Origin of the sequence: Ensifer sp. Root127 (assembly GCF_001425225.1) — a bacterium.
GTDB lineage: Bacteria > Pseudomonadota > Alphaproteobacteria > Rhizobiales > Rhizobiaceae > Ensifer > Ensifer canadensis.
Map to the genome: position 1 here is coordinate 225699 of NZ_LMDX01000052.1, position 55840 is coordinate 281538.

Genomic DNA, 55840 nt, shown 5'->3' on the forward strand with positions numbered 1-55840 from the left:
GGCTGGCGCAAGCTGACGGTGCGGTGGGGCATTTTCTTCCTGGTGCTGGCCGTACTCAACGAGGTCATCTGGCGTTCGTTCTCCACCGATTTCTGGGTGGCGTTCAAGGTCTGGGGCACGATGCCCATCACCATCCTGTTTACACTGGCGCAAATGCCGTTGATCATGAAGCATTCGCTGGATCAGGATAGCGCCAAGTGAGCACAGCCATCGACGGCAATGACAGTCAGAACCGGCGGGCGCTGCTCTGGTTCGTGGCCTGTGTCGGCGTTCTCGCGATCCAGGTCATCACCCAGCATCTGATGGGTCGCATCTGGATCTGCGACTGCGGCTACGTCAAAATCTTCGAACCCGTCGTCAAATCGAGCGGCAATTCCCAGCACATTGCTGACTGGTACACGCCGTCGCACATCATCCACGGCTTCCTGTTCTATGGCCTCGGCCACCTGCTTCTGCGCGGCAAGCCACTGACCGCCAAGCTGTTCCTGGCGATGGTCATCGAATCCGCCTGGGAGATCGCCGAAAACACCCCAATGGTGATCGACCGCTACCGCTCGGCGACGATCTCGCTCGACTATTTCGGCGACAGCATCCTCAATTCGACGATGGACACGCTGGCCATGGTCGCCGGCTTCCTGTTTGCCGCCCGCATGCCCGTCTGGCTGACCGTTTTGATCGCCATCGGCTTCGAACTCTTCACCGGCTGGCTGATCCGCGACAACCTCACCCTCAATGTGCTGATGCTGGTCTGGCCGCTGGATGCAATTCGCGAGTGGCAGGCGGCGATTTAAGGCGGCGGTTCGCTCATCCCCGCCCCCGGAAAGTTGGCTGGAGGCGAACAATCAACCTCCTTCATCCCTGTGCTTGTCACAGGGATCCAGCAGCGCCGCGTCGGCGGCGCGCGAGACTCCGCCCTGACTGCAAGGCGAACTTTCTTGGAAAATTAAGCAGCCCATGGTCATTCACGGTGCGGACGCACCGTGGCTGGATCCCTGTGACGAGCACAGGATGAGGCGCGAATCGTAGCCGTTGCACGAAACGTTACGAGGTCAATTGCGGACTTGGCCTGAACCGCTCAAGAACCAGCGGCAGCCTTCTCGATCGCCGGCATCAGCCCTTCCTTCACGCTCTTCTCGTCGAACGGACCGACGCGCTTGTAAAGGATCGTGCCGTCGGCGCCGACGAGATAGGATTCGGGAATACCGTAGACGCCCCAGTCGATCGCCGCCTTGCCGCGCGGATCAACACCGACGGCTGCAAAGGGATTGCCGAGTTCGCCCAGGAACCGGAGGGCGTTTTCGTTCTGGTCCTTGTAGTTGATGCCGACGACCGTCAGACGCTCGTCCTTCGACAGTTCGAGAATGAACGGATGCTCCTGCCGGCACGGCACACACCAGGAAGCCCAGACATTGACCAGCGTCAGCTTGCCCTTGATGGCAGCGTCGGTCAGCGCCGGCATCGGCTGGCCGTCCCGGGTCGCGCCTTCGAGCGGCGACATGTCGAGCATCGGCGCCTTGGTGCCGATCAGCGCCGAGGGGATTTCGCTGACATCCTTGCCGGAATTGAGCTGGCTCCAGAAGATGGCGGCAAGCGCCGCGAAGATCGCCAGCGGCAGCAGCGCAAGGCCGACACGCAGGGCTCCGGGCTTGCGCTCCTCGCTACCGGGTGCGGGGCTGCTTGTCATCGCGGCTCTCCGGTTGCTGCTTCCGCCGAACGCCGGCGTACCCCTGCCGCTTCGAGTTCGCGCAGCTCACGCTGGCGCGCGCGCCCGTCGGCGATCACCCAGAGACAGAGGCCGACGACGGTCAGCGTCGCGATCCCGTAGCTGGCAAAAACATAGGCAGCGTGGCTCATCATTTGGATCAGACCTCCCGGCCGGCACTTCGGGCCGCCAGACGGCGAAGCGACGTCACACGCCGGCGCCAGATCTCGTTGCGCATGGCGGCGATGTGCAGCGTGAAGAACAGAAGCGTGAAGGCGATGGCCATGACGACGAGCGGGCGGAGAAACTCCGGGTCGATCGTCGGGCCATCAAGCCTGAGTACGCTCGCCGGCTGATGCAGCGTGTTCCACCATTCGACCGAAAACTTGATGATCGGAATGTTGACGAAGCCGACCAGCACCAGCACGGCCGAGACGCGCGACGAACGCGCCGGGTCGTCGATGGCGCGGTTGAGCGCCATCAGCCCGAGATACATCAGAAACAGCACGAAGACCGACGTCAGTCGTGCATCCCAAACCCACCAGGCGCCCCACATCGGTTTGCCCCACAGCGAGCCGGTGACGAGCGCCAGGAAGGTGAAACAGGCGCCGATCGGCGCTGCGGCCCGCGACGACACGTCGGCCAGCGGATGCCGCCAGACGAGCGTGCCAATGGCAGCGAGCGCCATCACCGAGTAACACATCATCGACAGCCAGGCGGCCGGCACATGCACATACATGATGCGCACCGTCTCGCCTTGCTGATAGTCGCCTTCCGTCGTGAACGACAGCCAGAGGCCGAGGACGAAGAAAAGCGCCGTCAGCGCCGCAAACCACGGCAGGACGCGATCGGCCAGCGCCAGAAACCGCGTCGGGTTGGCGAGATCGCTGAATTTGCGGATAGCAAGGCTGTTTTCGCTCATGATGGCTCTTTAACGCCTAAGGCCCTTTGCTGCAATTGATCCCCGTCAATCACGAGATCACGATGGTTCTTCTGTCGCATCAACCCAACGATCATAAACGTCATCGATTTTAACAGGTTAGAGCGGGAGACAGACGGAAAACCGCAAACAGTTTATCGGTTTCCCGCACCATCCGCGTCAGTCGGACGCATGGCGAAGCGCCGCGGCGGCGGCAACCGGCCCGATGACGGCAAAAAACAGGGTGATTGCCATCAATATCATCAAGGGCGGCAGAAACGGGGCCGGGTCCTCGATCGCCGCATAGACGGCGCTGACGCCGAAGATCAGCACCGGAATGGCAAGCGGCAGCACCAGGATCGACACCAGCAGACCACCGCGCGGCAGCGACACGGCAACGGCCGCACCGACGGCACCGATGAAGGTGATCGCCGGCGTTCCGACAAGCAGCGTCAGCATGGTGGCGCCGATTGCAAGCTCGTCCATGTTCATGAACAGGCCGAGCAGCGGTGCAGCGATCACCAGCGGCAGGCCGGTGGCGGCCCAGTGGGCCGCGCATTTGACGAACACGGTGGCGAGCAGCGGCGTTTCCTGCATCAGCATCAGATCGAGCGACCCGTCTTCGCGCTCCGCCTGGAACAGCCGGTCGAGACCGAGCAGCGACGCGAGCAGCGCCCCGATCCACAGGATGGCAGGCCCGATCCGCGCGAGAAGATTAAGGTCAGGGCCGACACCGAAGGGGATGACGGCGACGACCGTCATGAAGAACAAAACGCCGATCATCGCGCCGCCGCCGGCGCGGATGGAAAGCTTGAGGTCGCGGAGGAAGAGCGCGATCACCTGCACGCCCCTTTCATCTCTTTGCCCGCGATCGCCAGATTACGCGTCATGCCACATGCCTCCGCCGACGCCGGCAAAGCCGGTCATCCGCAATTCCCCAGTGCGCTCGAGCCCGAGCGGCTGATGCGTGGCCGCAACGACGATGCCGCCCTGATCCAGATGCGCGTTGACCAATCCGGCAAAAAGCCTGTCGGCACCGGCGTCGAGCGCCGCCGTCGGCTCGTCGAGGATCCAGATCGGACGGTGGGCGACAAGCAGCTTGGCCATCGCCATGCGCCTCTGCTGGCCGGCCGAAAGATAGCCGAAGGGTAGGTGCGCGATCCCAGGAAGGCCGACGGCTTCCACCGCTTCGACCAGGTCCCTGCCCGAGCCACCGGGCGAATCACCCATGAAGTTTTTCCAGAAGGAAAGATTTTCCGCGACGGTCAGCTCGCGTTTCATCGCATTTCGGTGGCCGAGATAGTGGCTGAGCTCTGACGGATGGCGCATTTCAGGAGGGCCATTCTCAAGTTTGAGACTGCCCTTTTCAGCCATGAGAAGACCGGCCAGAACACGCAGCAAAGTCGATTTTCCCGACCCGTTCGGACCCGTCACCACAAGGGCTTCGCCGGCACTAAGAGCAAAGGAAATATCGTTAAAAATCAGATCCTCGCCTCGCCTCGCACTCAGACCTTCAGCCAGCAGGCGCATGAATTTTCAGTTTCCCTTTACACTCTTTGCCGCAGGGCAAAAAAAAGTCCCGATTGGACCTTGGTTGGTCTGGCACGATTTGGAGAAATTATCTATAAGGCGGCCAACACGCCAGCGGTCGGCGTGAATTTCATCCTAGCGCCGAACATGGAATGAATTTCCACGTACGGACAGCGGAAATGGCCGCACCCGCATCCCAATTCGCGCTTCATTGCGCTCGGGCGTTCGTACGTCAGTTTTTGGCGATCAGACGGAACGGGGTATTATCCAGTGTCCAAGTCCCTAGACAGTTTCAATTGTCGCTCCACGCTCACCGTCAACGGTGTCGACTACGTCTATTACAGCCTGCCCAAGGCTGAGGCGAACGGTCTTGCCGGCGTTTCGAAGCTCCCCTACTCGATGAAGGTGCTGCTCGAAAACCTGCTGCGCAACGAAGACGGCCGCTCCGTCACCAAGAAGGACATCGAGAACGTCGCAGCCTGGCTGAACGACAAGGGCACCGCCGAAAACGAAATCGCCTACCGCCCGGCCCGCGTTCTGATGCAGGACTTCACCGGCGTTCCCGCCGTTGTCGACCTCGCTGCCATGCGCGACGCCATGGTGTCGCTTGGTGGCGATCCGGAAAAGATCAACCCGCTGGTGCCCGTCGACCTCGTCATCGACCACTCGGTTATCGTCGACGAATTCGGCACTCCGAACGCCTTTGCCCGCAACGTCGAGCTGGAATACCAGCGCAACGGCGAGCGTTACCGCTTCCTGAAGTGGGGCCAGCAGGCGTTCAAGAACTTCCGCGTCGTGCCGCCCGGCACCGGTATCTGTCACCAGGTCAATCTGGAATATCTGGGCCAGACTGTCTGGACCCGTGAAGAAGACGGCGAAATCACGGCCTACCCGGACACCTGCGTCGGCACCGACAGCCACACGACGATGATCAACGGCCTCGGCGTTCTCGGCTGGGGCGTCGGCGGCATCGAGGCTGAAGCCGCGATGCTCGGCCAGCCGGTCTCCATGCTGCTGCCCGAGGTCATCGGCTTCAAGCTCACGGGCAAGCTCAAGGAAGGCGTGACGGCGACCGACCTCGTGCTGATGGTCGTGCAGATGCTGCGCAAGAAGGGTGTTGTTTCGAAGTTCGTCGAATTCTTCGGCCCCGGCCTCGACAACATGACGCTCGCCGACCGCGCCACCATCGGCAACATGGGTCCGGAATACGGCGCCACCTGCGGCTTCTTCCCGGTCGACAGCGAAACCATCAACTACCTCACCATGTCCGGCCGCGAAGAACAGCGCATTTCGCTGGTCGAAGCCTACTCCAAGGCTCAAGGGATGTGGCGCGATGGTGACGGCTCCGAGCTGGTGTTCACCGACACGCTCGAACTCGACCTCGGCGACGTTGTTCCGGCCATGGCCGGTCCGAAGCGTCCGGAAGGCCGCATCCCGCTGGAAAGCATTGCATCCGGTTTCGCAACCGCCCTCGAAGGCGACTACAAGAAGCCGGGCCAGCTTTCGAACCGCTACGCTGTCGAAGGCACCGACTTCGATCTCGGCCATGGCGACGTTGCCATCGCTGCGATCACGTCGTGCACCAACACGTCCAACCCGTCGGTTCTGATCGCCGCCGGCCTTCTCGCCCGCAACGCCGTTGCCAAGGGCCTGAAGTCCAAGCCGTGGGTCAAGACCTCGCTTGCACCGGGATCGCAGGTCGTCGGCGAATACCTCGCCAAGTCGGGCCTGCAGAAGGACCTCGACGCGCTTGGCTTCAACCTCGTCGGCTTCGGCTGCACCACCTGCATCGGCAACTCCGGTCCGCTGCCGGCCCCGATCTCCAAGACGATCAACGACAAGGGCCTGATTGCCGCCGGCGTTCTCTCCGGCAACCGCAACTTCGAAGGCCGTATTTCGCCGGACGTTCAGGCCAACTACCTCGCCTCGCCGCCGCTCGTCGTCGCCTATGCACTCGCCGGAACGGTTCAGAAGGACCTGACCAACGAGCCGCTCGGCGAAGATCGGGACGGCAACCCGGTCTTCCTCAAGGACATCTGGCCGACCTCCAAGGAAATCCAGGAGTTCATCTTCAAGTACGTGACCCGCGAACTCTACGCGACCAAGTACGCCGACGTGTTCAAGGGCGACGAAAACTGGCAGGCCGTTCAGGTTCCTCCGGGCCAGACCTACGCCTGGGACGATGGTTCGACCTACGTGCAGAACCCGCCCTACTTCGTTGGCATGGGCAAGTCCGGCTTGGGCATCTCCGATATCAAGGGTGCTCGCGTTCTCGGCCTGTTCGGCGACAAGATCACCACCGACCACATCTCGCCGGCCGGTTCGATCAAGGCGGCTTCGCCGGCCGGTTCGTACCTCATCGACCATGGCGTCGGCGTCGCCGACTTCAACCAGTACGGTACGCGTCGCGGCAACCATGAGGTGATGATGCGCGGCACCTTTGCCAACATCCGCATCCGCAACCACATGCTCGGCCCGAACGGCAAGGAAGGTGGCTACACCATCCACTATCCGTCGAAGGAAGAGATGTCGATCTACGATGCGGCCATGCAGTACAAGGAAGAGGGCGTTCCGCTCGTCATCTTCGCCGGCGTCGAATACGGCAATGGCTCGTCGCGCGACTGGGCTGCAAAGGGCACCAACCTGCTCGGCGTCAAGGCCGTGATCGCCCAGTCCTTCGAGCGTATCCACCGCTCGAACCTGGTCGGCATGGGCGTCATCCCGTTCGTCTTCGAACAGGGAACGACTTGGGAATCGCTGGCCTTGAAGGGCGACGAGATCGTCACGATCGACAATCTCGCCAACGTTCAGCCGCGCGAAAAGCGCGTCGCCAAGATCACCTATGGCGACGGCAGCGTGAAGGACGTTCCGCTCGTTTGCCGCATCGATACGCTCGATGAAGTCACCTACGTCAACAATGGCGGCATCCTGCAGACGGTTCTGCGCGACCTCGCCGCCTGATCGCTCTGGTTGCTTGAAACATTGAAAGGCCGGGATACCGCAAGGTGTCCCGGCCTTTTCACGTTTCCTATAGGTTGCCTGCCCATATCCTCACTCCAACGTGACTTCCCGTTGAAGCATCGGCGTCGTATGTAATGGACTTCCCCGTGAAGTAGGCCTGTCGGCCGCCAATGAAGTGACGCCATGACATTCGCAGACAGATATTTCCTTCGCCCCGTTGCAATGGCTTTCGGGCTTTTTGCTGCAGCGTCGGTTCCGGCTATGGCTGAGGATGGCAAGGTTATCAAAGGCGTCGTCGAACTCTTCACCAGCCAGGGCTGTTCCTCCTGCCCTCCAGCCGATGCCGCCTTGAAGAAGCTGGTCGATGACGGCGACGTGGTGGCGCTGTCCTATCACGTCGACTACTGGAACTATCTCGGTTGGAAAGACACGCTCGCCTCGACAGAGAACACAGACCGGCAATATGCCTATGCCCGCATGCTGGGTCGAAATGGCGTCTACACACCGCAGGCGATCCTCAACGGTCGCGACCACGTCAACGGCGCCAATCTGCAGGCGATCAAATCCCGGCTCGACGCCATGAAGACCGCCGGCAAGGGGCTTGCCGTTCCGGTTGACGCGAAGATCAACGGCGAGGAGATTTCGATCAAGGTCGGCGCGGGTGACGGCAAGGCAAATGTCGTCGTCGTCTATTTCGACCGGGCGAAGATCGTCAATGTCGAGAAAGGCGAAAACAGCGGCAAGAAGATCGCCTACTGGCACGCAGTGCGCGATATCCAGACCATTGGCATGTGGGATGGCAAGCCTGCGACCTTCACCCTGCCTGCAACCGTCCTGACGGAGCAGCGTGGCAAAAGCGGCTGCGCGGTGCTGTTGCAGTCGATGAAAGATGCTGAAACCCCGGGCGCGATCATCGGCGCGACTGCCGTGCTCGCCGGCCCGCAGGGCAAACTGTGAGCGGCTGCAGGACGCTTTAAGTCGGAATCGATTTAGGGAAAATAGGCGGCATGCCTGAACCATTACAGCGTCCTTTGCGCGTCATACTTGACGCGCGGCGCTGTAAGGGGTGGTTCGGCCCGGCAGCATCGAGGGGCTGGGGCTGAGGGTTCGAAGTTACCGGACCGAACCGGCCATGACTGCGTTCTTTGAAGGTCACGCAGCATGACGATCTGACCGGACATACGGTGGCAACGACTCTGTCCGTCAGCGCCCGCGAGTTTTGCGGTGAATTGGGGCGGCGATTTGACTGAAATGGGGCAGAGGCAAGAAATGCCATCTGCACCCAGCGGCTCCGGCCGGTTCCGGCTTGCTTTTCGGCTCGTGTCAGGCAAACTGTTATCGTTCTGTCACAACAGAAGGCCGGATTGCCGATGACCGATGAGCCGGATTTGCCGCGAGGCGAGGCGCGACATCAGCGCCAGACCACTTCTGAAGTGGTCGTCGATCTCTCGGAATACAAGAACGCCCGGAATGCTCCTCCCATCACCTTTCACCGCCGAGAACTCGACCAGATCCTGTGGGTCTACGGCCGCATGGTCGGCGAAGGCGAATGGCGCGACTACGCCATTGACCACCTGAAGGACCGCGCCGTCTTCTCCGTTTTCAAGCGCGCGGGCGAGATGCCTCTCTTCCGCATCGAAAAAAACCCGAAGCTGGCGGCCAAGCAAGGTGCCTTTAGCGTGCTCAACGTCCACGGCACGATTCTGAAGCGCGGGCACGAGCTCGGACAGGTCCTGAAGGTTTTCGACAAGGCGCTCAAGCTGGTCGAAACCTGAGACGCCACATCGGAACGATCGGAGAGTCAGGCCCACATGCCGGCTCTGGCTTCGCTGACATCTGCCCTCAGGCTTGATAAAGCGTATCCGGGTAGACGCCCTCGGGCGGATCGCTCGTCGCTCGATCGCCCAGCGCAAGCTGCATGATCGCGGTATCGAGCCACCGTCCATGCTTGAAGCCGGTCGCCTTCATCAGCCCATGATGTTCGAAACCCAATGATTGATGGACCGCGATCGATGCGGGATGGGCACCGCCGATGACCGCCACCATCTGGCGAAATCCAAGCGCCGTGCAGCGGCGAACAAGCTCGGCGAGCAGCATCCTTCCTGCCCCCTTCCCCCGTGCCGAAGGCGCCAGGTAGATCGAATCCTCGACCAGGAAGCGATAGGCCGTCCGCGTGCGGAAGGCCGAGGCATAGGCGTAGCCGATGATCATGCCCGCCGCGTCGATCGCGACGATGTAGGGATAACCATGGCCGACGATGGTGGAGAAGCGCGCTGCCATTTCCGCCTGCGACGGAGGCGCGACCTCATAGGTCGCCACGCCGTTCAGAACGGATTCGCGATAGATCTCGGCAATGGTGGGCAGATCGGAGACGGTGGCGTCGCGCAGGGTCAGGGACATGGAAGGATCTTGACGGTTGGATTTTTTCATTCAGTCACATGGATCGCACCCGTGGATCAAGCCCTTTTCCGGGCAACAAAAAAGGCGGCCGAAGCCGCCTTTTCCGTCAATCTCTTCAGGCTTAGTTGTTCCGGTTGCCCATGAACTGCAGCATGAACATGAACAGGTTGATGAAGTCGAGGTAGAGCGTCAGCGCGCCCATGATCGCCTTGCGGCCAGCAACGGTGCTGTCGTCGGCATCGTAGTACATTTCCTTGATCTTCTGCGTGTCGTAGGCGGTGAGGCCTGCGAAGATCAGCACGCCGATCACGGAGATTGCGAAGCCGAGTGCCGAAGAGCCGAGGAAGATGTTGACGATCGACGCGATGATGACGCCGAACAGACCCATGATCAGGAACGAGCCCATGCCGGACAGGTCCTTCTTCGTGGTGTAGCCGTAGAGCGACAGTGCACCAAACGAGGCGGCGGTCACGAAGAACGTCTGCACGATGCTCTGGCCGGTAAAGACCATGAAGATCGACGACAGCGAAACGCCCATCAGGGCCGCATAGACCCAGAACGTCATCTGCGCGGCAGAAACGCTCATGCTATTGATGCGGAAGCTCATGAAGAACACGAGACCCAGCGGAGCGAGCATGACGACCCATCTCAGGGGCGACGCATAGAGAAGTTGGGCGAATGCCGGATTGGAGACGGCAAGCGCGAATGTTCCGTAAGCTGCCAGGCCGGTGATCGCCAGGCCGAGGGCCATCAAGTTGTAGACCTTCAGCATGTAGGTGCGAAGGCCTTCGTCGATCACGGCACCCGCCTGAGCGCCGGCGGGCGACATTCGGGTTTGGTAGTTTCTCAGATCAGCCATTGTTTCCTCATTTAAGCCCCGGTTGAACTTACGGTGTCGGGCGGATGACCTGACCGATCGGCCATCATCCCATGCCCAGGCGCCGCTGCGGGGCTCCAGCATGCCTGTGGATAAATATGATGCCGAAAGCCCTTGCGTACAAGACCTTCAGACCCGTGATTCGGCACAGCCTGGGCGTTTATGGCCTTGTATGACAGGGATTTACGGTTAACTCCGTCCGCTCAGAGCTCCCGCAGGACCGGCGCCGCCTTCTGACCCAGCACACGCCAGGTGCCGGCAAGCCCGATGCCAACAGTCATCACCAGCGCAATGACGACCGTGGCAACCGCAACATCCGGCAGGAAACTCGACGGCAGCTTCATGATCCGGCTGACGACGTACCAGGCGGAGACGCCGCCCGCAAACAGCGCAAAGACCGCGGTTGCAAGGCCAAGGATGATGTATTCGTAGCTGAAGGCACGGATCAGCGTGGCGCGCGTGGCGCCCAGCGTCTTCAGCACCACCGCATCGTGGATGCGCGCCCGATTGCCGGCAGCAAGCGCGCCGGCCAGCACCAGGACGGAGGCGACGAGCGCGACGGCGGCGGCAGCACGGATCGCCGTTGCCAGCTGCCCGAGAAGCGCGTTCACAATGTCGAGAGCATCCTTTACCCGCACGCTGGTGATCGTCGGATAGGCGTTGGTCACGGCTTTCAGCACCGTCGCCTCCTCCTCCGGCGTCGCGCCGGGATCGATCACCGTTGCGAGCCACGCATGCGGAGCGCCGGCAAAGGTGTTGGGCGAGAATACCATCACGAAGTTGATCGACAGCGATTCCCATTCGACATTGCGGAAGTTGGCGATCTTGGCGGTGATGTTGCGGCCAAGCACGTTGACCGTCACCATGTCGCCGATCTTCAATCCGAGCTCGCGCGCCTCTTCCGCCGAAAACGACACCAGCGGCTCGCCGCTATGGTCGGGCGCCCACCAGCTGCCTTCTGCAAGCGTCGAATTCTCCGGCTTGTTCTTGGCATAGGTGATGCCGCGGTCGCCGCGCAGCACCCACTGGCCACTCGGCGGGACGTTGCGACTGTTCACGTCCTCGCCGTTGAAGGCGACGATACGGCCGCGCAGCATCGGCACTTCGATGACCTTGCCATCAGGCATCGATCCGTTGAGCAGCGCGCGGAACCCCTCGATTTCGCTTCCCTGGATATCGACGAAGAAGAAATTGGGCGCCCGCTCGGCCATGCTGCCGGTCAGTTCGCGCCGAAGATTGCCGTCGATCAACGCAAGCGTGACGAGAAGCGCAAGACCGAGGCCGAGCGACAGCACCACCGAAGGCGTGAGCGCGCCCGGTCGATGGATGTTGCCGATCGCCAGCCGTAACGACGGCGAGTTGACGCGCGGGCTACGGCGCGCAAGCCATGAGATCAGCAGCGAGACGAGACGCAGAACGATGAAGGCGAAGGCGATCGCGCCGAGGAACACGAGCGAGATGTAGCGGTCATAGGCGGTCCAGATGGCAAGTCCTGCAAGCGCGCCCAGGCAGGCGAACGCGCCGACCAGATAGGGCCATGCGGGAAAGCCCGAGGGGTCGAAGCCCTGCTGGCGAAAGAGCGCTGTCGCCGGGATGCCGCGTGCGCGGCCGAGCGGAAGGATGGCGAACGCAAGCGCCGTCAACACGCCGAACAGGGCGGCGATGCCGAGCGCACCGGGATAGAGCCTGAACTCCGTCGAAATCGGTAGCAGATCGGCAAGAAACTGTGCGGCGACGAAGGGAATGAGCGCACCGAGAACAAGCCCTATGGCGATGCCGATCAGAGCGATCAGGAGGATCTGCGACAGATAGATCATCGCCACCAGCGAGGCAGGCGCACCCAGGCACTTGAAGGTGGCTATGACGCTGCGCTTCTGGTCGAGATAGGCGCGCACGGCATTGGCGACACCAACGCCGCCGACGATCAGGGCCGTCAACCCGACAAGCGTCAGGAACTGCGAAAAACGGGTGATATTGGCGGTCAGCGACGGGGCCGCGTTGGAGCTGGTGCGGATCGACCAGCCGGCCGACGGAAAGCGCGTCTCGGCGTCGCCGCGGACCGCGTCGACCCGGGTCGGATCGCTCACCTTCACCTTGTAGCCGTGTTCGACAAGACTTCCCGTCTGCACGAGACCCGATGCGTTGAGCGTTTCATCCGAAACCATCAGGCGCGGTGCGAAGCCGAATCCGTCGGAGAGCGCATCCGGCTCGTGCACGATCTTGCCTGAAATCTTGATGCGGGCATTGCCCAGCAGGATTTCATCACCGACGGAAATGCCGAGGCGATCAAGCAACAGCGGTGCGGCCACCGCACCGAACACGTCGCCCTGCCGCGCCAGCAGACTGCCAAGCGGCTGATCCGGTTGGCTTTCCAGCTTGCCATAGAGCGGATAGGCTGCATCGACGGCTTTCAACTCGACGAGTGCCTGGTTCGATCCATCGGGCAAACGCGCCATGGAGCGAAGGCCCGCTGAAACCGAGACGGGTCCGAGCCCGTCGAGGAACGCGCGCTCCTCTGTCGTTGCCACCCGGTTGTTGAGCTCGAAGCGGATGTCGCCGGCAAGCAGCTCGCGCCCCTGGGACGCGATCGTCGCGGTGATCGATTGCGACAGCGAGTTGACGCCGGCGATCGCCGCCGTGCCAAGCGCGATGCAGGCGAGGAAGATATAGAACCCCTTGAGGCCGCCGCGCATTTCGCGCAACGCCAGCCGCAGGGCGAGCAGTGGGCGCAGTCGGATCGCGAGGGCCTCGCTCATGCGGATGCCGCTTCCTGGCGCTGCGTTTCGACGACCGGTTCGAACGCGCCACTGGAAATGATCTCGCCGGAGCGCACCCGCACCTGCCGCGAGCAACGGGCCGCGAGCGCTGCGTCATGGGTGACCAGCACCAGTGTCATGCCCCGGTCACGCTGTTCGGCGAAAAGCAGATCGGCGATCTGCCGGCCCGTCTCGTCATCGAGATTGCCGGTCGGCTCATCGGCGATCAGCAGCTTCGGCGACGGCGCGAGTGCACGGGCGATCGCCACGCGCTGCTGCTCGCCGCCGGAAAGCTGGCCGGGATAGTGGCTCAAGCGCTCGCCGAGGCCGACGGCCACAAGCTCCTTGCGCGCGATCTCGAAGGCGCCGGGAACATTGGCGAGTTCGAGCGGCACGGCAACGTTTTCGAGGGCTGTCATATTGGGGATGAGGTGGAAGGATTGGAAGACGATGCCGATGTTGCGCCCGCGGAAGTCGGCGACCCTGTCCTCGTTCAGCCGGTGCAGCGGCGTGCCGTCGATAATGATTTCGCCGCGGTCCAGCCGTTCAAGGCCAGCCAGCACCATCAGCAGCGTCGACTTGCCCGAACCGGAAGGCCCGACGATGCCGACGGACTCGCCGGCGTCGATTGTCAGGCTCATGCCTTTCAGCACATGCACCGAGGCCGCGGCTTCGCCGAGGGTGAGGTCGGCATTTTTGAGCTCGATGATGGTACTGGCCAAGCGAAACAATCCTATATGAAACGGAAAGGGAATAAGAAAACAGCACCCGCGATTTAGGAACAGACCCATGGCATTAAAAGGATTTCAACGGTTTTTCTTGGGGCTCGCAATGACAATTGCGTTATCGGCGGCAGCACGGGCCGAAACGATCAGCCTCGTCGGCTTCGGCGACAGCCTGATGGCGGGTTATCAGCTGCCTCCCGAGGATGCCTTCCCGGCCCGGCTTGAAAAGGCGTTGAAGCAAAAGGGCCTCGATGTCACGGTGGCGAACGCCGGCGTTTCTGGCGACACCAGCTCAGGCGGCCTTGCGCGCATCGACTGGTCGATACCCGACGGCACCAAGGGTGTCATCCTGGAGCTTGGCGCCAACGACGCGTTGCGCGGCATTCCGCCGGAAGAAACCCGCAAGAACATCGAGGCGATGATTTCACGATTGAAGGAGCGCGGCATCGCCGTGCTGCTCGCCGGCATGATGGCGCCGCCGAACATGGGTGCCGACTATGCCGCCCGGTTCAATCCGATCTATCCGGAACTCGCAGAGAAATACGGGCTGCAGCTCTACCCCTTCTTCCTCGACGGCGTTGTCACCGACGCAGCACTCAAGCTTGAGGACGGCATGCACCCGAACGGCAACGGCGTCGGCACGATGGTCGATAAGGCGCTGCCCGTGGTCGAACGTTTCATTGCAACATTGTCAAAGGCGGAGTGAACAAATCATCCACAGTTAAGAGAGTGTTAATATTCGCAAGCGTCAAATAGTAGTTGCCTGCAGACTCGATGCGTGATTCGCTGAGACATCTGCAAGAGATTCGGGGAGCTCGCCATGCCGAGACTATTCACCGCCCTCGAAATTCCGCGCAATGTTGCGATGAGTCTTTCATTGCTGCGCGGAGGTCTTCCCGGAGCTCGCTGGATCGATGTGGAGAACTACCACATCACCTTGCGCTTCATTGGTGACGTCGACTGGCGCACCGCAGACGAGATCATCGACAAGCTTGACCGGATCGAAAGACCGGAATTCCAGCTGCAACTGACCGGCACCGGCGCCTTCGGCTCGAAGAAGCCACACTCGGTCTGGGCTGGGGTCAGCAATCACCCGGAAATGTACGCGCTGCAGGCCGAAATCGAGCGCATCTGCCAGAGGCTGCGGCTGCCGGCCGACCCGCGCAAGTTCACGCCGCATGTCACGCTTGCAAGGCTGCGCTCCAGCCGCGTCGAGGATGTGGTCGAATATCTCTCCGGACGCGGCAACTTCATGGCCTCACCCTTCACCGTCTCACGTTTCGTGCTTTTGTCGTCGCGCGATTCCGTCGGCGGCGGCCCCTACCTCACCGAAGAGGTGTTTCCGCTTCACGAAGTCCGCTCTTCGAGCCTTTCCAGCAACGACGAGCATCCGGCCTCCAACATCTGGTAAAGGCGTTTGAACGCTTCGGGACCGTCATAATAGGGATCAGGAACGTCCTGGTCCCGCCCCGAAGCGTAGCTCAGAAACAGATCGATCCTGTCTTCAAGCCCCGCCGGCGCGAGCTGGCGAAGCGTCTTGACGTTCTCCCCATCCATGCCGAGGATCAGGTCGAACGCCGCAAAGTCGGCCTTTGAAACCTTGCGCCCGCGAAGGCCGGAAATGTCGATGCCGTGCCGGCGCGCCGCCTCGATCGACCGGCGGTCCGGTGGATCGCCGATATGCCACCCACCCGTACCGGCAGAATCGACAGAAATCTGTGACGCCAGACCCTTTTGCGCCGCGAGCTCGCGCAGCACGCCTTCAGCCAGAGGTGACCGGCAGATATTGCCGAGACAAACAAAAAGAATTCGGACCGGTTTCATGCTATCCATTTCAAGGAGATAAGAGGCCAGCCGACTTATACGCGGCGGCACAGCCTTGGAACAGACGCGGTGAAAGGGAGGAACGGATGAGGCCGGAGAAACTCGACGAGGCGGCAATCGCCGAGCATTTGCACAAGATGGAAGGGTGGGTGCGCGCCGAAGACGGCGCCTCCATCTGGAAAGCTTTTCGCTTCAAGAATTTCGTCGAGGCTTTCGGCTTCATGACGGAGATGGCGATCGTTGCCGAAAAGCTCGATCATCACCCGGAATGGTTCAACGTCTACAACCGCGTCGACGTGACGCTCACGACGCACGACGCCAGCGGCCTCACCGAACTGGACTTCAAGCTGGCTGCCAGAATGGACAAGGCTGCGGCCGGCCGCATGCCCGACCATTTGAAATAGATTTTGAAATGGATCTGGCACTTCCCATATTGTTGAGCGTTGCAACATCGGAAGCGAGGCGATGGACGACGTAAAGATTGGTGAAATTCTCCTGCCCGGCGAAGAATCCGAACAGGAGCGCAGGGAAAAGCGCGTCAAGCGACGCTTCTGGCCGACCTTTCGCCGCGCCGCCCGGCAGATACCGTTCAGCCGGGAACTCGTGGCTGCCTATTATTGCGCGATCGACCCGAAGACGCCGACGCGCACGCGCGGCATCCTGCTGGCGGCACTGGCCTATTTCGTGCTGCCGCTCGACTTCCTTCCCGATGTGCTCGCCGTCGTCGGATTTTCCGATGATGTCGCGGTTCTGACTGCCGCCTTTGCCGCCATCAGCGGGCAAATCAAGGAAGCCCACTACCTCAAGGCCGACGAGACGCTGGCCGACAATCCCGAGGAATGACCGCGGAAAATGCGGTCCGTCCGTGTGTCCGCCGTATTCCTGCCCAAAAGTCAAACTCTTGCCCAATTCTTTGTGGCATAGACATTTTGGAACGACACGCATCGAAACGTCTTGGTTGAGACGCGCGTTGTTTGGAATGGCATGGGGCAGGAAACGATCCGGAAGAGCTGTTCGAGGCGCCGAACACTCGACGCCGGAAGAGCGCTCCAAAAAATTGACGGACGGCAGATCTGCGGATGCTGGAGCGAAGGCGACAAATGCTTCGTTTCGGGGCTGAAACCAGCGGATTTTGGCCCTCGTTGACGGTTTGGTAACCTGAATTAAGTCACAACAATTGAAATCATGACTACGCGTCGCCCGTCTGACCTGTTTCGGGTGATCGAAAAGCAAGAAAAGCGGCAGGACCTCATGTTTGTAAGAAAGATCGCAACCGCAATCGCACTCGTTCTGGCAACCGCCAGCATGGCTGCCGCCCAGTCTCCGACGCGCATCCAGCAGTTCAACGCCTGGGGCGCCTATTCCTACAATTCCGGCGGCGGCAAGGTCTGCTATGTCCTGTCGGTTCCGAAGGAAAAGAGCCCGGCCGGCGTCGACCACGGCGACATCTTCTTCCTCGTTTCCCAGCGCCCCGGCCAGAACATCAGCTACGAGCCGCAGGCCATGATGGGCTACCCGCTGCAGGAGAACTCGAAGGTCAACGTCGTCATCGACGGCCGCACCTTCGTGATGTTCACCAAGGGCAACTCTGCCTGGGTCGAGAACGCCGCTGAAGAGCCGGCGCTCGTTGCCGCGATGAAGACCGGCAAGGCGATGTCGGTCAACGCCAAGTCGCGCAAGGGCACCACGACCACCTACGCCTATTCGCTGTCGGGCATCTCGGCTGCACTGAAGCAGATCGAAGCCTGCAAGTAGGCTCTCGCCACTTTGGCAGAACACAAGGCCGGCGCCTGACGCCGGCCTTTTTGCATTCAGGATTGACGCCTGCGCGTGACTCTTGAGCAAAACAATGCTACAGCCCCGGCAAATTAAGAGCCCCCGCGCCCTATTGGCCGCGCTTGAAGGCTCGACCGATTTCAATTCGAGCATCAGGACAATCTCCGGACCCTTCTCCGGACGGGCGTTTTCTGTACGACAGGACACCAGAGCATGGCAGCCACTGAAATCTTGAACCGGGTGGATACCGTCAAGGCACCGCAGGCGCGCATCGCACCGCAGGCCGAGAAGCCTTCGCTGATCGGGCTGTTGCGCGAGGACATGGCCAAGGCCCTGGTCGAAAAAGGTATTCCCGAGCGTCAGGTGAAGATGCGCGTCAGCCAGCTCTGGCACTGGCTCTACGTGCGCGGTGTTTCCGACTTCGACGAGATGCTGAACGTCTCGAAGGACATGCGCGAGATGCTGAAGCAGCATTTCACCATCGCCCGGCCGGAGATCGTCGAGGAGCAGACCTCGGGCGACGGCACCCGCAAGTGGCTGCTGCGCTTTCCCGCCCGCGGCGCCGGCCGCCCGGTCGAGATCGAAACGGTCTACATCCCCGAAGAGGGCCGCGGCACGCTCTGCATCTCCAGCCAGGTCGGCTGCACGCTCACCTGTTCCTTCTGTCACACCGGCACGCAGAAGCTGGTGCGCAACCTGACGGCCGAGGAAATCCTGGCGCAGCTGCTGCTCGCGCGCGACCGGCTCGGCGACTTCCCGGAGCGCGACACGCCCCAGGGCGCGATCGTGCCGGCGGAAGGCCGCAAGATCACCAACATCGTCATGATGGGCATGGGCGAGCCGCTCTACAATTTCGAGGAGGTCAAGACCGCCCTGTTGATCGCCTCCGACGGCGAGGGCCTGTCGCTCTCCAAGCGCCGCATCACGCTTTCGACCTCCGGCATCGTGCCCGAGATCTATAGGACCGGCGACGAGATCGGTGTCATGCTGGCGATCTCGCTGCATGCGGTGCGCGACGACCTGCGCGACATGCTAGTGCCGATCAACAAGAAATATCCGCTGAAGGAACTGATGGATGCCTGTCGCGCCTATCCGGGCCTGTCGAACGCGCGCCGCATCACCTTCGAATATGTGATGCTCAAGGACGTCAACGACAGCCTCGAGGACGCCAAGGAACTGGTGAAGCTCTTGAAGGGCGTGCCGGCGAAGATCAACCTCATTCCGTTCAACCCTTGGCCGGGCACCAACTACCAGTGTTCCGAGTGGGAGCAGATCGAGAAATTCGCCGATTTCATCAACCAGGCGGGCTACGCCTCGCCGATCCGCACGCCGCGCGGCCGCGACATCCTGGCCGCCTGCGGCCAGCTGAAGTCCGAATCCGAGCGCATGCGCAAGGTCGACCGGCTCGCCTTCGAAGCAATGATGATTGCCAATCACGGCGAGGACTGAGCCATCAGGTGGGTGCGGCGCGGTTTTCCGCCCGCATTTCACCTTTCACGACTCAAAGACGATCGCAACGCCCTCGGATTGTGTCGATCCGCACCATCTCAACCGCAGGCATGTCGTGATCGATGAAGAACTTTGATGGGTGATGCAGTTCCTATCGATTGATTTCATGTCACCGGTTTCCTAAGAAAGCGGGCAATCAATCTAGGAGGACACCCATGCGCTCACTTCTCGTCGCCCTTGCCGCCACGGTGGCATTTACCCTGCCCGCACGCGCCGATGAGGTGACCGTCGCCGTAACCGCGATCGTCGAACACCCGGCTCTCGATGCCGCACGCGACGGTGTGAAGGACGCGCTGGCCGCAGCCGGCTACAAGGAGGGCGAAAACCTCAAGTTCCTCTACGAGTCCGCCCAAGGCAACCCGGCGACCGCAGCACAGATCGCCCGCCAGTTCGCCGGTGAAGCGCCTAATGTCATCGTTCCGATCTCGACCCCGTCGGCCCAGGCCGTCGTTTCCTCGACGCGCGATATTCCGGTGGTCTTCACCGCCGTGTCCGACCCGATCGGCGCACAACTGGTCAAGGACATGGACAAGCCGGGCGGCAACGTCACCGGTCTTTCCGACATGTCGCCGGTCGCCGAGCACGTCGCGCTGATCAAGGAAATCCTGCCGAACGCCAAGTCGATCGGCTACCTCTACAACTCCGGCGAAGCCAACTCCGTGTCGCTTCTGGCAGTCTTGAAGACGGAAGCCGAAAAGGCCGGCCTGACCGTGGTCGAATCCGCGGCAACGAAGTCGGCCGAAGTCCAGGGTGCGGCCCGCGCACTCGTCGGCCGCGCCGACGTGATCTACGTTCCGACCGATAACACGATCATCTCCGCGCTCGAAGGTGCGATCGCCGTGGCTGAGGAAGCCAAGTTGCCGCTCCTCACCGCTGACACGGATTCGGTCGCGCGCGGCTCGCTCGCGGCTCTCGGCTTCAACTACTACGATGTCGGCAAGCAGACCGGCGAAATCGTCGTTCGCATCCTCAAGGGCGAAAACCCGGGTGATATCGCCGTCAAGGTTGCCGCCGGTTCCGACCTGGTGATCAACAAGAAGGCCGCTGAAAAGATGGGCGTCACCCTTCCGGAAAGTGTCGTCAAGCGCGCTACACGCGTTGTCGAATAAGGCTTTGAGCCTTTTCAGGTTCAAGTTTATTGCGTTTTGGCCGCCCTCGTTCCATACGAGGGCGGTTCGTTATTGGAGCACGGCGTTTCCCTCGGGGCACGCAAGATGCGCTCTGACAGTTTGAAGCTGCGCCGACGCCGGATCTCTGGACGTCATGGCCAACCGGAGACGCCGCGCTGATAGAACAAGCTTAAGGCGCGCGGCAAAAAAAGAGGGTCGGGGGTTTGAGTCAAATCGCTTTCTGGGGAGCCGTCGAACTGGGGCTGGTCTACGCCTTTGTCGCCGTCGGCGTCTTTCTCGCATTCCGGGTTCTCGACTTCCCTGACCTGACGGTCGACGGTTCGTTCCCGCTCGGCGCCGCGGTGACCGCGGTGCTGATCATCGCCGGCGTCAACCCGTGGATCGCGGCCTGTGTCGCCATGGTGGCGGGTGCCGCCGCCGGCATCGTCACGGCGATGCTCAACGTGCGCTTCAAGATCCTCAATCTGCTGGCCTCGATCCTGACGATGATCGCGCTGTTCTCGGTCAATCTGCGCGTGATGGGCAAACCCAACGTCGCGCTGATCAACGCCGACACCATGCTCTCGCCGTTCTTTGGCCTGGGGCTTCGTGATTTCTACGTTCGCCCGCTGTTCATCGGCATCCTGGTGCTCGTTGCCGTCATCGTCGTCTGGCGCTTCCTCGAAAGCGATGCGGGTCTTGCGATGCGGGCAACCGGCGCCAATGCGCGCATGGCCCGTGCGCAAGGGGTCGACACCAACCGGCAGATCTATCTCGGTATGGCGATCTCGAACGCGCTCGTTGCCTTCGGCGGCGCGCTCTTTGCCCAGACCAACGGCTTTGCCGACGTCACTTCCGGGGTCGGTACCATCGTCGTCGGCCTTGCAGCCGTCATTATCGGCGAGACGCTGCTCGGCGCCCGCGGCATCCTGATCGCGCTGATCGGCTGCGTGCTCGGCTCGATCCTCTATCGCATCGCCATCCAGCTGGCGCTGTCGACCGACATGCTCGGCTTGCAGGCCTCCGATCTCAATTTCGTGACCGCCGTGCTCGTCACCTTCGCCCTCATCCTTCCCCGACTTCGTCGCGGAGGTGCGGCATGATCAGCGTCAAGAACATCCAGGTCGTCTTCGGCAAGGGAACGCCGCTGCAGAAGCAGGCGCTGAACGGCGTCGACCTCACAATCGAGCAGGGCTCCTTCGTCACCGTCATCGGCTCCAATGGCGCCGGCAAATCGACGTTGCTCGGCGTTCTCGCCGGCGACGTGCTGCCGAGTGCGGGCCAGGTGACGATCGGCAAGACCGATGTGACCCGCAAGGGCACCGCCGCTCGCGCCGGCCTTGTCGCCCGCGTGTTTCAGGATCCGCTGACCGGTAGCTGCGGTGCGCTTTCGATCGAAGAGAACCTGGCGCTCGCCGCCAAGCGCGGCGAGAAGCGTGGCCTGATGGCAGCGCTCGGGCCGAAGCGCCGCGAACATTTCCGCGAGCGCATCGCCGAGCTTAATCTCGGCCTCGAAAACCGCATGGGCGACCGCATGGACCTGCTTTCGGGCGGCCAGCGCCAGGCGGTCTCGCTGGTCATGGCGACACTTGCCGGCTCCGAAGTGCTGCTGCTCGACGAACATACCGCCGCCCTTGATCCCGGGATGGCCGAGTTCGTTATGAACCTCACCCAGAAGATCGTTTCCGAGCGCAGGCTGACGACGATGATGGTTACCCACTCGATGCGCCAGGCGCTCGACTATGGCCATCGCACCGTCATGCTGCATGGCGGCGAGATCGTGCTCGACGTTGCCGGCGACAGCCGCAAGGAATTGCAGGTCGAGGACCTCATCGCCATGTTCCGCCGCATCCGCGGCCAGACGCTCGACGACGACGCGCTGCTCATCGGCTGACCCCGTCGCTTACGGGGCGATCAGAGCTTGCCCCTCATCTGCCTGCCGGCATCTTCTCCCCGTAAAGACGGGGAGAAGAGACAAGTGGCAATCTCTCAGCCGTTCTCCGGCAAACGGCGTGAAGTGCCATCTACCGTTTCACACGTCTCCCCATGCTGCTCCGGCGATCGCCGTTGCCGCCGAACGATGCAGCACGTGCTCTTCTCCCCACATGCGGGGAGAAGATGCCGGCAGGCAGATGAGGGGCGAAACCCTCCGAAGACGCCCTATCGCGCCGTCGTCATGAAGATCTTCACCGCAAAGACAGGGAAGACGCCGGCAAAACTGTAGTCGAGCGCCCGCATGAACCCCTTGTTGCGCTGCAGCCAGGAGGACAGCCAGTCGGCGGTAAATACCACCAGCATGTTTACAGGCATGCCGATGACGATGAACATCGCGCCGAGGAACAGAAGCTTGCCCGTCACCGATGCATCGTTGGCGCTGACGAACTGCGGCAGGAAAGTCATGAAAAAGATGATGACCTTGGGGTTGAGCAGGTTTACCCAGAAGCCCGACGAGACGTTGGAAAGAGCCGTACCGCCGGAACCTTCGACGGTCTTGACCGAAAGCGTCGATCCGTGGCGGATCGCCTGAACCGCAAGCCAGAGCAGATAGGCGGCACCTCCGGTCTTCAGCACCATGAACGCAGCAGGCGAGGCCGTGATCAGCGCCGAGATGCCGAAGGCGACCAGTAGGGTGTGAACGACGATGCCGAAGCTCGTCCCGAGCACCACGAATAGGGCGGCCTTCTTGCCTTGCGACAGCGCGCGGCTGATCGAAAGCGTCATGTCCGGCCCCGGCGTTGCCGCAAGCAGCAGCGTGGCGGCAGCAAAGCCGAACAGCGTGGGCAGGCTGGGAAGGAAGTCCATGTGCGCGATTCCTGGAACACTCGGTGACCTCGTCTATTCCGGTGCGTCGGCTTTTGCCAGCGGATTTGGGTGTCGCAGCGTTCTTCCGCTTGTATCCAGGCGTGTTCCGGATAAAGTGCCGCAGAATTTCCAAGGCGGCACGCCGCCCTCTTCCAAGACCAGACGGACGGAAACCATGGCATCGCATAAAGACGTGAAAAAGGTCGTTCTCGCCTATTCGGGCGGTCTCGACACCTCGATCATCCTGAAGTGGCTGCAGACCGAACTCGGCGCCGAAGTTGTGACGTTTACGGCAGACCTCGGCCAGGGCGAAGAACTGGAGCCGGCGCGCAAGAAGGCCGAGATGCTCGGCATCAAGGAAATCTACATCGAGGATGTGCGCGAAGAGTTCGTGCGCGATTTCGTCTTCCCGATGTTTCGCGCCAACGCCGTCTATGAGGGCGTCTACCTGCTCGGCACCTCCATCGCGCGTCCGCTGATTTCCAAACACCTGATCGACATCGCCAAGAAGACCGGCGCTGACGCGATCGCCCACGGCGCCACCGGCAAGGGCAACGACCAGGTTCGCTTCGAGCTGTCGGCATACGCGCTCAACCCCGACATCAAGATCATCGCTCCATGGCGCGACTGGTCGTTCAAGAGCCGCACCGACCTGCTCGAATTCGCCGAGAAGCACCAGATCCCGGTCGCCAAGGACAAGAAGGGCGAGGCTCCCTTCTCTGTCGACGCCAACCTCTTGCACTCCTCCTCCGAGGGCAAGGTTCTGGAAGATCCGTCGCAGGAAGCCCCGGAATACGTGCACATGCGCACGATCTCGCCGGAAGCGGCTCCCGACAAGGCAACCGTCATCAAGGTCGGTTTCGAGCGCGGCGACGCCGTCTCGATCAACGGCGTGCGCCTTTCGCCGGCAAACCTGCTGGCAAAGCTCAACGACTACGGCCGCGACAATGGCATCGGCCGGCTCGACCTCGTCGAAAACCGCTTCGTCGGCATGAAGTCGCGCGGCGTCTACGAGACCCCCGGCGGCACCATCCTGCTGTCGGCACACCGCGCGATCGAATCGATCACGCTCGACCGTGGCGCCGCCCACCTCAAGGACGAGCTGATGCCGCGCTACGCCGAGCTGATCTATTACGGCTTCTGGTTCTCGCCGGAGCGCGAGATGCTGCAGGCGGCGATCGACAGGAGCCAGGAGCATGTCGAAGGCGAAGTGACGCTGAAGCTCTACAAGGGCAATGTCATGGTCACCGGCCGCGAAAGCCCGAAGTCGCTCTATTCCGACAAGCTGGTCACCTTCGAAGACGACCAGGGCGCCTACGACCAGAAGGATGCTGCCGGCTTCATCAAGCTGAATGCGCTGCGCCTGCGCACGCTGGCTGCACGCAACCGTTAAAAGCGGCAAGCACCTGACAAGAAAAAGCCTCCGCGACCCGGGTCGCGGAGGCTTTTTCGTTTCGTCTTATTCAGCCGCTTCCGGCAGGGGCTGCGTGCCATCGACTGGCGCCGCCAATGGCGTCAGGCGAACGGTGCGGCGATACCAGAGATAGCTGAACACGCAGAGAAGGCCGAAGCTCGGAATGATCGTGCCGAGCGCCAGCACCGGCACGCCGACAACGGCCGCCAAGGCGCCGCCGAGAAGGCCGGCGCCCATCTGGATGAAGCCCATCATCGCCGACGCCGTACCGGCGATATGCGGGAAAGGCGCCATGGCCGCCGTCATCATGTAGGGCATGACGAAGGCGATGCCGAAGGCGTAGACGCCGACCGGCGCCATCACCGCCAGGAAGCTCGGTTCGAGCGCGTGCATGGTGTAGGCGAGCGCCACACTGCCGAGCGCGATGAAACAAAGACCGACCGGCACCAGCGCCTGCGGCGTGAACCGCCGCATTAACAGCCGCACCGTGACCGTGCCCGAGAAGAAGAAACCGGATTGCATCAGCATGCCGACGCCGAATTCGGTCGGCGTCAGCCCGACCGTGCCGATCAGGACGAAGGGCAGCATCGTCGCTTGGGCGTAGAGCGCGCCGACGGCGCCGGCAATCACCAGGGTCGAGGAGACGAAGCGGGTATCTGTCAGAAGCTCGCGATAGGCGGCAAGGATCGGCCGCAGATGGCCCTTGGCCGGATCGGGCGTCGCGGTTTCGGCCATGAAGAACTGCACGCAAACGCAGGCCATCAGCGCAAAGCCGACCATCAGGAAGAAGATAGACTGCCAGCCGAAGAGGCCAAGCGCCAGGCCGCCGAGCGTCGGCGACACCGCCGGCCCGATGGCCAGCATCATGCCGATCATGTTCATGATCCGCGCCGCCTGAAGGCCGGTGAACTGGTCGCGCACGATGGCGCGCGCAACCGTCATGCCGACGGAGGCGCCGATGCCCTGCACCAGGCGCCCGGCGAGCAGGACCGCGACCGATGGGGCAAAGGCTGCCATCAGGCTGCCGGCGAGGTAGATGGTCATGAAGATCAGCGTCGTGCGCCGGCGGCCGATGACGTCGGAGAGCGTGCCCGAAACCAGCTGTGCGAAGGCGAAGCCTGCGAAGTAGAGCGACAGCGTCATCTTGATCGCCGCCTCGCTGGAGGAGAAGGCGCGGACCAGTTCGGGCATTGCCGGTGTATAGAGCGCCATGGAAACGGGGCCGAGCGCGACAAGGAAGGCGCCGATGATGCTGGTGCGCCGTTCGCTCATGCGGCGCGTCATGGCTTTGCACCCTTCTCCTTGCCGGCGACGCACGGATCGAGGCCGCGCAAATTTTCGCGCAGGATACGCAGGTTGGCGCAGAGCATGTCGCGCGTCGCCTCGTCGAGCCCTTCCGTATAGGCATTCATCATCTCGCGCAGCCCCGCCATCAGCTCGGCGAGCAGCGGATCGGCCTTGTCGGTGATGACGACGTTCTTGGCGCGGCGGTCGGCCGGGTCGGGCAGACGGGCAACCAGCTCCATCGCCTCCAGCCGGTCGAGATAGGCCGACAGCGTCATCGGCTCGATGCCCATGCGCGTGGCGATTTCCGCCTGCTTGATGCCCTCGGTCAGCGCCACCTGGATCAGCGTGCGCGCTTCACCGGGCGTGATGCCGAGATCCATGGCGTTGACCTTGCGGTCAAAAGCGCCACGCAGAAGGCGGGAGACATCGGTCAGCAACATGCCGATGGTTTCGGATTCGAGTTTTGTCGGCATCAGGATCGTTCACGAGAGATATAATAAGTTTTCCTTATCATACCCCTTGCCAACTTTCAACGCGGGAGCGGCGAGGCTCAGCCCTCGAGCTCCTCGCGCAGCATCTCCAGTTCCAGCCATTCCTCTTCCATGCGGGCGAGATCGCCGCGAAGCTTTTCCAGCTCCTTCGCCAGTTTCGCAAACGTATTCGGGTCCTTGGCAAAGAGGTTGGGGTCGGCCATCCGCTCCTCGCGCTTGGCTGCCTCCGCCTCCGCCTTGGCGATTTCCTTCGGCAGGTTTTCGAGTGCAAACTTCTGCTTGTAGGAGAGCTTGCCCTTGGCCTTCGGTGCCTCGGCTGCGGGGGCAGCGGCATCGGCCACCTTGGCCTTTTCCGCCTTCTCCGTCTTGCGCCGCTCTTCGATCGCGCCCTTGCGCTGCGCCATCATGTCGGTGTAGCCGCCGGCATATTCGATCCAGCGGCCGTCAGGCGCTTCGGGATTGGCCGGCGCGATGGTCGAGCTCACGGTGCGGTCGAGGAAGTCGCGGTCGTGGCTGACGAGGATGACGGTTCCGGCAAAGCCGGCGACGACCTCCTGAAGCAAGTCCAGCGTCTCGATGTCGAGATCGTTGGTCGGCTCGTCGAGGATCAGCAGGTTGGTGGCGCGGGCGAGAATGCGTGCCAGCATCAGCCGGGCGCGCTCACCGCCCGACAGTTCGCGGATCGGGGTGCGCGCCTGCTCCGGCTGGAACAGGAAGTCCTTCATGTAGCCGGTGACATGGCGCTGCTCGCCGTTGACAATCAGGCTCTCGCCCCGGCCGTCGGTCAGGTAGTGGGCCAGCGTATCGTCGAGGTTGAGATCCTCGCGCTTCTGGTCGAGCGTCGCCATCTCAAGATTGGTGCCGAGTTTCACCGTGCCGGTATCCGGCTCGATCTGCCCGGTCAGCATCTTCAAAAGCGTCGTCTTGCCGGCACCGTTCGGGCCGACAAGGCCGATCCGGTCGCCACGGTGCACGCGAATGGAAAACGGCGCAACGATCGTCCGCTCGCCGTAAGCCTTGGTGATCTTCTCCGCCTCGATCACCAGCTTGCCCGATTCCTTGGCGTCGGAAGCCGCCGCCTGAACGGAGCCCTGCGGCCCCTTGTGGCCGCGATGGCGCGAGCGCATGTCCTGCAATTCGCCGAGACGACGCATGTTGCGCTTGCGCCGGGCGGTAACGCCGTAGCGCAGCCAATGCTCCTCGCGCTCGATCGCCTTGCCGAGCTTGTGCTGCTCCAGCTCTTCCGCCTCCAGCACCTCGTCGCGCCAGGCCTCGAAATGGCCGAAGCCGCGGTCGAGCCGGCGGGATTGGCCGCGATCGAGCCAGACCGTCGCGTTCGAGACCTTTTCGAGGAAGCGCCGGTCGTGCGAGATCAGCACCAGGGCCGAACGGCTGCGGGTCAGCTCGTCTTCGAGCCATTCGATCGTCGGCAGATCGAGATGGTTGGTCGGCTCGTCGAGCAGCAGGATATCCGGCTCCGGCGCCATCACCCGGGCAAGCGCTGCGCGGCGCGCCTCGCCGCCGGAAAGGCGTGCCGGGTCTTCTTCGCCGGTCAGACCCAGGTGCTGCAGTAGGTAAGCGACGCGATACGGGTCGTCGCTTGGGCCAAGGCCCGACTCGGCATAGGCCTGCACCGTGTCGTAGCCTTCGAAATCCGGTGCCTGGGGCAGGTAGCGAACGGTCGAGGACGGATGGCGGAAGACCTCGCCCGATTGCGCTTCGGCAAGACCGGCGGCGATCTTCATCAGCGTCGATTTGCCGGAACCGTTGCGCCCGACAAGGCAGATGCGATCCCCCGGCTCCACCTGCAGGTTGGCGCCGGCCAGAAGCGGCGTGCCACCGAAGGTCAGGAAGATATCGTCGAGTTTCAGAATGGGAGGCGCCAAGGCTCAGGCTCCGGAAAGGTCATAGGGGCGGGCGAGAACGATCGCCCGGCCGGTGTCGAGGGAAATGCGAAGGGGACCCTCCGCGACATTGGAAACGGTGCGCGAAGACCCGAACGGCAACGTGAAATCGGTGAGCGGATAACGCGCGTTGACGATCGTAAGCCCGATGAGATCGGTCAGTCCGAGGATCGAGAATAGGCTGCCCTTCGGCAGATCGATTTCGATCTCGCCTGCAAGCAGCGGATAGGCCTCCTCCTCACCCGAGGTCATGAACACCGGCAACCCACGTTCGGCCAGCGAAGCAGCCTGAAGCAGGTGCAGGAAGGCATGGTCGCTGCGTGATCCTCCGAGCGCGCCGGCAAAGATCAAGGCTTCGGCGCCACGCGACAGCGCCGCCTCGACAGCGATTTCGCCATCGGTCGCAGCCTTGGCGGCGGGATAGGGCTCGCGCGGGACATCGGCAAATTCCGCGAGCAGCGCCTCCTCGGTCGAATCGAAATCGCCCACCCAGACGTCGGGGGTCACGGATAGCACCCGCGCATGCCGCATGCCGCCATCGGCCGCAACGAAGCGGCTGCCTGCGAGCTGGCGCGCAAGGCGATCGGTCGGGGTCAGTGCACCGCCGAGCAGAATGGTGAAGGTGGATCGGGCCATGGCAAAGCCCATAGCGCAAAGGCACGGGCAAGGAAAAGCAAGAAAACCGAACAAGGGCGCGATCCGGCGATTTTGCGTCCTCGTTGTCAGTGATCTTCGGGCAAGGTATCGGGAAACAGCATCTCCGCATAGATCCCGGGGTTGGAATCGGGGATCTCGATGGCGCCGACCGTGCGTCGGTAGAATTCGGCCGGGCCGACGCCGCCGATGATGGCGTAACCGTAGCCTGCGTCACGCATCGCCGTCAGGCTCACGCGCAAGAGCGCCTCGCCGATCCCCGTCCGCGCATGGCCTCGTCGACGCCCGTCGGCCCGAAGAAACCGAGCGCTGTGACATCGTGGCAGGCAAAGCCGACGATCCGGTCCTCGAACACCGCGATGTGCATGCACGTCGGCGTCGATCTGAAGGCCGCCTCCGCCTCGCCCGCCCAGCCGGAGCCAAATGTCTGCTCGATCCAGGGAACAACAAGCTTCGTTCGGGTGCCATTGCGCGGTGAATGCCGATACCGTCAGCAAGCGGTGATCTCGCTTGTGCCGGCAGTGCATAAAGGCGAACGAGCATGTCAGTCATCGCAGGCTCCTTCGGCGTCTGCAAACTCTGCCGACGATTTTACCCCATGCGCCGCGGCGCGAAAATGCGGGGCGGGCGCTTTTGCCGTCCTCAAACTTCGCTTGCCATCAAACCGGCTCGGCGGTAAATCTCTACCCGCTCTAACGGGGTGCCTTCCGACCGCATGGCGGCCGAAGGCTGAGAGGCGTTGAACGCCAACCCGCGGAACCTGATCCGGCTCATACCGGCGGAGGGATTAGACGCGATCGGATCGATACGCCCTTTTCCCATGCAACATCATTTTTAGGGAGAGGTGCCTGCCATGTCCAATTCATCGCAACTCAAGGTTCTTAGCCGGCTAGCGCTTGCCGCGACGGCAGGACTTGTCTTCGCGGCCAATGCCGTTGCTGCCGACAAGACGCTGACCGTCTACACCTATGAAAGCTTCATCACCGAATGGGGGCCGGGTGCCAAGGTCGCCGAAGCTTTCGAGAAGACCTGCGAATGCAAGGTCACCTATGTCGGCGTCGCCGATGGCGTCGAGCTTCTGACCCGCCTCAAGCTCGAAGGCGCGGCCTCCAAGGCCGACATCGTGCTCGGCCTCGATACAAACCTCGTCGCCGAGGCCAAGGCCACCGGCTTCTTCGCGCCGCACGGCATCGAGCCTGCCAACGTCAAGGTACCCGGCGACTTCACCGACGACACCTTCCTTCCCTATGACTACGGCCATTTCGCCGTCGTCTACGACACCCAGACCTTGAAGACGCCGCCGAAGAGCCTGAAGGAACTGGTCGAAGGCGACGCCTCTCAGAAGATCGTCATCGAGGATCCGCGCACCTCGACGCCGGGCCTCGGTCTGCTTCTCTGGGTCAAGGCCGTCTATGGCGACGAAGCCGGCGCCGCCTGGGCCAAGCTCAAGGACAGGGTACTGACCGTAACGCCGGGCTGGTCGGAAGCCTATGGCCTCTTCACCAAGGGCGAAGCGCCGATGGTGCTTTCCTACACCACGTCGCCCGCCTACCACATGGTGGCGGAAAACACCGACCGCTACCAGGCGGCCGAATTCTCGGAAGGTCACTACATCCAGATCGAAGTTGCCGGCATGACCAAGAGCGCCAAGGAGCCGGAGCTTGCCAAGCAGTTTCTCGCCTTCATGACCGGCCCGGAGTTCCAGTCGATCATTCCGACGACCAACTGGATGATGCCGGTCGCGGCGACCAAGGAGCCGCTGCCGGAGGCTTTTAGCAAGCTGGTCAATCCGGAGAAGACTTTCCTGCTGCCGTCGGAAGAGGTGGCGGCGAACCGCAAGGCCTGGATCGACGAATGGCTGGCCGCCATTAGCAAGAACTGAGGCGCATTTGTTCGCGCCTGCCGAAAATCGCATCACGATGACCGCCGGGACTTTAAGTCTCGGCGGTATCCTGCTGTTTGTCGGCCTGGCGATTGCAGCCCTTTTGCTCCAGAGCGGTGACTTCGGCAACAGCGTGCTGTTCGATGCCTATATCTGGCGGGTAACGCGCTTCACCTTGCTGCAGGCGAGCCTTTCGACGCTGCTTTCCGTTGTTCTTGCCATCCCGATCGCACGGGCGCTTGCGCGCCGGCCGAGCTTTCCCGGCCGCGTCTGGGTTCTGCGGGTGATGGCCCTGCCGCTCGGCCTGCCCGTGCTTGTCGGCGCGCTCGGGCTGATCGAGATCTGGGGCCGGCAGGGCGCGCTCAACACCGCCCTCGCCGGCCTCGGGCTGCAGCAGCCGATCAGCATCTACGGCCTTTTCGGCATCCTGCTCGCCCACGTCTTCTTCAACATGCCGCTTATCGCACGTCTCTTTCTCGCCGGGCTCGAGCGCATCCCTTCGGAATACTGGAGAACCGCCGCCAATCTCGGCATGCCGCCAGCCGCACTCTTCCGCTTTGTCGAGTGGCCGGTCCTTCGGGGATTGCTGCCAGGTGCTGCCGGCCTCGTCTTCATGCTCTGCGCCACCAGCTTCACGCTGGTGCTGACGCTCGGCGGCGGGCCTGCCGCCAGCACCATCGAGGTCGCGATCTACCAGGCGCTGCGCTTCGATTTCGACCCGCCGCGGGCGATCGCCCTGTCCGCCCTACAGATCGTCATGACCGGAGCCCTGCTCCTGGCTCTAACGCGTGTCGCGACCGAACCTGCACAAAGCGCAACCGCGGGCAAAATCTCCAGACGCTATGATGCAGGAACCGGCCTCTCCCGGACGTCCGACGCCGGCTGGATCCTGTTCTCGCTGCTCTTCATCGGCGCACCGCTGATCGCCGTCGTCGGTTCCGGCCTGCGTGCGGATCTGGTGAAGCTTGCCGGCGACCCGACCGTGCATCGTGCTCTCGTCACCAGCATTGTCATCGCCGTCCTCTCGGCATTCTTTTGCGTCACCATGGCCGCCGCGATGATCCGCGCCGCCGGCATCGTCGTGGCGCGTCGCCACGCCCCGACCTTGGCCAGGGCATTTGCGGGCACTGTCACCGCCAGCACGTCGCTGGTGCTGCTGGTGCCGCCGGTCGTGCTCGGTGCGGGATGGTTTCTGCTCCTGCGCCCCTTCGGCGATGTCGCCCGTTTCGCCCCCGCCATCGTCGTCGCCATCAACGCATTGATGGCGCTGCCGTTCGTGCACCGGATCCTGGCACCGGCGATGGCAACACATGCCGCACGCACCGACCGACTGACAGCAAGCCTCGGCATCCGCGGCTTCCATCGCCTGCGATGGATCGACTTGCCGCCGCTCCGGAAACCGTTGCTGATGGCGTTCTCCTTCGCCATGGCGCTGTCGCTCGGCGACCTTGGTGCAGTGGCGCTGTTCGGTTCGCAGGACATGGTCACGCTTCCATGGCTGCTCTACAGCCGGATGGGCAGCTATCGCACCGCGGATGCAGCCGGTCTGGCGCTCTTCCTCGGCCTCATCTGCCTGATCTTCACCATGCTCGGCACGGCCGGCGACAGGCGAGTGCCGGAAGGACGAAACGCATGAATTCCCAGGCGGCGGTAGAACTTGTTGGCGTCGACGTTCGTTACGACACCACCGCACTGCACTTCGATTGCGCCATTCAGCCAGGTGGCATCGTCGCAGTTGCCGGGGCCTCCGGGTCGGGAAAGTCGACCCTCTTTCATGTCATCGCCGGTTTCGAGGAGCCGGACCGGGGCGAGGTTCGCATTCTCGGCAAGACGATGTCGGGACAGGCGCCGGCAGAACGACCCGTCTCCGTGATCTTTCAGGACAACAACCTGTTTGCACATCTCGACGTCGCGACCAATGTCGGCTTCGGCATCAGCCCCTCGCTTCGCCTGTCGGTCGCTGATCGCGCACGGATAGACGATGCCCTCGGCCGCGTCGGGCTCGACAGCTTCGGCAAGCGCCTGCCGCCGACGCTGTCCGGCGGCGAACGACAGCGTGTGGCGTTGGCGCGCGCCTTGGTGCGACATCGCCCGCTGCTGCTGCTGGATGAGCCTTTTGCCGCTCTCGATCCCGGCATGAGGGCCGGTATGCGGGCACTGCTGCAAGACCTGCATGATCAGGAAAACAACACGATCCTGATGATCACGCACCATCCCGATGACGTGAGGGCGCTGGCCGATAGCGTGCTTTTTCTGGACCAGGGGCGTATCATCGCCCATGACCCGGTCGAGCGCTTTCTCGAACGGCGCGATATGGCGTCCATCAACCGCTTTCTCGGCAACGCGTGATGCGACGTGGAATCTTGGAGCATTTCCAGGAAAAGTGCGAAGCGGTTTTCCGTCAGGAAATGCGTGGAAACAGGCAGATAGAGCGTTTCCGCGACGTCGTCTAAACCGGAAATGCTCTAGCGCGCGTGGTACTCCGCCACAATTTGACCGCCGCGCCATGCGACGCGCGGATTGTCCGGCCGGAGCGTCACGAATATTCGCGTATCCGTTGCCGTGATACCACGGGGCAACTATTTCTACCGGGGTAAACTAGGCAGGTGGCGCTGAAATCAGATACAGCAAGACCAGGGCTGGAATACTCTTCCCGGATCGGACGTATCCGGCTGAAAAAGTAAGACTTTCAACGCCGCCCGAGTCCCTGTTGTGGGGTGGCGTTGGACGGGAAACGGGCTGAGGCATGGAAAGTCATACAGTCAGAAACGACCGGTTCCCGCCCAAGCGCGGAGGCCTCCGGACACGTGCTGTGGTTGCATTGCTTGCGACGACGCTGCTTTCCGCCTGCCAGTCGGTGATCGAGCAGACCTACGAGCCGACCGTATCGCCGTCCTCCAATCCGCAGATCGTCGACGAAGTCCAGAAGAACGACCCCCGTGCCCAGCTCGGCGCGCGCGAACACCCGCGCATCGTCGCGAGCTACGGCGGGGAGTACAAGGACGCAAAGACGGAGCGGCTGGTCGCCCGCATCGCCGGCGCCCTGACGGCCGTCTCGGAAAACCCGCAGCAGTCCTACCGCATCACCATTCTCAATTCCCCGGCGATCAACGCCTTTGCGCTGCCCGGCGGCTATCTCTATGTCACCCGCGGCCTGCTTGCGCTTGCCAATGACGCGTCCGAGGTTGCGGCCGTGCTGTCGCATGAAATGGCGCACGTCACCGCCAACCATGGCATCGAGCGCCAGCAGCGCGAAGAGGCGGAAGTCATCGCCAGCCGCGTCGTCTCCGAGGTGCTGTCCTCGGATCTCGCCGGCAAGCAGGCACTGGCGCGCGGCAAGCTGCGTCTGGCCGCCTTCTCCCGCAACCAGGAGCTCCAGGCTGACGTCATCGGCGTGCGCATGCTGGGCGAGGCCGGTTACGACCCCTATGCGGCGGCACGCTTCCTCGATTCCATGGCCGCCTACAGCCGCTTCTCCGCGGTCGATCCGGAAGCAGACCAGAGCCTCGACTTCCTATCGAGCCACCCGAATGCCCCGCAGCGCGTCGATCTCGCGCGCCGGCACGCGCGCGCGTTTGGCGCCGAGGGCACCAGCGGCGACCGCGGGCGCGACTATTATCTCGCCGGCATCGACGGCCTGCTCTATGGCGACAGCCCGCAGGAAGGCTATGTCCGCGGCCAGACCTTCATGCATGGCCAGCTCGGCATTCGTTTCGACGTGCCGACCGGCTTCCAGATCGACAACAAGGCAGAAGCGGTCCTGGCAACCGGCCCCGGCGACGTGGCGATCCGTTTCGACGGCATCGCCGATACGGCCCGCAAGAGCCTGACGGATTACATCGCCAGCGGCTGGGTGACCGGCCTGCAGCCCGATACCATCCGTCCGATCAGCGTCAACGGTCTTGAGGCCGCAACGGCCCGCGCGTCTGCCGATCGCTGGGACTTCGACGTCACGGTCGTGCGCATCGACAACCGCATCTACCGCTTCCTGACTGCCGTTCCAAAAGGGTCGCGCGCGCTGGAGCCGACGGCAAACCAGCTGCGCGCAACGTTCCGCAAGATGACGCCGGCCGAAGCACAGTCGCTGAAGCCGCTGCGCATCCGCGTCGCCGTGGTCAAGCCCGGAGAGACGATCGCCATGCTGTCGGCCCGGATGATGGGTACCGACCGCAAGCTCGATCTGTTCCGGCTGATCAACGCCATGCAGGTGACCTCGACCATCAAGCCGGGCGACCGGGTGAAGATCATTTCCGAATAAACGCCAACGGCGCCGCACCATTCAGTCCGACGCCGTCTTATGTCTTCGTGTCAAAGATGCGAAATCGCTTGCCGTGCCCGACGCGCGTTTGACGCGTTGAGGTTTCCGGCGCGAACGTGCAACTGCGTCATCACGTGTTCACCCGTCCTATGGACGGGATGGCCACCCACTGCATGTTTCCTTAAATCCTATTCGATTTAAGGATAAAAACATGCAGCAATTCAAAGTGCTACAGCGACCTTAGCGCGTCTAATAAGACGCGCGGCGCTGTAGGCACGTCTCCCGAAAATGCTTCAGTGCACGACCGATGTCAGCGCCGGAGCCTTGGTTGCCAGCGCCGCCCTGAGCTTTTCAAGCGCCCGCGTCTCGATCTGGCGGACCCGCTCCTTGGAGATGCCGAGGTCGAGCCCGAGCTCCTCCAGCGTTGCGCCTTCCTCTGACAGACGTCGTGCGCGGATGATCCGCATCTCGCGCTCGGTCAGCGCACCCATGGCGTCGTGCAGCCAGATGCGGGCACGCTCGCCGTCGATCATGTCGCTCACCTGTTCGTCAGGCAGCGGCGCGTCGCTTGCGAGAAAGTCGAGGCGCTCTCCCCCATCGGAATCCGCCCCACCGACCGGTGCCTGCAGCGAGGTGTCGCTGCCGGAAAGGCGGGCATCCATGGTCTGGACGTCGGCAATGCTGACCCCGAGTGCGGCGGCAATTTCCTCATGCATAGCCTGCGATGTGAGCTGACGATCGCCTTGGGCAAGCCGCGCGCGCAGCCGGCGAAGATTGAAGAACAGCGCCTTCTGCGCCGAACTGGTGCCGCCACGAACGATCGACCAATTGCGCAGAACGTAGTCCTGCATCGAGGCACGGATCCACCAGGTCGCGTAGGTCGAGAAGCGCACTTCACGGCTGGGCTCGAAGCGCGCGGCGGCTTCGAGCAGGCCTATATGCCCCTCCTGAACGAGATCGCCCATCGGCAGGCCGAAATTGCGGAATTTTGCCGCCATGGAAATGACCAGCCGCATATGCGACATGGCGATCTTGTTGCGGGCGTCCTGATCGTGATCGTTTCGCCAGGCCGTGGCCAGGGCGTGTTCTTCTTCACGCTCGAGATAAGGCGCCTCCATCGCAATCTTGATCATGCGCCTGTCTGCTGTGAGAGTCCTCATCGATCGCTCCATGGCGGGCGCCTGGACGCCGCTAACGGGTGAAGTCCAAGGGCCGGACGGAAGGACCCGACCGACGCCGACGGCGGCTGGTGCGACGACACCGAAGCTTGAAGAACCGGTGCAGCGCCCTACTTCCAAACTACGAAGCTGAATTCTGACAGAAGATCAGAGCACCCAGATCGCCCCGGCAGGAAGGCGGCGCATCCCTGCCGGCTTTGATAAATGCGCGCCGGCGAGAAAAGTTCCCTCGCCCCGACGAAAAAGCTGCAAGCAGGAATGGTGCAAACGAAAAAGCCCGGCGCGATGGCCGGGCTTTGTCTTGTCGTGATGGTATGGGACTGGCGCTCTTTAAGCTGCCTCGTCCTGGGCGTCGTCTTCTTCGATCGCCTTGCCGCGCTTCGGACCCTTGTTAAGATTGGCTTCGACCAGGCGAACAGCCTCGGTCTCGGACATCTTGTTCACGGCCGCGATTTCGCGCGCCATGCGGTCGAGGGCAGCTTCATAGAGCTGGCGTTCGGAATAGGACTGCTCCGGCTGGTTTTCTGCGCGGTAGAGGTCGCGCACGACTTCTGCGATCGAGATCAGATCGCCGGAATTGATCTTGGCATCGTATTCCTGTGCGCGGCGCGACCACATGGTCCGCTTGACGCGAGCCTTGCCCTGCACAACCTTCAACGCGCGATCGACGAAATCGGTCTCCGAGAGCTTGCGCATGCCGATGCTGACGGCCTTGGCGACCGGCACCTTCAGGCGCATCTTGTCCTTTTCGAAATCGATGACAAAAAGCTCAAGCTTCATGCCGGCAACTTCCTGCTCCTCGATAGCGACGATCTGTCCGACGCCATGGGCCGGATAGACAATCGATTCACCGGTCTTGAAGCCGTGGCGTGTCGAAGATTTTTTCTGCTGGGTCGTCATTCGTTTCAAAAACTCCCTGTTTCGCACCCGGCCATTCTTGGCCGGGGCCGGGTCAGTGAGGCCCGGGATAGACGGGGATACCGCCGGGTGGGTCCATCCTGGTCCGTCCAAAGGAACCCAAACAATCCCATCAAACGCGGTCACAATAGAGAGACGCAACGGTGCGTATCTGGAAAAACCGCGCTGTGGAGATCGTTTGCTTTCGTGAGGTTTTCGGGCGCGCAAAAACACCCTCTGTGGATCAGTAGAAGGACCCTATCACAAAAAACTGCGGAAATCAATAATTTGCTGCATGGCAGCCATCAAGCCGCCATTCTCGCAGATGCGAGGGCGGAGCCTGATTTTCCCCAGATTTGACGCCGGGGTCATTATCGTCTCGCCAGCCTCGGCGCACGGACCGAGGCCGAGCGCCTCAGTCGCCCTGGCCGGGTTCGGCAGAGAAGTACTTCTCGTACTTGCCTTCGACCCCGTCCATTTCCTTGGCTTCCGGCATCGCGTCGCGCTTGATGGTGACGTTCGGCCACTTGGTGGCAAAATCAGCGTTCACTTTCAACCACATATCGAGGCCCGGCTCGGTGTCTGGCTTGATGGCCTCGGCAGGACATTCCGGCTCGCAGACGCCGCAATCGATGCATTCATCGGGATGAATGACGAGAAAATTCTCGCCTTCGTAGAAGCAGTCCACCGGGCAGACTTCAACGCAATCCATGTACTTGCAGCGAATGCAATTGTCGGTCACGACATACGTCATGAGGTACTCCAGCCAATGCTCACGTTTGATGGCGGACCGCAATCAATGGTGATGCTCATGTCCGCGCATGCTAGGAATGTCCGGCGCGCATAGCTGCCGAAGCAAGACCGATGCACTCAACGTGGGTTGTCAGGTAAAGGCTTTATGGACCCTTTGCAAGAATATTCAATGCGCAAAACGCCGCGCTGAAGGCAGAGTTTTCTAATCGTCGAGCGGATTGAAACCGGGCTTCAACCGGTCGGTTTCGCGCCGCTCTTTCTTGGTGGGTCGCCCCGCCCCCGGCTCACGCGTCGCGAGGTCAAAAGCCGAGAGCTTTTCCCGCGGCTCCGCCGGCGTCAGGTCCTCGTAGAGCAGCCGCGCCTCATCGAAAGGGCCGCGTCGTTCGCCGGGCAGAAGCACACGCACGATCACGTCGCGCCGCTCGAGCGACACAGCGAGCACATCGCCCGCCTTCACCTGGAAGGAGGACTGCTTGACCCGTTCGTCATTGACAGTGACGTGCCCCGCCTCGATCGCCTTTTGGGCGAGCGAGCGGGACTTCAACAGGCGCGTGAAGAACAGCCATTTGTCGAGACGCTGGCGCGATGCCGGGTTGGACGCAGACTGTTTCTCCATGGCGTTCCTACTTCTTCATCTGCTCCTTGAGAGCGGCAAGCTTGGCAAAGGGCGAATCCGGATCGATCGGCTTCTCCTTGCGCGGCGGGCGCGCCTCGAACTTGGCCGCGTTCGGCTTGCCGCCGCGATCGTGACGATCATGGCGATCCTGCCGCTGGCCACCCTCGGGCTTGCCGTCGTGCCGCTTGCCGCGGGCCGGTGCGCCGGCCTTGCGGCCGCCTTCGCGTCCCTCGCCCTGGCCTTGGCCTTGCCCCTGGCGCGGACCGCCACGGCGCTGATCGCCCTGGTGACGGCCACCCTGGCGCTGATTGTCCTGGCGGGTGCCCGGACGCCAGAGGAGAACCGGCTTGGCTTCGGCAGCCTCGGCACCCTCTTCCGCGGCTGCCTGGGGAGCGGCAGCTTCGCCTTCGGCAGTCGCCGGCTCGACGGAGGCAGGTGCCTCGGTTTCAGCCGCCGGTTCGCCTTCACCGCTTGCATCCGCATCGTCGTGGTCGGCGGCAGCTTCCGTGGACGCCTCGGCCGGGGCTGCAGGCGCCACGCCCTGGCTTGCCAGGAACGCTGCGGCATCCTCGGCCTTCACGCTATCGGCGCGGTAGCCAAGCCCCTTGAGAATTTCTTCCATATCGTCAGGCGTTGCGCCGAGAATGGAGAGCATGGAGGTCGTCGCGGTGAAGCGACGGCCGTCATAGGCGCCTTCGGGACGCGGCTGCGCACCCGGCTTCCACTGCAGCAGCGGACGGATGAGATCCGCCAGACGCTCGAGGATGTCGATGCGAACGGCACGCTTGCCGAGGAAACGGAAGCCCGCGAGCTTGTAGAACGTCCGCTCAAACGAGGGATCGGTAACGACCGAGGTGCGGCCAGCGGCCAGCATCGGGATCAGATCGCCATAGCCAGCCTTGTCGAGGCCATCGTTCTTCAGCGCCCAGAGCAGCGTAATGAGCTCGGCCGGAGCCGGCTTCAACAGCGCGGGCAGGAAGATGTGATAGGCGCCGAAGCGGACGCCATACTTGCGGATCGAGGCGCGACCGTCCTGGTCGAGCGACTTCACCTCTTCGGCGACGTCGCGGCGGAACAGCACGCCGAGATTTTCGACGAGCTGGAATGCCAGCCCCTTGGCGAGGCCTTCGAGATCCTCGGCGCGCGAGATATCGTCAAGCGGTTTCAGCACCGTGCCGATATGATGGTTCACGAAACGCTCGATGCGGGCGACGACATGCTCGCGCGCATTGGCCTGCAGCTGCTCGTCGGCAAGCAGGATGACGCGCGGACGCATGACATGGTCGCTGGCCGCAAGCCGAGCCACGGGATCGCCGAGCCAACGCACCAGTCCGTCGGACGATAGCGCAAGGTCGCCATTGCCGGAGGCGTGCAGACGCGCCGCACGCGCTTCGAACTCGAGCGCCAGCGCCTTCTGCGCAGCACCCTGCACGGCCTTGGCATCCGGTCCGTCTCCGCCGGTCGCCAGCGTAAACCGGAAACCGGTTAGTTGTCCTACGTGATGGCCTTCAACGAAGACGTCACCATTCACACTGATTTCAGCTTCCAGCATAGCATTCTCTCTCAGGCGCTTCATGAGCACAGATGTCCTGCGATCAACAAAGCGTTTCGTCAACCGTTCATGTAGTGCGTCGGACAATCGATCTTCAATTTCCCGCGTCTTTTCTTGCCAGTGTGTCGGATCGGCAAGCCATCCGGGCCGGTTCGACACATAGGTCCAGGTTCTGATCTGCGCGATTCGCGCCGAAAGTGTGTCGATCTCACCATCGGTATAATCCGCCCGACGGACTTGCTCGGCCATGAAATCTTCGTTCACGGCGCCACGTCGGACAAGATCGGCGTAGATCGTGGAGATCAGATCGGCGTGTTGAGCCGGTGTAATGCGGCGATAATCCGGCAATGCACAGGCTTCCCACAATTTTTCGACCCGGTCCGGCGTCGTCGCCAGATCGGCCACTTCGGGATAGCGCGACAAATGTTCGAACGCCTGCTGATCCACCGCAGGTAGAGCGCGCGCAAGCCCCGGAATTGTCGGGGCGGCATCCAGGCTTCGCTTCAACGCGGCAAGCGACGCATAGTCAAACGCCTTGGAGCGCCATTGCAGCACCTTGAGCGGATCGAATTCATGTGACTCGATGCGATGCACCAGCTCGTTGTCGAACGGATCGACCCGGCCGGTGACGCCGAACGTGCCATCGCGCAGGTGCCGCCCGGCACGCCCGGCGATCTGCGCCAGTTCGGCCGGATTGAGGTTGCGGAACTGGTAGCCGTCGAACTTGCGGTCCTGTGCGAAGGCGACATGGTCGACGTCGAGGTTCAATCCCATGCCGATCGCATCGGTCGCCACCAGAAACTCGACGTCGCCTTCCTGATAGAGCGCGACCTGGGCATTGCGCGTGCGCGGCGACAGCGCCCCGAGCACGACGGCAGCGCCGCCGCGCTGACGGCGGATCAGCTCGGCAATCGCATAGACTTCGTCTGCCGAAAAGGCGACGATGGCCGAGCGATGCGGCAGGCGGGTGATTTTCTTCGACCCGGCATAGAGCAGCTGCGACATGCGCGGGCGTTCGACGACGGTGATGCCCGGCAACAATTGTTCGAGGATCGGCCGCATCGTCGCGGCCCCGAGCAGCAGCGTCTCGCCGCGGCCGCGCAGATAGAGCAGCCGGTCGGTGAAGATGTGACCACGCTCGAGATCGCCGGCGAGCTGCACTTCGTCGATCGCCACGAAGGACGCCGTCGTTTCGCGCGGCATCGCCTCGACCGTGCAGACCGAGTAGCGGGCGCGATGTGGGGTGATCTTTTCCTCGCCGGTGATCAGCGCAACGTTGTGATGGCCGACCTTTTCGACAACACGCGTATAGACCTCGCGCGCGAGCAGCCGCAGCGGCAGCCCGATGACGCCGCTATCGTGCGCGATCATGCGCTCGATCGCATAATGCGTCTTGCCGGTATTGGTTGGCCCGAGCACCGCGGTGACGCCGCGGCCGCTCAGGATCATGGGGTGAACGGACACGTCATCGATCCCGGGCATTCAAGAACATAAGAGGCGCCTTTACGCGCCGGCGGCAAACACATGCCCACGCACCGCGGCAAACGCAAGGGGCGCCGGCAACTAAAACCATTTCCCGGCAAACCAGCGCCTGCCCGCACCACCATATCTGGACGTGCGAAATTAAGGTTCGGAACAGCCACGGAACGAATCGGCGACGAATCGCTGACTCCACTCGATTCACTGTATGTTCACGGCTACATATAGATTGCAACTGCCAATATTGCACCACATGCTGAATCAGGTCTCTGGCAGCGCGTGCGCCGTGCACCCCGAGCGTTAATCTGGGTTGCCGAAGCATTAAAGGTGGCAAAGGATTCGGAATCCAAGACTCTGGAAAGTTTAGGAAATTTTAACCGAAGAATCAGGCTGATTCGCCGGAATCAGGGAATGGGAATCGCTGCGTTAACACATCGACCAAAGCCGGAACGAATCGACGACGAATCACAGACATCACTGCGTTCCACATTCGTTCTCCACAACATATGGTATGTCGACGCACGGCAAACAACAGGCCAGAAACCGGCTTTCTCCAACTTGCGGACAGATTCCGGTGCGCCATTAACCTTCTGTCTTTGAACCGAGCAGGCAATAAAAATGAAACGGCGCCCCAAACGGAGCGCCGTCGAAAGTGCGGGCGATAACAGGATCAGACGAAGAACTGTCCGCCATTGGCGGAGATCGTCGACCCCGTGATGAAGCCGGCATCGTCGGATGCGAGGAAAACCACGCAGCGGGCAATCTCCTCCGGCTCGCCCAGACGACCGACCGGGATCTGCGGAATGATCCGCTCGTTGAGAACCTTTTCCGGTATCGCCCGCACCATCTCCGTGCCGATGTAGCCCGGGCAGATGGCATTGACAGTGATGCCTTTGGCAGCCCCTTCCTGGGAGAGTGCCTTGGTGAAGCCGAGATCACCGGCCTTGGCGGCCGAGTAGTTCGCCTGCCCCATCTGGCCCTTCTGGCCGTTGATCGACGAAATATTGATCACCCGCCCGAAGCTGCGGTCCCGCATGCCGGTCCAGACCGGATGGGTCATGTTGAACAGGCCGGTCAGGTTGGTGTTGATCACCTCGCCCCATTGCTCCGGGGTCATCTTGTGGAACATGGCATCACGGGTGATGCCGGCATTGTTGACAAGCACTTCGATCGGCCCAAGGTCGGCCTCGACCTTGGCAATGCCGTCGACGCAGGACTGATAGTTGGAGACATCCCACTTGTAGACCGGGATGCCGGTTTCCTCCTTGAACGCCTGCGCCTTCTCGTCATTGCCGGCGTAGTTGGCAGCAACCTTGTATCCTGCATTCTTCAGCGCGATGGAAATCGCGGCGCCAATGCCGCGTGACCCACCCGTAACCAATGCTACCCTGCTCATGCTCGCCTCCCACTTGATTAATTCAGTTTATCAAAGGCCTTCTTCATCAATTTTTCGCCCATATGCTGCCCGTAGATCCTGGCCGCAGCCTGAAATTGCGGATCAGCGAGCATGGACATTCCGACCTCGCACTTGGTCAGCGCGAGGTTCATCAACAGACTGCTCATCTGGACGACGTAGGATTTGACACTGCCGCTGTCGTCGTTGAGGGCAGCGATCATCAGGTTCTTGAAAACGGTCTCGTCATCGACAGTCGTGTGGTCCAGCATGCACTGGACCACTTTTGCCTGTTCGAACGGCGGAGATGTCGCATGACCCTGGTTCGCCGACGAAGCGACAAACAGGACCGAAAAGATCAACCCGCTGACATGACGCATGCGGTCGGGCCGGTCAGAGACGCTCGACGCACATGGCGACGCCCATGCCGCCACCGATGCACAAGGTCACAAGGCCCTTGGAAACGCCGCGGCGCTTCATTTCGAACAGCAGCGTGTTGAGAACGCGGGCGCCGGACGCGCCGATCGGATGTCCGATCGCAATCGCGCCGCCATTGACGTTGACGATCGACGGATCCCAGCCGAGGTCCTTGTTGACCGCGCAGGCCTGTGCCGCGAAGGCCTCGTTGGCTTCGACGAGTTCGACATCACCGATCGCCCAGCCGGCCTTCTCCAGCGCCTTGCGCGATGCCGGGATCGGGCCTGTGCCCATCACCTGCGGATCGACGCCGGCCGTGGCCCAGGAAACGATGCGCGCGAGCGGCTGAATGCCGCGCTTGGCGGCCTCTGCCTCGGTCATCAGCAGGGTGGCGGCGGCACCGTCATTGAGGCCGGATGCGTTGCCGGCGGTCACGGTTCCCTCCTTGTCGAAGGCCGGACGCAGCTTGGTCATCTGGTCGATGGTCGCGCCATGGCGGATATATTCGTCCTGATCGACGATGACGTCACCCTTGCGGCCCTTGACGACGAACGGAACGATCTCGTCAGCGAAGCGGCCCGCCTTCTGCGCGGCCTCGGCCTTATTCTGCGACGCCAGCGCAAACTGATCCTGCTCCTCGCGGGTCAGCTGCCACTGACGGGCGACATTCTCCGCGGTGATACCCATGTGGTAGCCGTAGAAGGCGTCCGTCAGGCCATCCTTGATCATCGTGTCGATCATCTTGAAGTCGCCCATCTTCACGCCGCCACGCAGGTGCGAGCAATGCGGTGCCATCGACATCGACTCCATGCCGCCGGCAATGATGATTTCTGCATCGCCGGATGCGATCTGCTGCATGCCGAGCGCGACTGCGCGCAGGCCCGAGCCGCAAAGCTGGTTCATGCCCCAGGCGGTCTTTTCTGGCGGAATGCCCGCCTTCATCGCGGCCTGGCGCGCCGGGTTCTGGCCTTCGCCTGCCTGCAGCACCTGCCCGAGGATCACTTCATCGACCTCGTTCGCCTCGACGCCGGCGCGTTCGAGTACCGCCTTGATGACGGCGGCGCCAAGCTCGTGGGCCGGTGTGTTGCCGAAGGCACCGTTGAAGGATCCGACGGCGGTACGTGCCGCGCTGGCGATCACGATGGAGGGATTGCTCATGGGGGACGTTTCCTCAGATTTTCTTGCGTGACGACAGCAGACTGGCAAAGCGCGGGGCGCAAGTCAAACGCCTTGATGCACTGCCGCAAAACCGTCATCCCCTGCCGACCGCGAGATTTCGCACTTGCGTCGCCGCATCGCACAAAGACATTGTCAGCGGCATTCGTTTGCGGATACTCTGAAAAGTAGAAAAAGACGGACCGCGGGTAATGAGGAGAGCCTGATGGCGAAGAACGACGGCCAGATCGTAATCAAGAAATATGCGAACCGGCGGCTCTACAACACCGGGACCAGCACCTACGTCACGCTCGACGACCTGGCCGTGATGGTGAAGAAGGGCGAGGAGTTTACCGTACAGGACGCCAAATCAGGCGAAGACATTACCCATTCGGTTCTGACGCAGATCATCTTCGAGCAGGAATCCAAGACCGGCAACACGCTGCTGCCGATTTCGTTCCTGCGCCAGCTGATTTCCTTCTACGGCGACCAGATGCAGATGGTCGTGCCGAGCTATCTCGAGCACTCGATGCAGGCCTTCACCGAGCAGCAGGTGCAGATGCGGGAGCAGATCAACAAGGCCTTCGGCGACACGCCGCTCGGCAAGAACCTGCAGGCGCCGCTGCAACTGGTCGAGGAGCAGGTTCGGCGCAACACAGAGATGTTCCATCAGGCGATGCAGATGTTTTCGCCGTTCATCGCCTCGCCTCCGGTCAAGGAGACCAAGAAGGCGGAAGCCAAGGATATCGACGAGTTGAAGGAGCAATTGCGCGCCCTTCAGACCAAGCTCGACAATCTCGGCTGAGCGTATCGCGACGGCGCCGCGGTCCTCATCGGCACGCGGCGATGTGAGCGTTCTTCTTCAGTCCGCTTCAAAGACCGATTGAAACGTCCCGGCCGGCCGATCGCATCGACACGGAGAAGCCGGCGATGACGTCGATGAAGCTGATCGTCATCAGGATGAAGAAGATTTGTGTGGCCGCCGGGGCGACCAGTAGGAACTCGACCAGGAACGCGATGAAGAGCACCATCGACAACAGATGGTCCATCAGCGCCCGCGTGCCGGTGCGGGTCGCCTTGAGAATTTCCACGAAAAGCAGAAGCAAGGCCACGACGATCAGGAGATCGCCGAAGCTCATGGCCCATGTCGCGCCGGACAGCATGGACAGCGACATCACGCCGGCACCGAGGCCAGCCGTGCCGCCGAAAAGGCCGAGCATGGCAAGGTTGTAGATGGCAAAGGGCAGGATCAGCAATGGAATGGCGGCAAGCATGAACAAATGCGCTCCCTCTTCAATGAGTGATCGCTACATGCGCCACGTGACGCCAGAGATCACCACGCCGACTTAATACCAACCTCTCCGTCGAGAAGATGTCAGGCATGCAAAAGAAAAGGGCTGGCAAAGCCAGCCCTTTAACTCGGTCCGCCAATGTCAGCGCTTATGCGCTTTCCTTCGGGGTCAGAACCTGACGACCACGGTACATGCCGGTCTTCAGGTCGATGTGGTGCGGGCGACGCAGTTCACCGGAGTTCTTGTCTTCGATGTAGGTCGGCGTCTTGAGGGCGTCAGCAGAACGGCGCATGCCACGCTTGGACGGGCTCGTTTTTCTTTTAGGTACAGCCATTTCATTCTCCACTTATCGGGCAAAACACTGTTCAGCAGCCGAAATGGCCGTATAAAACAGATGTTAATCACGGAAATTTGGCGCGCTTATACATGGCGAACTGCCGCTTGACCAGTCCCCGAGCGCAATTTTTCGACTCCTCCTCGCAAGGAAGTCGAATCAGACTTCTTCCTCGGCAACGATCCACGGTTCCGCTCGTGCGGCCGCTTCCCATTTCCGGGATGCCGGATGCGCCTTTACTCGCTCCATATATCCCAACGTCGTGGGGTCGCTAACGAGATTGTAGACGTCGAAGCGGTTAACCACAGGCGCGTACATCGCATCCGCAGCCGTGAACGACCCGAAAAGGAACGGACCGCCGGAGCGCGCGAGCGCGTCGGCCCAGATCGTCTCGATGCGGGCGACATCGGCGCGCACGTCGCCCGAAACCCCAAGCGTCTGTTTCTGCCGGCGAATGTTCATCGGGCAGGCGCTGCGCAAGGCACGAAAGCCGGAGAGCATTTCGCAGGCATAGCTGCGCGCCCGCGCCCGGTCCTGTTGGTCTGCCGGCCAAAGCCCGGCATCCGGAAACAGTTCGGCGACATATTCGATGATCGCCAGCGACTCCCAGATCTTGACGTCGCCATGCTCGAGAAGCGGCACACGCCCGGTCGGCGAGATTTCCCGCAGCTTCGGGTTTCCGGCCGCAAAATCGAAGGGAATGACCACGTCCTCGAAGGCAATGCCTGAGGCTTCGAGCGCCAGCCACGGTCGCAGCGACCAGGACGAATAGTTCTTGTTGCCGACGTAAAGGACGAGTTTGTTCAAGATTGGATCTCCCTATGCACCCTGCTGCAACCATTACAGCGCCGCGCGTCTTATTAGACGCGCAAAGGTCGCTGTAGCACTTTGAACTGCTGCATGTTTTTATCCTTAAATCGAATAGGATTTAAGGAAACATGCAGTAGGCCACGGCGAGCATCAGGACCAATGAATAGGCGTCATCTCAATCATAAAGGCAGGTGATGTATCCGCCCGATCGGCTGGCCCGGCGCTCGATCAGTGATGCCAGGCGTTTCAGTCCGCGCCCCGGTTTTCCGGCGTTGCGCTCTTTCGGGTTGGGCAGCGACACGGCGAGAAGAGCGGCCTGGCGCCTGGAAAGCTTGGCGGCGGAAACGCCGAAATGGTGGCGGGCGGCAGCCTCGATGCCGTAGATACCGTCACCCCATTCGGCGACATTCAGGTAGATCTCCATCATCCGCTGTTTGCTCCAGACGAAGTCGGCGGCGATGGCGAGCGGCAGTTCCATCGCCTTGCGCACGAAGGAGCGGCCGTTCCAGAGGAAGAGGTTCTTCACCGTCTGCATCGGGATGGTGCTGGCGCCGCGCGTCGATTCCCCATCGAGCGCATCCTCAACCACGCCCCGCATCTGCCCCCAGTCGACGCCGTCGTGGATGCAGAACTGGCCATCCTCCGACATCATCACCGATTGCACCAGCACCGGCGCTATCTTGTCGAACTCGACCCACTGTCGGTCATAGCCGCGCAGCAGCACGAGGTCGCGCAGCATCAGCGTCGAAACCGGGCGAATGAAGTCGATGAGATAGAGCGCAATCAGCGCATAGGGCAGAAGCAACAGGCCAAGAACGACGAAAATGATGCGACGGCGATGCAGGCGCCACGTCCGACGGAGGGACGACCAGCGACTGGCGGGCATATCGCCCTCCTCACGCGCCTCGGGAACGATGTCCACGGCCTGACTGTCCACCTCTCTGTCCATCCGTTTCTCTTAGTGCATGGGCTGGCAAAGTTGAACGGGCTTTCTGGCAAAAGGCAAGGCACTCACAGGTCTGTCCTCGACAAAGCGCACTGCCGCGACACGAAAGCCCGTTGAAAGCGCCTTTCGCGCATGTCAAAGAGCGCTCATGAGACAGGAAACACCGACCTTCGAGACCCAACTGAAACGCAACGCGCTCGCGATCGAGACGCTGCTGGGGCGCCTGCTGGGTTTGAGCATCGAACCCGACGAGATCGGCCGCCCGGAAAACCTGCTCGGCGCGATGCGTCACGGCGTCCTCAACGGCGGCAAGCGGTTGCGCCCGTTTCTGGTGATCGAATGCGCCAGCCTGCTGGGCGGACGCTTCGATGCAGCGCTGCGGGTCGGTGCGGCGCTCGAATGCGTCCACTGCTACTCTCTGGTCCATGACGACCTGCCGGCGATGGACGACGACGACATCCGGCGCGGCCAGCCGACCGTACACAAGGCTTTCGACGAGGCGACTGCGATCCTTGCCGGCGACAGCCTGCTGACCTTCGCCTTCGACATCATCGCATCGCCGGAGACGCCGCTTGCCGACGCACAGAAGGCGGCGCTTGTCCTCGCGCTGGCGCGTGCTGCCGGCCATGGCGGCATGGCCGGTGGACAGGCGCTCGACCTTGCGGCGGAGAAATCCACTCCCGACGAAGCCGGCATCGTCACCCTTCAGGCGATGAAGACAGGCGCGCTTCTGCGCTTTGCCTGCGAGGCGGGCGCGATCGTCGCCGGAGCAGACGCGAACGACCGTCACCGTCTGCGCAGCTTCGGCGAAAAGATCGGCCTTGCCTTCCAGCTCGCCGACGACCTGCTTGACCTCACCGCCGACGCCGAGACCATGGGCAAGGCAACCGGCAAGGATGCCGCACGCGGCAAGGGCACGCTCGTCGCGCTCCACGGACAGGCCTGGGCCGAGACCCGGCTGGAACAACTGGTGGCGGAGGCAGAGGCGCTGCTCGAACCCTATGGCGAGCGCTCGTCGATCCTTGCCGAAACCGCCCGCTTCATCGCCAATCGCAGGAATTGAATCGTGAGCAAATACTGGTCGCCCATCGTTTCGACGCTCAAGCCCTATGTGCCAGGCGAACAGCCGCGCATCGCCAACCTCGTCAAGCTCAATACCAACGAGAGCCCCTACGGCCCTTCGGACAAGGTTCTGAGCGCAATCACCGCAGCGGCCAACAGCGATCTCAGGCTCTACCCCGACCCCCTGGCGCTCCGCCTGCGTGAAACGATCGCGGCCCGTCACCGGGTCACCGCCGGCGAGGTCTTCGTCGGCAATGGTTCGGACGAGGTCCTGGCCCACATCTTTGCCGGGCTGTTGAAGCACGACGCCCCGCTGCTCTATCCCGACATCTCCTACAGCTTCTATTCGACCTACGCCCGGCTGTTTGCGATCGATGCCGTCGAAGTCCCGCTCGACACTCAATTCCGCATCGATCTAGCCGATTACGACAGGTCCTGCGGCGCCATCATCCTGCCAAACCCGAATGCGCCGACCGGCATCGGCCTGCCGCTTGCCGAAATCGAGCGGCTCGTTGCCGCCCACCCGGATCAGCCAGTTGTCATCGACGAGGCCTATATCGACTTCGGCGGCCAGTCGGCGATCGCGCTGGTGCCGAAATACGAAAACCTGCTGGTCGTCCAGACCTTCTCCAAGTCGCGTGCGCTCGCGGGCCTGCGCGTCGGCTTCGCCATCGGTCAGCGGCCGCTGATCGAGGCGCTGGAGCGGGTGAAGGACAGCTTCAACTCCTATCCGCTTGGCCGCCCGGCCCAGGCAGGAGCGACCGCTGCGATCGAAGACGAAGCCTGGTTCGAAACGACCCGCAAGAAAATCATGGCATCCCGTGAACGCCTCACCGGTCAACTCGCCGAGCGCGGTTTCGAGGTCCTCCCATCGCAGGCAAACTTCGTCTTCGCCCGCCATCCCGGCCATTCCGGCGACGCGCTGATGCAGGCGCTGCGTGAGCGTGCCGTGCTCGTGCGCCATTTCGCCAAGCCCAGGATCTCCGATTTCCTGCGCATCACCATCGGCACCGATGCCGAATGCGCCCGGCTGATCGAAGCGCTCGACGACATTCTCTGAGATCTGGTCCCGAGACGGGGGGCTCTCAGACTTGGCTCAGGCACTTGGCCGCGAAAGACACATTCGCTAAGGTCCGGCGATCCACGCCGGAGCCCTCTCCATGTTCGACCTGTCGCCATACCTTTCGCAACTCGCGGTCGCCTGGACGGCCTATATGATTGCGACCGCATCGCCAGGTCCGGCGGTGCTTGCAATCATCACCACCTCGATCAGCCAGGGGCGCAAGGCGGGCCTGGCGCTCGCCTTCGGCGTACTGTCCGGCAGCTACACCTGGGCGATGCTAACGGCATCCGGCCTTTCTGCGCTCATCGGCGCTTACGGACAGGCGCTGATCGTCCTGAAGATCGCCGGCGCCTGCTACCTGTTCTGGCTCGCCTACAACGCGCTACGCGCCGCCATGCGCGGACATGCGCCCCCAAAGGCGATGCCGGGCCAACCACAGGCGTTGCTGAAGAAGCACTATCTCAAGGGGCTCGGCATCCACCTGACCAATCCCAAGGCGATTTTCTCCTGGATCATGCTGGTCTCGCTCGGCATGCCCGCCGGCGCGCCGACGGCCGTGACCGCCGCCTTCATCGCCGGATGCATGCTGCTCGGTCTCGTGACCTTCTGCGGTTTTGCGATCGTGTTCTCGCTGCCGCCGGTGCATCGCGGCTATCTCAAGTCGCGACGCATCATCGAGAGCCTGATGGCAGGCTTCTTCGCTTTCGCAGGATTGAAACTGCTGACGACGCGGCTCTGAGCTAGAGCATTTCCAGGAAAAGTGTGAAGCGGTTTTCCGTCAGGAAATGCGTAGAAACAAAGAAACAGAGCACTTGTGTGATTCCGCTTAAACCGGAAACGCTCTATTCGGCCGCGGCCTGACCCTGGCCGTAACGCTTTTCGATATAGTCGGAAACGAGCGTCTCGAAATCGCCGGCAATGTTGGGGCCGCGCAGCGTCATCGCCTTCTGGCCGTCGATGAAGACGGGTGCGGCCGGCGTTTCGCCGGTGCCGGGCAGCGAGATGCCGATATCGGCATGTTTGCTTTCGCCGGGGCCGTTGACGATGCAGCCCATGACCGCGACCTTGAGGCCTTCGACACCCGGATATTTCTCGCGCCAGACCGGCATGTTGCGGCGGATGTCGTCCTGGATCTTCTGGGCGAGCTCCTGAAACACCGTCGACGTCGTGCGGCCGCATCCGGGACAAGCGGCAACGACGGGAATGAACTGGCGGAAGCCCATGACCTGCAGCAGTTCCTGCGCCACCTGCACCTCGCGGGTGCGGTCGCCGCCGGGCTCCGGCGTCAGCGAAATACGGATTGTGTCGCCGATGCCCTGCTGCATGAGAATGCCGAGCGAGGCCGACGAGGCAACGATGCCCTTGGTGCCCATGCCGGCTTCGGTGAGGCCGAGATGCAGCGCATGGTCCGAGCGCGTCGACAGCATGGCATAGACGGCGATCAGGTCCTGAACACCCGACACCTTGGCCGAAAGAATGATGCGGTTGCGCGGCAGGCCGATGTCTTCGGCAAGTTCGGCCGAAAGCAGCGCCGACTGCACGATCGTCTCGCGCGTCACCTGCTGGGCCGTCAGCGGAAACCCGTTCGCCTGGTTCTCATCCATCAGCCGCGTCAGCAGTTCCTGATCGAGCGAGCCCCAGTTGACGCCGATGCGCACCGGCTTGTCGTAGCGGATCGCCATCTCGACGATCTCGGCGAACTGCTTGTCCTTCTTGTCCTTGAAGCCGACATTGCCCGGGTTGATGCGGTACTTCGCCAGCGCCTCGGCGCAGGCCGGATGGTCGGCAAGCAGCTTGTGGCCGATATAGTGGAAATCGCCGACGAGCGGCACGTCGAGGCCGAGGCGCTCGAGCCGATCGCGGATCTTCGGCACCGCAGCCGCACTTTCGTCGCGGTCGACGGTAATGCGCACCAGCTCCGAGCCGGCCTTGTGAAGCGCCGCCACCTGCGCCACCGTTCCGTCGATATCGGCGGTGTCGGTATTGGTCATCGATTGGACGACCACCGGCGCACCGCCGCCGACTATGACTCCGCCGACATCGACGGCGACGGACGCGCGGCGGGGCTGCGGATCAAAATCAAAGGCGGCAGACATGAAGGCCTCTTGGTCCCCCAGGTCACGCCGGTGACCTGGTCTCATCGTTTCAGCGCGGGATGCAGACGGAAACCCGCATGGGTTTTCCCGTTCCGCTCCTGCTTTTCGTCCATCAGGTGGATGAGGAAAGCATCGTTGTCAACGGCGACATCATGCCCTGACGGCGATTTGATGGCAGGCGCCCGACCTCAATGGCCCTTTCCATGGTCCGCATGAACGGCATGGTGCGACAGCATCAGCACGACGATGAACAGCACCGGCACCGAGGCGAAGATGATCGCAAAGCCTGTATGTTCGGCGACGAAGCCGATCAGCGACGGTGCGAACAGCATGCCGGAATAGCCCATGAAGGTTGCGACCGAGAGGCCGATACCCGGCTGCAGGCCCGGCATGTTGCCGGCGGCCGAAAACGCGATCGGCACCATGTTGGAAATGCCGATCCCGGCAATCGCAAAACCGAGGATGGCGAGGTAGGCATTCGGCGCGAGGCCCGCCAGCACCATGCCGACAAGCGCTGTGACCGTGCAGATGCGCAGCGTCCGCTTGGCGCCGAAACGATCACGCACATGGTCTCCGGCAAAACGCATCGTCGCCATCGTCGCAGAGAAGGCGGCAAAGCCGAAGCCGGACAGTTCGACCGAAGCGCCGAGTTCGTTGCGCAGATAGAGCGCACCCCAATCGAGCACGGTTCCTTCCGGCACCATCGAAAACAGCGCCATGATGCCGATCAGCCAGGGAAGCGGCGTCATCGGCAGGCGCAGCTTTTCCTTGGTGGCGGCGGGGTGCGGCTTGTCGGCCAGGATCATCGGCCAGGCGATCGCGAGCACTGCCAGGCTGAGCAAGGTCACGACGATGACGTGCGGCAGAACGCCGAAGCGCGCCATCAGGAAGCCGCCAATGCCGGCACCGATCAGGCCGCCGAGGCTCCAATAGGCGTGGCAGGAGGACATGATGGCGCGGCGCATCGATTTTTCGACCTCGACCGCATTGGCGTTCATCGCCACGTCCATCGCGCCGACGAAGCCGCCGAGCAGGAACATGCCGACGGCAGCGGCCCAGACATTCGGCAGCAGCGTCAAAAGCAGGAGCAGCGGCGACAGCAGGATGGCGGTGACCTTGACGACCTTCTGCGAGCCGACCCGGGCGATAAAGCCGCCGGCGATCGGCATCAGCACCAGCGAGCCGACGCCGAACATCAGGATGAGCAGGCCGAGCACGCTTTCGCTGATGCCCAGCCGATCCTTGAATTCGGGGATCTTCGGTGCCCAGCTTCCGGTGACGAAGCCGTTCATCAGGAAGAGCAGCGACACGGCAAGCCGGTCGCGGGTCATGTAACCCTGCCGAACGGCGGTGGGAGCGGAACGTTGGTCCATGATTGTGCCTCTATGCCGGAAGCCGCCGGCTCAAATGGTAATTTCGATCAGATTGCCGTCGGGGTCGCGAAGCACCGCCTCGTAGAAGCCGTCGCCCGTCCACCGCGCCTGCGATACCAGAATGCCCTCAACCGAGGCCCGGGCCGCCATCGCGTCGACCGCCGCTCCGCTGCCGAGCGACAGGGCTACATGCGCGAGCCCCGTACGCTCGACGCCTTCGGGCTCGGCCGGAGCCACCCAAGGCCCCTCCATGATTTCGATTGCCGGCCCATCGCCAAAGGTCAGAAAGCGGGAGCGAAACCCCGGACGACGCCGGCTCTCATAGGCGTCTCCGACGCTCGCGCCGAAGAAACGCGACCAGAAGGACGCGACCCCCTCCAGATCCCTGGTCCAAAGAGCCACATGCGCGATGCTCATCGTTCGCTCCCTCCAGCCATGATCACGGTCGTCCCAGATGCCTCGAAGGCGGCGACGTGGTGCGCCGGCGCGTCGGCCTCCAGCACCAGCGTCGTCACCTGGTCGATGCCGACAACCGCGTGGGATGCGGCCGTGCCGAGTTTGTCGTTGGTAACGGCGACAAGCAGGGCGCGGCTGCGCGATGCGATCAGCCGCTTGAACTCGGCGTCCTCGAAAAAGATCGCCGTCAGGCCGGCATCAGCATCGGCGCCGCAGGTGCCGAGGATGCAAAGGTCGGGCCGAAGCTGTTCGATATCCCGTTGCGCCCGCGCGCCGACGGCAGCACCAACGGCGCGGTTGAGTGGGCCGCCGACGAGAATGAGGTCGATGCCCGGCTTCTCCATCAAGGCGGCGGCGATCAACGGCGTGTTGGTGACGATGGTCGCCTTCAGGTCCGGCTCGATACGCTGGGCGATAGCAAGATTGGCCGAGCCGGCGTCGAGGAATACCGTGCTACCGGGCGCTATGAAGCCGACCGAGGCGCGCGCCAGCGCGGCCTTGCGCTCCGGCGCCATCGCCACGCGCTGGCTGAGCGACAGGGCGCTTGGCGCAAGCGGCAACGCGCCACCATAGACCCGCTCGCACAGGCCGGCCGCGGCCATCTCGCGCAGATCGCGCCGGATCGTGTCTTCGGAGACCCGGAACTCGGCGGCAAGGTCGGCCGCCAGCACCCGGCCGTCGGCCTTCAGCCGTTCCTGGATGAGTGTCTTTCGTTCGCGAAGAAGGAGTTCCGTGGACATTTGGCCAATCGTGCATAAACGTGCATGAATCGATGTAAATGTGCATAGCGAATTTTGAAAGCGATTTCAACCGCGATCCGGCGACAAAATCGAAAAGGGCCAGATTTGCCGACAGGCGCGTGTTTCGGATGAAAATTCTACCGGTCCGGGGAAAAATCTTCACAAAAACGCTCAGCAATTGGAGTTTTATGCGCTCAAGCGGCGATTTTTTTATGAGATTCTCTCCTCAATCCGGACGACGGGCCGGAACACAAAAAAGATGGAAAGACAAGATGAAACTCCTCCCCACGCTTTTCGCCGCCGCCCTCCTGCAGGTTGCCGCCTTCGTCCCCGCTATGGCCGGTGAGAACCTCGACCAGATCAAGTCCGCCGGCGTGCTGAAGATCGGCACAGAGGGCACCTATGCGCCCTTCACCTATCACGACAAATCTGGCGCGCTCGTCGGCTTCGACGTCGAGATCGGCCAGGAAGTGGCCAAGAAGCTGGGCGTCAAGGCCGAGTTCCTGGAAGGCAAGTGGGACGGCCTGATCGCCGGCCTCGACGCCAACCGTTACGACGCGGTGATCAACCAGGTCGGCATCACCGAGGAGCGCAAGAAGAAGTACGACTTCTCCGAGCCCTATATCGCCTCCAAGGCCGTGCTGATCGTCAAGGGCGACGACGCCGAAATCAAGGACTTCGCCGACCTCAAGGGCAAGAAGTCCGCCCAGTCGCTGACGAGCAACTTCGGCAAGCTTGCGCAGGCTTCCGGCGCCGAGCTGGTCGGCACCGACGGCTTCGACCAATCGATCCAGCTGGTTCTGACCGGCCGCGCCGATGCGACCATCAACGACAGCCTTTCCTTCCTCGACTTCAAGAAGCAGAAGCCTGATGCCAACGTGAAGATCGCCGCCGAACAGGCCGACGCCGACTATTCCGGCATCATCATCCGCAAGGGCGAGCCGGAACTTCTCGAAGCCGTCAACAAGGCGCTTGCCGAAATCAAGGCCGACGGCACCTACGAGACGATCTCGCAGAAGTACTTCGGCGCCGACGTCTCGAAGTAACACCCGCCTGACATTAAGGCCGGCAGCTTCTCCCCCGGCCTTGCTCGCTACGGCGCCGCGCGTCGGACATGACGCGCAAAGGACGCGGTAACACTTCAAGCTCGCTGCATGCCCCCGCCTCAAACCAATTTCGATTTAAGGCATCATGCAGTATGAATCGCGATCCGTTCCGGCCTCCGGAGCGGATCGCGCTTTTTCGAAAGGCCCATCCCTTGCCCACCTGGCTTCAACTCATGCTGGATTCGCTGCCGTCCCTGCTTTGGGCCGGGCTGACGTTCACCATCCCGCTGACGCTGCTTTCGTTCATTCTCGGCCTGGCGCTTGGCCTGGCAACGGCCATCGCCCGCCTCTTCGGGCCGGCGCCCGTCGTTGCCGTCGCGCGGTTCTATGTCTGGGTCATCC

Annotated in this window: 56 protein-coding genes, 1 pseudogene and 1 riboswitch (2 of these 58 only partly in view); of the genes and pseudogenes, 25 read left to right on the forward strand and 32 right to left on the reverse strand. The window is 62.3% G+C overall.

Features of this window, described 5'->3' with window-relative positions:
* Together ASD03_RS33590 and ASD03_RS33595 are read left to right on the forward strand one after the other, a co-directional pair.
* Positions 1 to 201: the final stretch of a septation protein A gene (locus tag ASD03_RS33590; RefSeq protein ID WP_025425182.1), read on the forward strand. It extends 432 nt beyond the left edge of the window; the window shows 201 of its 633 coding nt (coding positions 433–633); its start codon lies off the left edge, out of view; it ends in the stop codon at positions 199 to 201.
* Positions 198 to 791, forward strand: a complete 594-nt coding sequence (locus ASD03_RS33595) for a DUF2585 domain-containing protein (RefSeq protein WP_025425183.1) — start codon at positions 198 to 200, stop codon at positions 789 to 791. Before ASD03_RS33590 ends, ASD03_RS33595 begins: the two co-directional genes overlap by 4 nt.
* Positions 792 to 1075: 284 nt before the next feature.
* On the opposite strand, the gene ASD03_RS33600 is transcribed toward ASD03_RS33595, so the two are convergent.
* The 5 genes from ASD03_RS33600 to ccmA all read right to left on the reverse strand — a co-directional run bounded on the left by ASD03_RS33600 (position 1076) and on the right by ccmA (position 4151).
* Entirely contained in the window at positions 1076 to 1684 is a 609-nt protein-coding gene (locus ASD03_RS33600; RefSeq protein WP_025425184.1) for a DsbE family thiol:disulfide interchange protein, read from the reverse strand.
* Complete coding sequence (gene ccmD / locus ASD03_RS37245) at positions 1681 to 1857, reverse strand: heme exporter protein CcmD (protein ID WP_171520373.1); 177 nt, start codon at positions 1855 to 1857, stop codon at positions 1681 to 1683. Before ccmD ends, ASD03_RS33600 begins: the two co-directional genes overlap by 4 nt.
* A gap of 5 nt (positions 1858 to 1862) precedes the next feature.
* The gene (locus ASD03_RS33605; RefSeq protein WP_025425185.1) at positions 1863 to 2624 is read right to left on the reverse strand and encodes a heme ABC transporter permease; all 762 of its coding nucleotides are present in this window, start codon (positions 2622 to 2624) and stop codon (positions 1863 to 1865) included.
* 177 nt (positions 2625 to 2801) lie between these two features.
* Positions 2802 to 3461: a heme exporter protein CcmB gene (gene ccmB / locus ASD03_RS33610; protein WP_025425186.1), complete on the reverse strand. Its 660-nt coding sequence runs from the start codon at positions 3459 to 3461 to the stop codon at positions 2802 to 2804.
* 39 nt (positions 3462 to 3500) lie between these two features.
* On the reverse strand, positions 3501 to 4151 hold the full coding sequence (ccmA, locus tag ASD03_RS33615) for a heme ABC exporter ATP-binding protein CcmA (RefSeq protein WP_025425187.1): 651 nt from the start codon (positions 4149 to 4151) through the stop codon (positions 3501 to 3503).
* A gap of 270 nt (positions 4152 to 4421) precedes the next feature.
* On the opposite strand from ccmA, the gene acnA reads away from it, so the two are divergent.
* The 3 genes from acnA (at position 4422) to ASD03_RS33630 (ending at position 8887) form a co-directional block, all read left to right on the forward strand.
* Positions 4422 to 7112 (forward strand): aconitate hydratase AcnA, encoded by a 2691-nt coding sequence (acnA, locus tag ASD03_RS33620; RefSeq protein ID WP_025425188.1) that lies wholly within the window; start codon positions 4422 to 4424, stop codon positions 7110 to 7112.
* Positions 7113 to 7295: 183 nt separating this feature from the next.
* Positions 7296 to 8069, forward strand: a complete 774-nt coding sequence (locus ASD03_RS33625) for a thioredoxin family protein (protein WP_025425189.1) — start codon at positions 7296 to 7298, stop codon at positions 8067 to 8069.
* 413 nt (positions 8070 to 8482) lie between these two features.
* Complete coding sequence (locus ASD03_RS33630) at positions 8483 to 8887, forward strand: DUF2794 domain-containing protein (RefSeq protein ID WP_038576579.1); 405 nt, start codon at positions 8483 to 8485, stop codon at positions 8885 to 8887.
* Positions 8888 to 8954: 67 nt separating this feature from the next.
* Here the strand turns inward: ASD03_RS33630 and ASD03_RS33635 are convergent, their stop codons facing one another.
* The 4 genes from ASD03_RS33635 to ASD03_RS33650 all read right to left on the reverse strand — a co-directional run bounded on the left by ASD03_RS33635 (position 8955) and on the right by ASD03_RS33650 (position 13867).
* Positions 8955 to 9512, reverse strand: coding sequence for a GNAT family N-acetyltransferase (locus tag ASD03_RS33635; protein WP_025425191.1), 558 nt, complete (start codon positions 9510 to 9512; stop codon positions 8955 to 8957).
* 121 nt (positions 9513 to 9633) lie between these two features.
* Positions 9634 to 10371 carry a Bax inhibitor-1/YccA family protein gene (locus ASD03_RS33640; protein WP_025425192.1) on the reverse strand — a complete coding sequence of 246 codons (738 nt, stop codon included), beginning with the start codon at positions 10369 to 10371 and terminating at the stop codon, positions 9634 to 9636.
* A gap of 221 nt (positions 10372 to 10592) precedes the next feature.
* Entirely contained in the window at positions 10593 to 13145 is a 2553-nt protein-coding gene (locus ASD03_RS33645) for an ABC transporter permease (protein ID WP_057218359.1), read from the reverse strand.
* Positions 13142 to 13867 carry an ABC transporter ATP-binding protein gene (locus ASD03_RS33650; RefSeq protein WP_025425194.1) on the reverse strand — a complete coding sequence of 242 codons (726 nt, stop codon included), beginning with the start codon at positions 13865 to 13867 and terminating at the stop codon, positions 13142 to 13144. Before ASD03_RS33650 ends, ASD03_RS33645 begins: the two co-directional genes overlap by 4 nt.
* A gap of 67 nt (positions 13868 to 13934) precedes the next feature.
* On the opposite strand from ASD03_RS33650, the gene ASD03_RS33655 reads away from it, so the two are divergent.
* Positions 13935 to 14576, forward strand: coding sequence for an arylesterase (locus tag ASD03_RS33655; protein ID WP_025425195.1), 642 nt, complete (start codon positions 13935 to 13937; stop codon positions 14574 to 14576).
* Between the two features lie 114 nt (positions 14577 to 14690).
* Positions 14691 to 15281, forward strand: coding sequence for an RNA 2',3'-cyclic phosphodiesterase (gene thpR, locus ASD03_RS33660; RefSeq protein ID WP_025425196.1), 591 nt, complete (start codon positions 14691 to 14693; stop codon positions 15279 to 15281).
* On the opposite strand, the gene ASD03_RS33665 is transcribed toward thpR, so the two are convergent.
* Positions 15218 to 15694: a low molecular weight protein-tyrosine-phosphatase gene (locus ASD03_RS33665; RefSeq protein ID WP_025425197.1), complete on the reverse strand. Its 477-nt coding sequence runs from the start codon at positions 15692 to 15694 to the stop codon at positions 15218 to 15220. The two genes, thpR and ASD03_RS33665, sit on opposite strands and share 64 nt — an antisense overlap.
* 86 nt (positions 15695 to 15780) lie before the next feature.
* Between ASD03_RS33665 and ASD03_RS33670 the strand changes: the two genes are divergently transcribed.
* The 7 genes from ASD03_RS33670 to ASD03_RS33700 all read left to right on the forward strand — a co-directional run bounded on the left by ASD03_RS33670 (position 15781) and on the right by ASD03_RS33700 (position 21982).
* Complete coding sequence (locus tag ASD03_RS33670; RefSeq protein ID WP_025425198.1) at positions 15781 to 16098, forward strand: 4a-hydroxytetrahydrobiopterin dehydratase; 318 nt, start codon at positions 15781 to 15783, stop codon at positions 16096 to 16098.
* Between the two features lie 61 nt (positions 16099 to 16159).
* Complete coding sequence (locus tag ASD03_RS33675) at positions 16160 to 16537, forward strand: YkvA family protein (protein ID WP_025425199.1); 378 nt, start codon at positions 16160 to 16162, stop codon at positions 16535 to 16537.
* A gap of 408 nt (positions 16538 to 16945) precedes the next feature.
* Complete coding sequence (locus tag ASD03_RS33680) at positions 16946 to 17449, forward strand: invasion associated locus B family protein (RefSeq protein WP_025425200.1); 504 nt, start codon at positions 16946 to 16948, stop codon at positions 17447 to 17449.
* Between the two features lie 234 nt (positions 17450 to 17683).
* Positions 17684 to 18919 carry a 23S rRNA (adenine(2503)-C(2))-methyltransferase RlmN gene (gene rlmN, locus ASD03_RS33685; RefSeq protein WP_025425201.1) on the forward strand — a complete coding sequence of 412 codons (1236 nt, stop codon included), beginning with the start codon at positions 17684 to 17686 and terminating at the stop codon, positions 18917 to 18919.
* A gap of 215 nt (positions 18920 to 19134) precedes the next feature.
* A complete protein-coding gene (locus tag ASD03_RS33690; RefSeq protein ID WP_025425202.1) occupies positions 19135 to 20088 on the forward strand; it encodes an ABC transporter substrate-binding protein in 954 nt (317 codons plus the stop codon).
* Between the two features lie 224 nt (positions 20089 to 20312).
* Positions 20313 to 21191 carry an ABC transporter permease gene (locus ASD03_RS33695; RefSeq protein ID WP_025425203.1) on the forward strand — a complete coding sequence of 293 codons (879 nt, stop codon included), beginning with the start codon at positions 20313 to 20315 and terminating at the stop codon, positions 21189 to 21191.
* Positions 21188 to 21982: an ABC transporter ATP-binding protein gene (locus ASD03_RS33700; protein WP_025425204.1), complete on the forward strand. Its 795-nt coding sequence runs from the start codon at positions 21188 to 21190 to the stop codon at positions 21980 to 21982. Before ASD03_RS33695 ends, ASD03_RS33700 begins: the two co-directional genes overlap by 4 nt.
* Before the next feature lie 266 nt (positions 21983 to 22248).
* Here the strand turns inward: ASD03_RS33700 and ASD03_RS33705 are convergent, their stop codons facing one another.
* Positions 22249 to 22890 (reverse strand): LysE family translocator, encoded by a 642-nt coding sequence (locus tag ASD03_RS33705; RefSeq protein ID WP_025425205.1) that lies wholly within the window; start codon positions 22888 to 22890, stop codon positions 22249 to 22251.
* Between the two features lie 175 nt (positions 22891 to 23065).
* Between ASD03_RS33705 and ASD03_RS33710 the strand changes: the two genes are divergently transcribed.
* Positions 23066 to 24283 carry an argininosuccinate synthase gene (locus ASD03_RS33710; RefSeq protein WP_025425206.1) on the forward strand — a complete coding sequence of 406 codons (1218 nt, stop codon included), beginning with the start codon at positions 23066 to 23068 and terminating at the stop codon, positions 24281 to 24283.
* A 66-nt stretch (positions 24284 to 24349) separates the two neighbouring features.
* On the opposite strand, the gene ASD03_RS33715 is transcribed toward ASD03_RS33710, so the two are convergent.
* From ASD03_RS33715 to ASD03_RS33735, 5 genes and pseudogenes are all read right to left on the reverse strand, one after another.
* Entirely contained in the window at positions 24350 to 25588 is a 1239-nt protein-coding gene (locus ASD03_RS33715; protein WP_025425207.1) for a multidrug effflux MFS transporter, read from the reverse strand.
* Complete coding sequence (locus ASD03_RS33720; protein ID WP_025425208.1) at positions 25585 to 26064, reverse strand: MarR family transcriptional regulator; 480 nt, start codon at positions 26062 to 26064, stop codon at positions 25585 to 25587. The genes ASD03_RS33715 and ASD03_RS33720 overlap by 4 nt, the downstream gene beginning before the upstream one ends.
* Before the next feature lie 77 nt (positions 26065 to 26141).
* Positions 26142 to 27968, reverse strand: a complete 1827-nt coding sequence (locus ASD03_RS33725) for an ABC-F family ATP-binding cassette domain-containing protein (RefSeq protein WP_025425209.1) — start codon at positions 27966 to 27968, stop codon at positions 26142 to 26144.
* A 3-nt stretch (positions 27969 to 27971) separates the two neighbouring features.
* The gene (locus tag ASD03_RS33730; RefSeq protein WP_025425210.1) at positions 27972 to 28622 is read right to left on the reverse strand and encodes a thiamine diphosphokinase; all 651 of its coding nucleotides are present in this window, start codon (positions 28620 to 28622) and stop codon (positions 27972 to 27974) included.
* An 86-nt stretch (positions 28623 to 28708) separates the two neighbouring features.
* Positions 28709 to 29192 (reverse strand): annotated as a pseudogene (locus tag ASD03_RS33735) (GNAT family N-acetyltransferase).
* Between the two features lie 134 nt (positions 29193 to 29326).
* Positions 29327 to 29444, forward strand: a riboswitch (TPP riboswitch).
* A gap of 49 nt (positions 29445 to 29493) precedes the next feature.
* Here ASD03_RS33735 and thiB point away from each other — a divergent pair.
* The 4 genes from thiB (at position 29494) to ASD03_RS33755 (ending at position 34780) form a co-directional block, all read left to right on the forward strand.
* Positions 29494 to 30522: a thiamine ABC transporter substrate binding subunit gene (gene thiB / locus ASD03_RS33740; RefSeq protein ID WP_025425211.1), complete on the forward strand. Its 1029-nt coding sequence runs from the start codon at positions 29494 to 29496 to the stop codon at positions 30520 to 30522.
* A 31-nt stretch (positions 30523 to 30553) separates the two neighbouring features.
* The gene (gene thiP / locus ASD03_RS33745; RefSeq protein WP_025425212.1) at positions 30554 to 32158 is read left to right on the forward strand and encodes a thiamine/thiamine pyrophosphate ABC transporter permease ThiP; all 1605 of its coding nucleotides are present in this window, start codon (positions 30554 to 30556) and stop codon (positions 32156 to 32158) included.
* Positions 32155 to 32871 (forward strand): ATP-binding cassette domain-containing protein, encoded by a 717-nt coding sequence (locus ASD03_RS33750; RefSeq protein ID WP_025425213.1) that lies wholly within the window; start codon positions 32155 to 32157, stop codon positions 32869 to 32871. Before thiP ends, ASD03_RS33750 begins: the two co-directional genes overlap by 4 nt.
* A gap of 397 nt (positions 32872 to 33268) precedes the next feature.
* Positions 33269 to 34780, forward strand: coding sequence for a M48 family metalloprotease (locus ASD03_RS33755; RefSeq protein ID WP_025425214.1), 1512 nt, complete (start codon positions 33269 to 33271; stop codon positions 34778 to 34780).
* 293 nt (positions 34781 to 35073) lie between these two features.
* Here the strand turns inward: ASD03_RS33755 and ASD03_RS33760 are convergent, their stop codons facing one another.
* From ASD03_RS33760 to ASD03_RS33795, 8 genes are all read right to left on the reverse strand, one after another.
* The gene (locus tag ASD03_RS33760) at positions 35074 to 35940 is read right to left on the reverse strand and encodes an RNA polymerase factor sigma-32 (RefSeq protein WP_025425215.1); all 867 of its coding nucleotides are present in this window, start codon (positions 35938 to 35940) and stop codon (positions 35074 to 35076) included.
* A gap of 348 nt (positions 35941 to 36288) precedes the next feature.
* Positions 36289 to 36858, reverse strand: a complete 570-nt coding sequence (locus ASD03_RS33765) for a CarD family transcriptional regulator (protein ID WP_025425216.1) — start codon at positions 36856 to 36858, stop codon at positions 36289 to 36291.
* Between the two features lie 412 nt (positions 36859 to 37270).
* On the reverse strand, positions 37271 to 37609 hold the full coding sequence (gene fdxA, locus ASD03_RS33770; RefSeq protein ID WP_025425217.1) for a ferredoxin FdxA: 339 nt from the start codon (positions 37607 to 37609) through the stop codon (positions 37271 to 37273).
* Positions 37610 to 37810: 201 nt separating this feature from the next.
* Positions 37811 to 38224, reverse strand: a complete 414-nt coding sequence (locus ASD03_RS33775; protein ID WP_057210875.1) for an RNA-binding S4 domain-containing protein — start codon at positions 38222 to 38224, stop codon at positions 37811 to 37813.
* Positions 38225 to 38231: 7 nt separating this feature from the next.
* Positions 38232 to 41225, reverse strand: coding sequence for a DEAD/DEAH box helicase (locus tag ASD03_RS33780; RefSeq protein WP_063997122.1), 2994 nt, complete (start codon positions 41223 to 41225; stop codon positions 38232 to 38234).
* 700 nt (positions 41226 to 41925) lie between these two features.
* Positions 41926 to 42651 (reverse strand): beta-ketoacyl-ACP reductase, encoded by a 726-nt coding sequence (locus tag ASD03_RS33785; RefSeq protein ID WP_025425220.1) that lies wholly within the window; start codon positions 42649 to 42651, stop codon positions 41926 to 41928.
* A 17-nt stretch (positions 42652 to 42668) separates the two neighbouring features.
* The gene (locus ASD03_RS33790) at positions 42669 to 43028 is read right to left on the reverse strand and encodes a hypothetical protein (protein ID WP_025425221.1); all 360 of its coding nucleotides are present in this window, start codon (positions 43026 to 43028) and stop codon (positions 42669 to 42671) included.
* Between the two features lie 13 nt (positions 43029 to 43041).
* Positions 43042 to 44223 carry an acetyl-CoA C-acetyltransferase gene (locus tag ASD03_RS33795; protein ID WP_025425222.1) on the reverse strand — a complete coding sequence of 394 codons (1182 nt, stop codon included), beginning with the start codon at positions 44221 to 44223 and terminating at the stop codon, positions 43042 to 43044.
* A gap of 223 nt (positions 44224 to 44446) precedes the next feature.
* Between ASD03_RS33795 and phaR the strand changes: the two genes are divergently transcribed.
* On the forward strand, positions 44447 to 45025 hold the full coding sequence (gene phaR, locus ASD03_RS33800; protein WP_025425223.1) for a polyhydroxyalkanoate synthesis repressor PhaR: 579 nt from the start codon (positions 44447 to 44449) through the stop codon (positions 45023 to 45025).
* Between the two features lie 67 nt (positions 45026 to 45092).
* Here phaR and ASD03_RS33805 read toward each other — a convergent pair whose 3' ends face one another.
* The 4 genes from ASD03_RS33805 to mtgA all read right to left on the reverse strand — a co-directional run bounded on the left by ASD03_RS33805 (position 45093) and on the right by mtgA (position 47578).
* Positions 45093 to 45494, reverse strand: coding sequence for a hypothetical protein (locus ASD03_RS33805; protein WP_025425224.1), 402 nt, complete (start codon positions 45492 to 45494; stop codon positions 45093 to 45095).
* A gap of 166 nt (positions 45495 to 45660) precedes the next feature.
* Entirely contained in the window at positions 45661 to 45846 is a 186-nt protein-coding gene (gene rpmF / locus ASD03_RS33810; RefSeq protein WP_025425225.1) for a 50S ribosomal protein L32, read from the reverse strand.
* 159 nt (positions 45847 to 46005) lie between these two features.
* Positions 46006 to 46653, reverse strand: a complete 648-nt coding sequence (locus ASD03_RS33815) for a glutathione S-transferase family protein (protein WP_025425226.1) — start codon at positions 46651 to 46653, stop codon at positions 46006 to 46008.
* A 178-nt stretch (positions 46654 to 46831) separates the two neighbouring features.
* The gene (gene mtgA / locus ASD03_RS33820) at positions 46832 to 47578 is read right to left on the reverse strand and encodes a monofunctional biosynthetic peptidoglycan transglycosylase (protein WP_025425227.1); all 747 of its coding nucleotides are present in this window, start codon (positions 47576 to 47578) and stop codon (positions 46832 to 46834) included.
* A 172-nt stretch (positions 47579 to 47750) separates the two neighbouring features.
* Here mtgA and ASD03_RS33825 point away from each other — a divergent pair, with 172 nt between their 5' ends.
* The 3 genes from ASD03_RS33825 to ASD03_RS33835 all read left to right on the forward strand — a co-directional run bounded on the left by ASD03_RS33825 (position 47751) and on the right by ASD03_RS33835 (position 50466).
* Positions 47751 to 48665: a polyprenyl synthetase family protein gene (locus ASD03_RS33825; RefSeq protein WP_025425228.1), complete on the forward strand. Its 915-nt coding sequence runs from the start codon at positions 47751 to 47753 to the stop codon at positions 48663 to 48665.
* 3 nt (positions 48666 to 48668) lie between these two features.
* Positions 48669 to 49724 (forward strand): histidinol-phosphate transaminase, encoded by a 1056-nt coding sequence (hisC, locus tag ASD03_RS33830; RefSeq protein WP_025425229.1) that lies wholly within the window; start codon positions 48669 to 48671, stop codon positions 49722 to 49724.
* A gap of 100 nt (positions 49725 to 49824) precedes the next feature.
* Positions 49825 to 50466: a LysE family translocator gene (locus tag ASD03_RS33835; RefSeq protein WP_025425230.1), complete on the forward strand. Its 642-nt coding sequence runs from the start codon at positions 49825 to 49827 to the stop codon at positions 50464 to 50466.
* A 103-nt stretch (positions 50467 to 50569) separates the two neighbouring features.
* On the opposite strand, the gene ispG is transcribed toward ASD03_RS33835, so the two are convergent.
* The 4 genes from ispG to ASD03_RS33855 form a co-directional block, all read right to left on the reverse strand.
* Positions 50570 to 51823 (reverse strand): flavodoxin-dependent (E)-4-hydroxy-3-methylbut-2-enyl-diphosphate synthase, encoded by a 1254-nt coding sequence (gene ispG, locus ASD03_RS33840; protein ID WP_025425231.1) that lies wholly within the window; start codon positions 51821 to 51823, stop codon positions 50570 to 50572.
* A gap of 188 nt (positions 51824 to 52011) precedes the next feature.
* On the reverse strand, positions 52012 to 53196 hold the full coding sequence (locus tag ASD03_RS33845) for an MFS transporter (protein ID WP_025425232.1): 1185 nt from the start codon (positions 53194 to 53196) through the stop codon (positions 52012 to 52014).
* 30 nt (positions 53197 to 53226) lie between these two features.
* On the reverse strand, positions 53227 to 53613 hold the full coding sequence (locus tag ASD03_RS33850; RefSeq protein ID WP_025425233.1) for a glyoxalase/bleomycin resistance/extradiol dioxygenase family protein: 387 nt from the start codon (positions 53611 to 53613) through the stop codon (positions 53227 to 53229).
* Complete coding sequence (locus tag ASD03_RS33855) at positions 53610 to 54392, reverse strand: DeoR/GlpR family DNA-binding transcription regulator (RefSeq protein WP_025425234.1); 783 nt, start codon at positions 54390 to 54392, stop codon at positions 53610 to 53612. Before ASD03_RS33855 ends, ASD03_RS33850 begins: the two co-directional genes overlap by 4 nt.
* A 272-nt stretch (positions 54393 to 54664) precedes the next feature.
* Between ASD03_RS33855 and ASD03_RS33860 the strand changes: the two genes are divergently transcribed.
* Together ASD03_RS33860 and ASD03_RS33865 are read left to right on the forward strand one after the other, a co-directional pair.
* Positions 54665 to 55438 (forward strand): amino acid ABC transporter substrate-binding protein, encoded by a 774-nt coding sequence (locus ASD03_RS33860; RefSeq protein WP_025425235.1) that lies wholly within the window; start codon positions 54665 to 54667, stop codon positions 55436 to 55438.
* 212 nt (positions 55439 to 55650) lie between these two features.
* Positions 55651 to 55840, forward strand: the 5' end (the start) of a protein-coding gene (locus ASD03_RS33865; protein WP_025425236.1) for an amino acid ABC transporter permease. The gene runs 491 nt beyond the window's last position; only the first 190 of its 681 coding nucleotides appear in the window; its start codon is at positions 55651 to 55653; its stop codon lies beyond the right edge, outside the window.

What these genes read in the sequence shown, in the direction of transcription:
- ASD03_RS33860 (WP_025425235.1), top strand. Translation starts at nt 54,665, where the DNA reads ATGAAACTCCTCCCCACGCTTTTCGCCGCCGCCCTCCTGCAGGTTGCC.
- ASD03_RS33805 (WP_025425224.1), bottom strand. Translation starts at nt 45,494, where the DNA reads ATGCTTGCCGCCATTCCATTGCTGATCCTGCCCTTTGCCATCTACAAC.
- ASD03_RS33605 (WP_025425185.1), bottom strand. Translation starts at nt 2,624, where the DNA reads ATGAGCGAAAACAGCCTTGCTATCCGCAAATTCAGCGATCTCGCCAAC.
- ASD03_RS33665 (WP_025425197.1), bottom strand. Translation starts at nt 15,694, where the DNA reads ATGAAACCGGTCCGAATTCTTTTTGTTTGTCTCGGCAATATCTGCCGG.
- ASD03_RS33710 (WP_025425206.1), top strand. Translation starts at nt 23,066, where the DNA reads ATGGCATCGCATAAAGACGTGAAAAAGGTCGTTCTCGCCTATTCGGGC.
- ASD03_RS33785 (WP_025425220.1), bottom strand. Translation starts at nt 42,651, where the DNA reads ATGAGCAGGGTAGCATTGGTTACGGGTGGGTCACGCGGCATTGGCGCC.
- ASD03_RS33720 (WP_025425208.1), bottom strand. Translation starts at nt 26,064, where the DNA reads ATGCCGACAAAACTCGAATCCGAAACCATCGGCATGTTGCTGACCGAT.
- ASD03_RS33635 (WP_025425191.1), bottom strand. Translation starts at nt 9,512, where the DNA reads ATGTCCCTGACCCTGCGCGACGCCACCGTCTCCGATCTGCCCACCATT.
- ASD03_RS33640 (WP_025425192.1), bottom strand. Translation starts at nt 10,371, where the DNA reads ATGGCTGATCTGAGAAACTACCAAACCCGAATGTCGCCCGCCGGCGCT.
- ispG (WP_025425231.1), bottom strand. Translation starts at nt 51,823, where the DNA reads ATGTCTGCCGCCTTTGATTTTGATCCGCAGCCCCGCCGCGCGTCCGTC.
- thpR (WP_025425196.1), top strand. Translation starts at nt 14,691, where the DNA reads ATGCCGAGACTATTCACCGCCCTCGAAATTCCGCGCAATGTTGCGATG.
- ccmA (WP_025425187.1), bottom strand. Translation starts at nt 4,151, where the DNA reads ATGCGCCTGCTGGCTGAAGGTCTGAGTGCGAGGCGAGGCGAGGATCTG.
- ASD03_RS33760 (WP_025425215.1), bottom strand. Translation starts at nt 35,940, where the DNA reads ATGAGGACTCTCACAGCAGACAGGCGCATGATCAAGATTGCGATGGAG.
- ASD03_RS33630 (WP_038576579.1), top strand. Translation starts at nt 8,483, where the DNA reads ATGACCGATGAGCCGGATTTGCCGCGAGGCGAGGCGCGACATCAGCGC.
- ASD03_RS33680 (WP_025425200.1), top strand. Translation starts at nt 16,946, where the DNA reads ATGTTTGTAAGAAAGATCGCAACCGCAATCGCACTCGTTCTGGCAACC.
- ASD03_RS33670 (WP_025425198.1), top strand. Translation starts at nt 15,781, where the DNA reads ATGAGGCCGGAGAAACTCGACGAGGCGGCAATCGCCGAGCATTTGCAC.
- ASD03_RS33690 (WP_025425202.1), top strand. Translation starts at nt 19,135, where the DNA reads ATGCGCTCACTTCTCGTCGCCCTTGCCGCCACGGTGGCATTTACCCTG.
- ASD03_RS33825 (WP_025425228.1), top strand. Translation starts at nt 47,751, where the DNA reads ATGAGACAGGAAACACCGACCTTCGAGACCCAACTGAAACGCAACGCG.
- phaR (WP_025425223.1), top strand. Translation starts at nt 44,447, where the DNA reads ATGGCGAAGAACGACGGCCAGATCGTAATCAAGAAATATGCGAACCGG.
- ccmD (WP_171520373.1), bottom strand. Translation starts at nt 1,857, where the DNA reads ATGATGAGCCACGCTGCCTATGTTTTTGCCAGCTACGGGATCGCGACG.
- ASD03_RS33645 (WP_057218359.1), bottom strand. Translation starts at nt 13,145, where the DNA reads ATGAGCGAGGCCCTCGCGATCCGACTGCGCCCACTGCTCGCCCTGCGG.
- fdxA (WP_025425217.1), bottom strand. Translation starts at nt 37,609, where the DNA reads ATGACGTATGTCGTGACCGACAATTGCATTCGCTGCAAGTACATGGAT.
- rpmF (WP_025425225.1), bottom strand. Translation starts at nt 45,846, where the DNA reads ATGGCTGTACCTAAAAGAAAAACGAGCCCGTCCAAGCGTGGCATGCGC.
- rlmN (WP_025425201.1), top strand. Translation starts at nt 17,684, where the DNA reads ATGGCAGCCACTGAAATCTTGAACCGGGTGGATACCGTCAAGGCACCG.
- thiB (WP_025425211.1), top strand. Translation starts at nt 29,494, where the DNA reads ATGTCCAATTCATCGCAACTCAAGGTTCTTAGCCGGCTAGCGCTTGCC.
- ASD03_RS33850 (WP_025425233.1), bottom strand. Translation starts at nt 53,613, where the DNA reads ATGAGCATCGCGCATGTGGCTCTTTGGACCAGGGATCTGGAGGGGGTC.
- ASD03_RS33775 (WP_057210875.1), bottom strand. Translation starts at nt 38,224, where the DNA reads ATGGAGAAACAGTCTGCGTCCAACCCGGCATCGCGCCAGCGTCTCGAC.
- ASD03_RS33625 (WP_025425189.1), top strand. Translation starts at nt 7,296, where the DNA reads ATGACATTCGCAGACAGATATTTCCTTCGCCCCGTTGCAATGGCTTTC.
- ASD03_RS33655 (WP_025425195.1), top strand. Translation starts at nt 13,935, where the DNA reads ATGGCATTAAAAGGATTTCAACGGTTTTTCTTGGGGCTCGCAATGACA.
- ASD03_RS33855 (WP_025425234.1), bottom strand. Translation starts at nt 54,392, where the DNA reads ATGTCCACGGAACTCCTTCTTCGCGAACGAAAGACACTCATCCAGGAA.
- ASD03_RS33600 (WP_025425184.1), bottom strand. Translation starts at nt 1,684, where the DNA reads ATGACAAGCAGCCCCGCACCCGGTAGCGAGGAGCGCAAGCCCGGAGCC.
- ASD03_RS33765 (WP_025425216.1), bottom strand. Translation starts at nt 36,858, where the DNA reads ATGACGACCCAGCAGAAAAAATCTTCGACACGCCACGGCTTCAAGACC.
- ASD03_RS33845 (WP_025425232.1), bottom strand. Translation starts at nt 53,196, where the DNA reads ATGGACCAACGTTCCGCTCCCACCGCCGTTCGGCAGGGTTACATGACC.
- ASD03_RS33795 (WP_025425222.1), bottom strand. Translation starts at nt 44,223, where the DNA reads ATGAGCAATCCCTCCATCGTGATCGCCAGCGCGGCACGTACCGCCGTC.
- ASD03_RS33790 (WP_025425221.1), bottom strand. Translation starts at nt 43,028, where the DNA reads ATGCGTCATGTCAGCGGGTTGATCTTTTCGGTCCTGTTTGTCGCTTCG.
- ASD03_RS33700 (WP_025425204.1), top strand. Translation starts at nt 21,188, where the DNA reads ATGATCAGCGTCAAGAACATCCAGGTCGTCTTCGGCAAGGGAACGCCG.
- ASD03_RS33835 (WP_025425230.1), top strand. Translation starts at nt 49,825, where the DNA reads ATGTTCGACCTGTCGCCATACCTTTCGCAACTCGCGGTCGCCTGGACG.
- ASD03_RS33715 (WP_025425207.1), bottom strand. Translation starts at nt 25,588, where the DNA reads ATGACGCGCCGCATGAGCGAACGGCGCACCAGCATCATCGGCGCCTTC.
- ASD03_RS33755 (WP_025425214.1), top strand. Translation starts at nt 33,269, where the DNA reads ATGGAAAGTCATACAGTCAGAAACGACCGGTTCCCGCCCAAGCGCGGA.
- ASD03_RS33780 (WP_063997122.1), bottom strand. Translation starts at nt 41,225, where the DNA reads ATGATCCTGAGCGGCCGCGGCGTCACCGCGGTGCTCGGGCCAACCAAT.
- ASD03_RS33730 (WP_025425210.1), bottom strand. Translation starts at nt 28,622, where the DNA reads ATGGCCCGATCCACCTTCACCATTCTGCTCGGCGGTGCACTGACCCCG.
- ASD03_RS33675 (WP_025425199.1), top strand. Translation starts at nt 16,160, where the DNA reads ATGGACGACGTAAAGATTGGTGAAATTCTCCTGCCCGGCGAAGAATCC.
- ASD03_RS33705 (WP_025425205.1), bottom strand. Translation starts at nt 22,890, where the DNA reads ATGGACTTCCTTCCCAGCCTGCCCACGCTGTTCGGCTTTGCTGCCGCC.
- ASD03_RS33750 (WP_025425213.1), top strand. Translation starts at nt 32,155, where the DNA reads ATGAATTCCCAGGCGGCGGTAGAACTTGTTGGCGTCGACGTTCGTTAC.